This is a genomic window from Pseudomonas nabeulensis (assembly GCF_004682045.1).
In the GTDB taxonomy this organism is placed as follows: domain Bacteria; phylum Pseudomonadota; class Gammaproteobacteria; order Pseudomonadales; family Pseudomonadaceae; genus Aquipseudomonas; species Aquipseudomonas nabeulensis.
The window spans coordinates 1-57,671 of the sequence record NZ_QUZT01000020.1 but is presented as its reverse complement, the minus strand read 5'-3'; the positions used below and the strand labels follow the sequence as shown (position 1 = coordinate 57,671).

At 60.5% G+C, this 57,671-nt stretch carries 50 protein-coding genes and 4 tRNA genes (1 of these 54 running past the window's edge); 23 read left to right on the top strand and 31 right to left on the bottom strand.

What is annotated here, in order from left to right; translation table 11 throughout:
- From DYL61_RS12900 to copC, 8 genes are all read right to left on the bottom strand, one after another.
- Positions 1–712, bottom strand: the 5' portion of a protein-coding gene (locus DYL61_RS12900; RefSeq protein ID WP_105695745.1) for a TRAP transporter large permease. Its footprint begins 569 nt before the window's first position; only the first 712 of its 1,281 coding nucleotides appear in the window; the start codon lies at positions 710–712; its stop codon lies off the left edge, out of view.
- Between the two features lies 1 nt (position 713).
- Entirely contained in the window at positions 714–1,241 is a 528-nt protein-coding gene (locus tag DYL61_RS12895) for a TRAP transporter small permease (RefSeq protein ID WP_105695744.1), read from the bottom strand.
- Positions 1,242–1,318: 77 nt separating this feature from the next.
- The gene (locus tag DYL61_RS12890) at positions 1,319–2,281 is read right to left on the bottom strand and encodes a TRAP transporter substrate-binding protein (protein WP_135308608.1); all 963 of its coding nucleotides are present in this window, start codon (positions 2,279–2,281) and stop codon (positions 1,319–1,321) included.
- A 51-nt stretch (positions 2,282–2,332) separates the two neighbouring features.
- Entirely contained in the window at positions 2,333–3,208 is an 876-nt protein-coding gene (locus tag DYL61_RS12885; RefSeq protein ID WP_135308607.1) for an SMP-30/gluconolactonase/LRE family protein, read from the bottom strand.
- 3 nt (positions 3,209–3,211) lie between these two features.
- Positions 3,212–4,030 (bottom strand): NAD-dependent epimerase/dehydratase family protein, encoded by an 819-nt coding sequence (locus DYL61_RS12880; RefSeq protein WP_135308606.1) that lies wholly within the window; start codon positions 4,028–4,030, stop codon positions 3,212–3,214.
- Positions 4,031–4,250: 220 nt separating this feature from the next.
- Positions 4,251–5,513, bottom strand: a complete 1,263-nt coding sequence (locus DYL61_RS12875; RefSeq protein ID WP_135308605.1) for an OprD family porin — start codon at positions 5,511–5,513, stop codon at positions 4,251–4,253.
- Between the two features lie 264 nt (positions 5,514–5,777).
- On the bottom strand, positions 5,778–6,635 hold the full coding sequence (gene copD, locus DYL61_RS12870; RefSeq protein WP_135308604.1) for a copper homeostasis membrane protein CopD: 858 nt from the start codon (positions 6,633–6,635) through the stop codon (positions 5,778–5,780).
- 3 nt (positions 6,636–6,638) lie between these two features.
- Complete coding sequence (copC, locus tag DYL61_RS12865) at positions 6,639–7,004, bottom strand: copper homeostasis periplasmic binding protein CopC (RefSeq protein WP_135308603.1); 366 nt, start codon at positions 7,002–7,004, stop codon at positions 6,639–6,641.
- Between the two features lie 116 nt (positions 7,005–7,120).
- Here copC and DYL61_RS12860 point away from each other — a divergent pair, with 116 nt between their 5' ends.
- A complete protein-coding gene (locus DYL61_RS12860) occupies positions 7,121–7,741 on the top strand; it encodes a TetR/AcrR family transcriptional regulator (protein ID WP_135308602.1) in 621 nt (206 codons plus the stop codon).
- Between the two features lie 122 nt (positions 7,742–7,863).
- Here DYL61_RS12860 and preA read toward each other — a convergent pair whose 3' ends face one another.
- From preA to hydA, 3 genes are all read right to left on the bottom strand, one after another.
- Complete coding sequence (gene preA / locus DYL61_RS12855; protein WP_135308601.1) at positions 7,864–9,138, bottom strand: NAD-dependent dihydropyrimidine dehydrogenase subunit PreA; 1,275 nt, start codon at positions 9,136–9,138, stop codon at positions 7,864–7,866.
- The gene (locus tag DYL61_RS12850) at positions 9,138–10,505 is read right to left on the bottom strand and encodes an NAD(P)-dependent oxidoreductase (RefSeq protein WP_135308600.1); all 1,368 of its coding nucleotides are present in this window, start codon (positions 10,503–10,505) and stop codon (positions 9,138–9,140) included. Before DYL61_RS12850 ends, preA begins: the two co-directional genes overlap by 1 nt.
- A gap of 164 nt (positions 10,506–10,669) precedes the next feature.
- Positions 10,670–12,109: a dihydropyrimidinase gene (hydA, locus tag DYL61_RS12845; protein ID WP_135308599.1), complete on the bottom strand. Its 1,440-nt coding sequence runs from the start codon at positions 12,107–12,109 to the stop codon at positions 10,670–10,672.
- Positions 12,110–12,699: 590 nt separating this feature from the next.
- On the opposite strand from hydA, the gene DYL61_RS12840 reads away from it, so the two are divergent.
- Complete coding sequence (locus tag DYL61_RS12840) at positions 12,700–14,193, top strand: NCS1 family nucleobase:cation symporter-1 (RefSeq protein WP_135308598.1); 1,494 nt, start codon at positions 12,700–12,702, stop codon at positions 14,191–14,193.
- A gap of 32 nt (positions 14,194–14,225) precedes the next feature.
- A complete protein-coding gene (locus DYL61_RS12835) occupies positions 14,226–15,509 on the top strand; it encodes a Zn-dependent hydrolase (RefSeq protein WP_135308597.1) in 1,284 nt (427 codons plus the stop codon).
- 122 nt (positions 15,510–15,631) lie between these two features.
- Here the strand turns inward: DYL61_RS12835 and DYL61_RS12830 are convergent, their stop codons facing one another.
- Both DYL61_RS12830 and DYL61_RS12825 read right to left on the bottom strand, forming a co-directional pair.
- The gene (locus DYL61_RS12830) at positions 15,632–16,090 is read right to left on the bottom strand and encodes an REP-associated tyrosine transposase (RefSeq protein ID WP_135308596.1); all 459 of its coding nucleotides are present in this window, start codon (positions 16,088–16,090) and stop codon (positions 15,632–15,634) included.
- A gap of 210 nt (positions 16,091–16,300) precedes the next feature.
- Positions 16,301–16,555 carry a DUF6124 family protein gene (locus tag DYL61_RS12825; protein WP_135308595.1) on the bottom strand — a complete coding sequence of 85 codons (255 nt, stop codon included), beginning with the start codon at positions 16,553–16,555 and terminating at the stop codon, positions 16,301–16,303.
- Between the two features lie 429 nt (positions 16,556–16,984).
- On the opposite strand from DYL61_RS12825, the gene DYL61_RS12820 reads away from it, so the two are divergent.
- Together DYL61_RS12820 and DYL61_RS12815 are read left to right on the top strand one after the other, a co-directional pair.
- Positions 16,985–17,368 (top strand): polymorphic toxin type 44 domain-containing protein, encoded by a 384-nt coding sequence (locus DYL61_RS12820; protein ID WP_420825074.1) that lies wholly within the window; start codon positions 16,985–16,987, stop codon positions 17,366–17,368.
- The gene (locus tag DYL61_RS12815; protein ID WP_135308594.1) at positions 17,346–17,798 is read left to right on the top strand and encodes a hypothetical protein; all 453 of its coding nucleotides are present in this window, start codon (positions 17,346–17,348) and stop codon (positions 17,796–17,798) included. The genes DYL61_RS12820 and DYL61_RS12815 overlap by 23 nt, the downstream gene beginning before the upstream one ends.
- A 44-nt stretch (positions 17,799–17,842) precedes the next feature.
- On the opposite strand, the gene DYL61_RS12810 is transcribed toward DYL61_RS12815, so the two are convergent.
- From DYL61_RS12810 to DYL61_RS12770, 9 genes are all read right to left on the bottom strand, one after another.
- A complete protein-coding gene (locus tag DYL61_RS12810; protein WP_135308593.1) occupies positions 17,843–18,766 on the bottom strand; it encodes a LysR family transcriptional regulator in 924 nt (307 codons plus the stop codon).
- 32 nt (positions 18,767–18,798) lie between these two features.
- Positions 18,799–19,746 carry a 2-hydroxyacid dehydrogenase gene (locus DYL61_RS12805; RefSeq protein WP_202978031.1) on the bottom strand — a complete coding sequence of 316 codons (948 nt, stop codon included), beginning with the start codon at positions 19,744–19,746 and terminating at the stop codon, positions 18,799–18,801.
- Positions 19,743–20,498 carry a class II aldolase/adducin family protein gene (locus DYL61_RS12800; protein WP_135308592.1) on the bottom strand — a complete coding sequence of 252 codons (756 nt, stop codon included), beginning with the start codon at positions 20,496–20,498 and terminating at the stop codon, positions 19,743–19,745. Before DYL61_RS12800 ends, DYL61_RS12805 begins: the two co-directional genes overlap by 4 nt.
- 54 nt (positions 20,499–20,552) lie before the next feature.
- Complete coding sequence (locus DYL61_RS12795; RefSeq protein ID WP_135308591.1) at positions 20,553–21,866, bottom strand: MFS transporter; 1,314 nt, start codon at positions 21,864–21,866, stop codon at positions 20,553–20,555.
- A gap of 15 nt (positions 21,867–21,881) precedes the next feature.
- On the bottom strand, positions 21,882–23,222 hold the full coding sequence (locus tag DYL61_RS12790) for an OprD family outer membrane porin (protein WP_135308590.1): 1,341 nt from the start codon (positions 23,220–23,222) through the stop codon (positions 21,882–21,884).
- 89 nt (positions 23,223–23,311) lie between these two features.
- Positions 23,312–24,616: a M20 family metallopeptidase gene (locus DYL61_RS12785; protein WP_202978030.1), complete on the bottom strand. Its 1,305-nt coding sequence runs from the start codon at positions 24,614–24,616 to the stop codon at positions 23,312–23,314.
- Between the two features lie 308 nt (positions 24,617–24,924).
- A complete protein-coding gene (locus DYL61_RS12780; protein WP_135308589.1) occupies positions 24,925–26,343 on the bottom strand; it encodes an efflux transporter outer membrane subunit in 1,419 nt (472 codons plus the stop codon).
- Entirely contained in the window at positions 26,327–27,496 is a 1,170-nt protein-coding gene (locus DYL61_RS12775; protein ID WP_135308588.1) for an efflux RND transporter periplasmic adaptor subunit, read from the bottom strand. The genes DYL61_RS12780 and DYL61_RS12775 overlap by 17 nt, the downstream gene beginning before the upstream one ends.
- The gene (locus tag DYL61_RS12770; protein WP_135308587.1) at positions 27,486–30,707 is read right to left on the bottom strand and encodes an efflux RND transporter permease subunit; all 3,222 of its coding nucleotides are present in this window, start codon (positions 30,705–30,707) and stop codon (positions 27,486–27,488) included. Before DYL61_RS12770 ends, DYL61_RS12775 begins: the two co-directional genes overlap by 11 nt.
- A 196-nt stretch (positions 30,708–30,903) precedes the next feature.
- On the opposite strand from DYL61_RS12770, the gene DYL61_RS12765 reads away from it, so the two are divergent.
- Complete coding sequence (locus DYL61_RS12765) at positions 30,904–31,323, top strand: PA0061/PA0062 family lipoprotein (RefSeq protein ID WP_135308586.1); 420 nt, start codon at positions 30,904–30,906, stop codon at positions 31,321–31,323.
- On the opposite strand, the gene DYL61_RS31275 is transcribed toward DYL61_RS12765, so the two are convergent.
- On the bottom strand, positions 31,320–31,475 hold the full coding sequence (locus tag DYL61_RS31275) for a hypothetical protein (protein WP_167497961.1): 156 nt from the start codon (positions 31,473–31,475) through the stop codon (positions 31,320–31,322). The two genes, DYL61_RS12765 and DYL61_RS31275, sit on opposite strands and share 4 nt — an antisense overlap.
- 211 nt (positions 31,476–31,686) lie before the next feature.
- On the opposite strand from DYL61_RS31275, the gene DYL61_RS12760 reads away from it, so the two are divergent.
- Positions 31,687–32,349: a peptidase C39 family protein gene (locus tag DYL61_RS12760; protein ID WP_135308585.1), complete on the top strand. Its 663-nt coding sequence runs from the start codon at positions 31,687–31,689 to the stop codon at positions 32,347–32,349.
- A gap of 141 nt (positions 32,350–32,490) precedes the next feature.
- Here DYL61_RS12760 and pbpG read toward each other — a convergent pair whose 3' ends face one another.
- Positions 32,491–33,414, bottom strand: coding sequence for a D-alanyl-D-alanine endopeptidase (gene pbpG / locus DYL61_RS12755; RefSeq protein ID WP_135308584.1), 924 nt, complete (start codon positions 33,412–33,414; stop codon positions 32,491–32,493).
- Between the two features lie 207 nt (positions 33,415–33,621).
- A complete protein-coding gene (folD, locus tag DYL61_RS12750) occupies positions 33,622–34,476 on the bottom strand; it encodes a bifunctional methylenetetrahydrofolate dehydrogenase/methenyltetrahydrofolate cyclohydrolase FolD (protein WP_135308583.1) in 855 nt (284 codons plus the stop codon).
- A gap of 279 nt (positions 34,477–34,755) precedes the next feature.
- On the opposite strand from folD, the gene DYL61_RS12745 reads away from it, so the two are divergent.
- From DYL61_RS12745 to DYL61_RS12700, 10 genes are all read left to right on the top strand, one after another.
- Positions 34,756–34,832: transfer RNA gene (locus tag DYL61_RS12745), tRNA-Arg, on the top strand.
- 33 nt (positions 34,833–34,865) lie between these two features.
- Positions 34,866–34,941: transfer RNA gene (locus tag DYL61_RS12740), tRNA-His, on the top strand.
- Positions 34,942–34,998: 57 nt separating this feature from the next.
- Positions 34,999–35,083, top strand: a tRNA-Leu gene (locus DYL61_RS12735).
- Between the two features lie 79 nt (positions 35,084–35,162).
- Positions 35,163–35,238: transfer RNA gene (locus DYL61_RS12730), tRNA-His, on the top strand.
- 359 nt (positions 35,239–35,597) lie between these two features.
- A complete protein-coding gene (gene tig / locus DYL61_RS12725; protein ID WP_135308582.1) occupies positions 35,598–36,908 on the top strand; it encodes a trigger factor in 1,311 nt (436 codons plus the stop codon).
- Between the two features lie 91 nt (positions 36,909–36,999).
- Positions 37,000–37,635: an ATP-dependent Clp endopeptidase proteolytic subunit ClpP gene (gene clpP / locus DYL61_RS12720; protein ID WP_105522686.1), complete on the top strand. Its 636-nt coding sequence runs from the start codon at positions 37,000–37,002 to the stop codon at positions 37,633–37,635.
- Positions 37,636–37,747: 112 nt separating this feature from the next.
- Positions 37,748–39,031: an ATP-dependent Clp protease ATP-binding subunit ClpX gene (gene clpX, locus DYL61_RS12715; protein ID WP_105695718.1), complete on the top strand. Its 1,284-nt coding sequence runs from the start codon at positions 37,748–37,750 to the stop codon at positions 39,029–39,031.
- Positions 39,032–39,205: 174 nt separating this feature from the next.
- A complete protein-coding gene (lon, locus tag DYL61_RS12710) occupies positions 39,206–41,602 on the top strand; it encodes an endopeptidase La (protein ID WP_135308581.1) in 2,397 nt (798 codons plus the stop codon).
- Positions 41,603–41,751: 149 nt separating this feature from the next.
- Positions 41,752–42,024, top strand: a complete 273-nt coding sequence (locus DYL61_RS12705; protein WP_105695716.1) for an HU family DNA-binding protein — start codon at positions 41,752–41,754, stop codon at positions 42,022–42,024.
- A 230-nt stretch (positions 42,025–42,254) separates the two neighbouring features.
- Positions 42,255–44,129: a SurA N-terminal domain-containing protein gene (locus tag DYL61_RS12700; protein WP_135308580.1), complete on the top strand. Its 1,875-nt coding sequence runs from the start codon at positions 42,255–42,257 to the stop codon at positions 44,127–44,129.
- 48 nt (positions 44,130–44,177) lie between these two features.
- On the opposite strand, the gene DYL61_RS12695 is transcribed toward DYL61_RS12700, so the two are convergent.
- Entirely contained in the window at positions 44,178–45,323 is a 1,146-nt protein-coding gene (locus DYL61_RS12695; protein ID WP_135308579.1) for an MFS transporter, read from the bottom strand.
- 121 nt (positions 45,324–45,444) lie between these two features.
- Here DYL61_RS12695 and DYL61_RS12690 point away from each other — a divergent pair, with 121 nt between their 5' ends.
- A complete protein-coding gene (locus DYL61_RS12690; RefSeq protein WP_135308578.1) occupies positions 45,445–46,344 on the top strand; it encodes a LysR family transcriptional regulator in 900 nt (299 codons plus the stop codon).
- 89 nt (positions 46,345–46,433) lie between these two features.
- Positions 46,434–47,213 (top strand): DUF2242 domain-containing protein, encoded by a 780-nt coding sequence (locus tag DYL61_RS12685; protein ID WP_135308577.1) that lies wholly within the window; start codon positions 46,434–46,436, stop codon positions 47,211–47,213.
- Between the two features lie 555 nt (positions 47,214–47,768).
- On the opposite strand, the gene DYL61_RS12675 is transcribed toward DYL61_RS12685, so the two are convergent.
- Both DYL61_RS12675 and DYL61_RS12670 read right to left on the bottom strand, forming a co-directional pair.
- A complete protein-coding gene (locus tag DYL61_RS12675; RefSeq protein ID WP_135308576.1) occupies positions 47,769–48,803 on the bottom strand; it encodes an AraC family transcriptional regulator in 1,035 nt (344 codons plus the stop codon).
- Positions 48,800–49,930: a carbon-nitrogen hydrolase family protein gene (locus DYL61_RS12670; protein WP_135308575.1), complete on the bottom strand. Its 1,131-nt coding sequence runs from the start codon at positions 49,928–49,930 to the stop codon at positions 48,800–48,802. The genes DYL61_RS12675 and DYL61_RS12670 overlap by 4 nt, the downstream gene beginning before the upstream one ends.
- Before the next feature lie 211 nt (positions 49,931–50,141).
- Here DYL61_RS12670 and DYL61_RS12665 point away from each other — a divergent pair, with 211 nt between their 5' ends.
- The gene (locus DYL61_RS12665) at positions 50,142–52,181 is read left to right on the top strand and encodes an NADPH-dependent 2,4-dienoyl-CoA reductase (RefSeq protein WP_135308574.1); all 2,040 of its coding nucleotides are present in this window, start codon (positions 50,142–50,144) and stop codon (positions 52,179–52,181) included.
- Between the two features lie 45 nt (positions 52,182–52,226).
- On the top strand, positions 52,227–53,111 hold the full coding sequence (locus tag DYL61_RS12660) for a 1-aminocyclopropane-1-carboxylate deaminase/D-cysteine desulfhydrase (RefSeq protein WP_135308573.1): 885 nt from the start codon (positions 52,227–52,229) through the stop codon (positions 53,109–53,111).
- Here the strand turns inward: DYL61_RS12660 and DYL61_RS12655 are convergent.
- From DYL61_RS12655 to DYL61_RS12645, 3 genes are all read right to left on the bottom strand, one after another.
- Positions 53,101–53,658 (bottom strand): cytochrome b, encoded by a 558-nt coding sequence (locus DYL61_RS12655; RefSeq protein WP_135308572.1) that lies wholly within the window; start codon positions 53,656–53,658, stop codon positions 53,101–53,103. The two genes, DYL61_RS12660 and DYL61_RS12655, sit on opposite strands and share 11 nt — an antisense overlap.
- Before the next feature lie 230 nt (positions 53,659–53,888).
- Positions 53,889–54,716 carry a phosphonoacetaldehyde hydrolase gene (gene phnX / locus DYL61_RS12650; protein ID WP_135308571.1) on the bottom strand — a complete coding sequence of 276 codons (828 nt, stop codon included), beginning with the start codon at positions 54,714–54,716 and terminating at the stop codon, positions 53,889–53,891.
- The gene (locus tag DYL61_RS12645; protein ID WP_135308570.1) at positions 54,713–55,840 is read right to left on the bottom strand and encodes a 2-aminoethylphosphonate--pyruvate transaminase; all 1,128 of its coding nucleotides are present in this window, start codon (positions 55,838–55,840) and stop codon (positions 54,713–54,715) included. Before DYL61_RS12645 ends, phnX begins: the two co-directional genes overlap by 4 nt.
- Before the next feature lie 110 nt (positions 55,841–55,950).
- Between DYL61_RS12645 and DYL61_RS12640 the strand changes: the two genes are divergently transcribed.
- Entirely contained in the window at positions 55,951–56,808 is an 858-nt protein-coding gene (locus DYL61_RS12640) for a LysR substrate-binding domain-containing protein (RefSeq protein WP_135308569.1), read from the top strand.
- 99 nt (positions 56,809–56,907) lie between these two features.
- A complete protein-coding gene (locus DYL61_RS12635) occupies positions 56,908–57,615 on the top strand; it encodes a YebC/PmpR family DNA-binding transcriptional regulator (RefSeq protein WP_135308568.1) in 708 nt (235 codons plus the stop codon).
- The last annotated feature ends 56 nt before the right edge of the window (positions 57,616–57,671 follow it).

Here is a 57,671-nt window from a genome sequence, read left to right as displayed (position 1 = left end):
CGGTGAAGATGCCCGACAGAATACCGCCGAGGATGATCACCATGGCCATCAGGCCCCAGAGCGCATCGGCGCAGATTTTCAGCGCTTGCTTGAGGGGAATCACTTCACCCTTGGGGTAGTCGCGTTTCTTCGCGAAGATCAGGCACAGCACCATCAGGCACGCGCTCATCAGCAGGCCCGGTACCACGCCGGCCATAAATAGCGAGGCGATGGACACCGTACCGCCGGCCGCCAGGGAGTAGAGCACCGAGTTATGGCTGGGCGGGGTCAGCAGCGCTTGCACCGAGCCGCTGATGGTCACCGCCGTGGCAAATTCCCGTGGATAGCCGCGGCGTTCCATCTCCGGGATCAGCACCGAGCCCACCGAAGCGGTGTCGGCCACCGACGAACCGGAGATCGCGCCGAAAAACGTCGAGGCCATGATATTCACCAACGACAGCCCGCCGCGCACAAAGCCCACCAGCACCCCGGCAAACGCCACCAGCCGCCGGGACATGCCGCCCTCGGCCATGATCGCCCCGGCCAGCACAAAGAACGGGATCGCCATCAGCGAAAACTTGTTCACCCCGCCCGCCACCTGAATCATCAAGGCCTGGAACGGGATATCAATCCACCACGCGCCGATCAACGCCGACAGCCCGAGGGCATAGGCCACCGGCATGCCGATCAGGATCAAGGCGATAAAACTGCCCAACAGAATCAATGCGTCCATATCAGGCGGCCCCTTCGCTTTCTTCAACCAGGTCGAACCGCACCACGCGGCGGTGGCTCTGGTCACCCAGCAGGAGTTTTTCCAGCACAAACACCAGGGTCAGCAACCCGCCAATCGGGATCGGCATATAGGTGATGCCCACGCGCAAGGTGGGGATGGCGCTCATGAACTGGTTCCAGGTGGACAGGCACAACTTGGCGCCCCACACGGTCATGAACAGGCAGATGGTCGCCATCAGCAGTTGGGAAAGGATGCCGACGAGGCGGCGTTGTTGCGGTGGCAGGCGGTCGGTGACCATGGCCACCGACATATGCGCGCCGGCCCGGTAGCTGGCGGCGGCACCGATAAAGGTGAACACCAGCATCAGCAGGATGGCAGTGGGCTCCGGCCAGCTGGAGCCGGTGCCGAGGATGTAGCGGGCAAAGATGCCCCAGGGAATGATCAGCGCGACCCCCAGTACCGAGAGGCCGGCGACCCAGATGCAGGTCATGTACAGGCGGTCATTGATGCGCAGCAGTAGATTCTTCATGGCGTTCACCGTAACCGGGCGCGGCCCGCTACAAGAGCAGCCGACCGCGCCAGGCCTTGCTATGGAGGAGGGGGGTGTTACTCGACCGCGTCGATGCGCTGGATGATGTCGGCGTAGGCCGCACCGTATTTTTCGCGAACCGGCGCAGTGGCCTCATAGAAGGGTTTTTTGTCGACGGTGATGAACTCCACACCCGCCGCCTTGAGCTTGGCCTCACTGCTGGCGGACTTGGCGTCCCACAGCACACGCTCATCGGCCTGGGCGACCTTGGCCGCGTCTTTGACCATGACCTGCTGCGCGGGGGTGAGTTTGTTCCAGGTGATTTTCGACATCACGATGGGTTCAGGCAGGATCAAGTGTTCGGTGAGGGTGTAGAACTTGGCGTTCTGGTAGTGGTTGTGCTCCAGCAGGGTCGGCGGGTTGTTTTCCGCGCCATCGATGACCCCGGTTTGCAACGCGCTGAAAATCTCGCCGGTGTCCATGGCAATCCCGTTGGCGCCCATAGCGTTGAAGGCGTCGATAAACAGCGGGTTGCCTTGGACACGTACCTTCATGCCCTTGAGGTCGGCGATGCTGCGCACCGGTTTCTTGGTGTAGAGGTTGCGCGTGCCGCCGTCCATCCAGGCCAGGGCCACCAGGCCGAACTCGGAGTCGGTGATCTTGGCGAGGATTTCATCGCCGATTTCGCCGTCGATGACTTTGCGCATATGCGCCTGGTCACGGAACACGAACGGCAGGTTGAACACGTTTACGTCCGGCACCACCGGCCCGACGATGCCGAGGCTGACCCGCGCCATCTGCACCGCGCCGACCTGAGCCTGTTCGACCACTTCCTTTTCGGAGCCCAGCACGCCGCCGGGGAAGAACTTGAAGGTGAGTTCGCCGTTACTGGCTTTGGTCAGGGCCGCGCCCATGTTTTTCTCGGCGACGACGGTGGGGTAGCCATCGGGGTGGACGTCGGCGAATTTGATTTCCAGCGCCTGGGCGGCACTGGCGAGGGTGAAGAGTGCAGCGGCGAGCAAGGTGCGTTTGAAGTCCATGGGGTGTGTCTCCTGTCTTGTTATTTTTTTATTCAAGGCACAGCGATGCGGCTAGACGGTGAAGCGGGGTTCGGGGAGTCCTTGGACGCCGGGATTGAGGGCGAACACGCCGCCGGACAGGGACTGTTCACTCTGGTCATCGCGGATCGAGGTGACGAACAGGGTGTCCAGCCGACTGCCGCCGAAGGCGCACATGGTGGGTTTTTTCACGGGAACACTGAGGGAGCGGTCGAGGCGCCCGTCGGGGGTGAAACGGTGGATCAAACCGGCGTCATTGGCGCAGATCCAGTAACAGCCCTCGGCGTCCACCGCTGCGCCGTCCGGGCGGCCCAGATGATTGTGCATGTCCACGAACACGCGACGATTGGACGGCGTGCCGCTGTCGATGTCGTAGTCGAAGGCCCAGACCTGCTGCACCAGGGGGTGTGAGTCCGAGGCATACATCGTGCGGCCATCCGGGCTGAACGCCAGGCCGTTGAGGGTGATGAAACCGTTCAACTCGGCATGGGGGGCGGCGCCGGATGCGTAGCGATAGAGCGTGCCTTCGGCGGCGTTCAAGCCCATGTTCAGCACCATGCTGCCGGCCCAGAAACGGCCTTGGCGATCACAGCGGCCGTCGTTCAGGCGCATGTCGGGGCGCGGGTGCTCGACACTGGCCAAAGGCGTGGTATCGAGGCTGCCGTCATTGTGCGCAGTGAGTTGGAAAAAACCGGTCTCCATGCCCGCGACCCAATTGCCGGTATCGCGACGCGCTATGCAGGCGAGCATTTGCGGGGCCTTCCACGCGGCAACATGACCCGTGGCAGCGCTCCAGCGTTGCAGGCCGCCGTTGGGAATATCCACCCAATACAGGGCGTTTTCCTCGGGCACCCACACCGGGCATTCGCCCACGGCATTGCGCGCGTCGACAATCAATTCAGCGCTCATCGCTCAATCCCCAAACGGCCCGGCGACGCAGAACGCGCCGCCCTGATACACCTTGGCCGGGTCATCGGCGGCCACGGGCGGCTGGGTTTCAACCTGGGCGCGGAAGACTTCGGAGGTGTCCTTGGGCGCGAAACCCAAGTGCGCGGCGTAGCGGTTGTCCCACCAGGTGTCGAGGTTATCCGACATGCCATAGACCACGGTGTGGCCGACGTTGGGTGTGTACAGCGCACGTTCCAGCAGTTGAGTGAGGTCGTCGAAGCTCAACCAGGTGTGCATCATCCGGCGGTTCTGCGGTTGCGGGAACGAGGAGCCGATGCGGATGCTCACGGTCTCGATGCCGTAGCGGTCGAAATAGAAACTGGCCATGTCTTCGCCGTAGGACTTGGACAGGCCGTAGTAGCTGTCCGGACGGCGCGGGGAGTGGGCATCGAGGGGTTCGCCCTGTTTATAGAAGCCGATCACGTGGTTGGAGCTGGCGAAGATCACGCGTTTTACACCATGGCGACGGGCGGCTTCGTAGATATGGAAAATGCCGCTGATATTCGCGCCGAGGACTTCTTCGAAGGAGCGCTCCACGGAAACGCCGCCGAAATGCAGGATCGCGTCGACGCCTTCCACCAGGTGGTGCACGGCTTGTTTGTCGGCGAGGTCGCAGGGTTGGACTTCTTCGCTATCGTCGGCTGCCGGGGCCATATTGGCGATGTCGGAGAGGCGCAGCACCTGGGCGTAGGGGCGCATGCGTTCGCGCAAGACTTTGCCCAGGCCGCCGGCGGCACCGGTGAGCAGGAGGCGGTTGAATGGAGCGGGGGTGGTCGTGGTCATTGTGATTCCAATTATTGTTGTAGGTTGTCGTATGACTATGCCGAAGTATCGTTATGGATTTCCATGCTTGTCAACGCCCTTCCAGACAAATGAAGTTCAAATGTGGGAGGGGGCTTGCCCCCGATAGCGGTGTGTCAGTTGCAGATGTATGAGCAGACACTCCCCCATCGGGGGCAAGCCCCCTCCCACAGGGGAACTGTGGTGGTACCGAGACCGAGTTTTACAACAGAGAAATCGGGTAACTGATAAAGATCCGATTCTCATCAAATTCATTGTTACTAAAATCCCGGCGCATCGTCGCATTGCGCCACCGCACGTTCAGGTCCTTCAACGCACCACTCTGCACCGTATACGCCAACTCCGACTCGCGGCCCCATTCCTTGCCATCGGTAATCGCCCCGGTGTGCACATTACTGCCGCTGATATAGCGGTTCATCATGGTCAACCCCGGAATGCCCAGCACCACGAAGTTGAAGTCATGCCGCACCTGCCAGGACTTCTCCTTGGCGTTGTCATAACTGGCGTTGTAGCTGTCGTTGGCCAGAGTGCCGCCGCTGGTGCCGTTGACCCGCATCCACACGCTGTCACCGGTGAGTTTCTGCAAGCCTACGTAGAACGTGTTGCCGTTGTACTTGGCCGAGAGCAGGGCGAACAGGGTTTTGTTGTCGAGGTCGCCGGCCAGGGCGCTGCCGTCTTCCTTGCCGTTGAAGAACCCGAGGTTGGCGCCCAGGGTCCAGTCGCCTACGGGCTGGCTGTGGGTGAGGTTGAGGTATTGCTGCTGGTAGATGTCGGTCAACTCGGCGTACCACAGGCCAACCTGGGTGCGCTTGTCGTTGAAGGTGTATTCGCCGCCACCGAAGTTGAAGCGGTCCGAAGTGAACGCCGCCTTGCCGTTCATGAACATGTCTTCCATGCTCGCGTCGTTGCGGGGGCTGTTGCCACGGAACTGGCCGCCGTAGAGGGTCAGGCCGGCGATCTCGTTGGAAGTGACCTGGCCGCCACGGAAGGTCTGGGGCAGGGAGCGGCCGTCGTCGGAGCGCAGGATCGGCAGCACGGGCATCCATTCGCCGACCTTCAATTCGGTCTTCGACAGCTTGGTTTTCAATGCGACGCCCAGGCGGCCGAAATTGTCGGCGGGGTGGCCGTCGTCGTGGATCGGCAATAACTGCGTGCCACCGGTGCCTTTGCCGCCGTCGAGCTTTTGCGAGTACAAGCCCAGCACATCAAGGCCGAAACCAACGGTGCCTTGGGTGAAGCCGGACTTGGCGTCGAGAATGAAGTTCTGCGTCCACTCTTCGGCCTTGCCCTGGGGGTTGGTCGGGTTGGTGAAGTTGCGGTTGAAGTAGGCGTTGCGCAGGTTCAGCGTGGCTTTGGCATCTTCGATGAAGCCTTCGGCCTGGGCGCTGAGGGGGAGGGTGAAGGCGAGGCTGCCGAAACTGATAAAACCCAGACGTGCGCAGGAATTGCGGGCGAATTGACTCACAGTGAAGCTCCCTTTCTTTTGTTGTTTTTATTATTTGTTATACGTTGTCGTACAACATTGGCGGAGATATTTGCGGGGTTTTCGAGGGTTGTCAACAAGAAGTTATACGACGACCTGCCTGCCGGGCGCGGTCAATGTGGGAGGGGCGGTGCGACGATTCGACTTGCCCCCGATAGCGGTGTGTCAGTCAACTTATCCATCACTGACCCACTGCCATCGGGAGCAAGCTCCCTCCCACCTTTGATTGCATTTCAACGGGAGAAGTCAGTTGGTCATGACCATGGGGGGCAGCGTGCCCAACAGAGAAACCGCCGCCACTGCGGCAATCCCCAGCGCCCACTCCACCATCACACTGGCCTTCAAACTGCCCACGCGCTCATCACAGCGCTCAATCCGCAACCGGTTCAACAACGCCAGCGCCAACATTCCCAGCACCAGCATCACCTTGATCAACAGAATCAACGCAAAACCACTGAACAACGGCGTTGGCCAAAACTGCCCGGTCAGCACCCGCACGTTGATCAACCCCGTCACCAGCAACCCCGCCACCACGCCATAGCCCACCCCGCTGAATCGCCGCAGGATCGGCTCCAGCCCATGGCTTTGGGACTGGCGCAGGATCAACACCAGCAGCAACAAACCGCCGAGCCATGCGCCGACGCACAGCAGATGCACCACCTGGTTGAGGATCAGCAGTTGTCCGCTCAGCCCATCAAGCATGGCGCCATGGCCGACGGGCGCCAGCGTGGCCAGCAGCAACGTCATCACGGGCAGACGCAACGCAGGCCAGGGGTTGATCAGTACGATCACCAGCAACAGGTTCAGCGCTAGATGCCACACCCACACCTGGCCGAAAAACGTCTTGCCCAGCACCAGCTCCACCGTGGCCGGTTGCAGTGCTGCGTCCCAACTGCCGGCCATGCTGGCGGTGATCAACAGCAGCCAGCTCACGCCAGTCAGCAGGCCAACCCAGGCCAGGGCACGGGTGATGCGCAGCAGTTGCCGGTCCAGCGCCGGCTGCGTTGCCGCTCCGAGTAGCAAGGGCCTGAACACCCAGGCCCCGAACATCAACAACACCACGATGAAATGCACGAAGCGGCACAGCACCAACAGGGTTGCCATGGGTTATTGGCCGACCTTGAAGCTGTATTCACCGTTGCTCTTATGGGTGTCGACGGAGACCGCGTTCCACACCACTTTGTATGTGCCGGCGGCCAGCGGAGCAGCGGGGGTGACCACCAGGGTCTTCTTGTCGGCGTCCGGGGTTTCCAGGCCCTTGATGGCGACTTCGGTGCCGTCCTTGCTCAGGGACACTTTGGTGAAGGTGGCCTCGACGCCTTCGCTGAAACTCAGGCGCAGGTCGGCAGGGGCGGTTACGGTACTGTCGGCAGCCGGTGTAGCGCTTTTGAGGTGAGCGTGGGCGAAAGCCGCCGAAGCGCCCAGCATGGACGCGAGCAGGGCCAGGGTGGTCAGGGTCTTTTTGATCAACATTGTTCAATACCAATCAATGGGCAGGAGCGGGCAGTGTACGAAGTTTCGGTTGCGGCTGTCGCCCCGATCTAGAGCGGATGGTAGTCTTTGGGATATCTCCTTGTCAGGGAGCCCTTATGGGCAATCACAAGATCGGCATTCGTCGGGTCAACGTCGAAAAAATCCTGCTGGCGGCGGAGAAAGTCTTCGCCGAAAAAGGCTACGGCAGCACCGCCATGGCCGACATCGCTAAAGAAGCGCAACTGCCGCGCTCCAACCTGCATTACTACTTCACCACCAAGAGCGAGTTGTACAGCGCGGTGCTGTTCGACCTGCTGGAGTTGTGGAAGCAGGATGCCCTGAGTTTCGAGACCTTCGATGACCCGCGCGTGGTGCTCAGCAGCTACATCCGCGCCAAGATGCAACGCTCGCGCACGCGGCCCTATGGCTCGAAAGTCTGGGCCAATGAAATCATCCATGGCGCGCCTACCCTCGGTGAGGCGCTGGATGAAAGCCTGTACGACTGGGCCAAGATGAAAGAAGCGAAAATTCGCCAGTGGGTGGAGGACAAGCGCATTGTTGCGGTAGAGCCGTCGAGCCTGCTGTACATGATCTGGGCGTCGACCCAGCACTATGCGGACTTTGATCACCAGGTGATGATTCTGAATGATCATCAGCCGTTGTCGGACATGCAGTTTGAGCGGGCGATTCAGACGGTGACCGGGGTGATTTTGCGGGGGATTGGGTTGGAGCCCTGAGCCTTGTGGTGGGGCTTAGGGCCTCATCGGGGGCAAGCCCCCTCCCACATTGGACCGCATTTTTTCTGAAGGAATACGGTCAACTGTGGGAGGGGGCTTGCCCCCGATGGGGACCTAAAGGCCTACACAGCCTCCCGATACGGATTCCTCGGATCCTGCGTCCAATTCAAAAACGGCTTGCCCGTCTCCATCGGCACCATCTCAATACAGTCCGCTACCGGACACGTGATCTGGCAGAGATTGCACCCCACGCACTCCTCATCAATCACCTCGTATTTATGCGTGCCATCCGCCAGTTTCACGCTCTCAATCGCCTGGTGCGATGTGTCTTCACAGGCAATATGGCAACGTCCACAGCCAATACAGGCTTCCTGATCGATCTTGGCGATGACCTGGTAGTTGATGTCCAGGTACTTCCAGTCCGTGGTATTGCCCACCGCGCGCCCGGAAAACTCCTGCAAGCTCTTGTAGCCCTGACTGTCCATCCACCGCGACAGGCCATCCTTCATCTCTTCCACAATCCGAAAACCGTGCAGCATCGCCGCCGTGCATACCTGCACGGCGCCGCAACCGAGGGCGACGAACTCGGCGGCATCCCGCCAGTTGCCAATGCCGCCGATACCGCAGATGGGTAGGCCTTGGGTCTGCGGGTCGCGGGCGATTTCGGCGACCATGTTCAACGCAATCGGCTTGACCGCCGAACCGCAATAACCGCCATGGGTGCTTTGGGTGCCGACCACGGGCAGGGCGACCATGCGTTCCAGATCCACGCTGGTGATGGAGTTGATGGTGTTGATCAGCGACACCGCATCCGCACCGCCCCGGTATGCCGCGCGCGCCGCCACGCGGATGTCGGTGATATTCGGCGTGAGCTTGACGATCACCGGCAGCGAGCAATACGTCTTGCACCAGCGCGTCACCTGTTCCACATACTCCGGCACCTGGCCCACTGCCGCGCCCATGCCGCGCTCGGGCATGCCGTGGGGGCAACCGAAGTTCAGCTCGATGCCGTCGCAACCGGTGGCTTCCACCAGCGGCAGGATGTGTTTCCAGGATTCTTCCACGCACGGCACCATCAGCGAGACGATCAGCGCCCGGTCCGGCCAATCCTTTTTCACCTGGGTGATTTCCCGCAAGTTGATCTCCAGGGAACGGTCGGTGATCAGCTCGATATTGTTGATGCCCAGCACTTCCCGGTTGGCGCCGTAGTGGGCCGAGTAGCGTGACGACACGTTGACCGCCGCCGGGTCTTCACCCAGGGTTTTCCACACCACGCCGCCCCAGCCCGCTTCAAAGGCTCGCACCACGTTATAGGCCTTGTCGGTGGGTGGCGCGGAGGCCAGCCAGAACGGGTTGGGGGCTTTGATACCGGCAAAGACAATCGAGAGATCGGCCATTACGCAGCCTCCACATTCAGCATGAGTTGAGCGTGCATGGCCTCGGCGGCCAGTTTGCCGTGTTGCACGGCTTGCACGGTGAGGTCCTGGCCGAGGCTGACGCAATCGCCGCCTGCGTACACGCCAGGAATGCTGGTTTGCAGGTGCTCGTCGACAAAGATCCGCTCGCCGACACGATGCAGCTGCTGGGCCAACGGGTCGTGCAGCGCCGCGCCGTCAAAGCCCTGGCCGATGGCCTTGAAGATCGCATCGGCGGCCAGTTCAAAGGTTTCGCCGGTGGGGTGCAGGCGACCGTTTTCCATGCGCGTGCGTAGGAAGCGCATGCCGCGCACCTGGCCCTTGTCGTCCAACAGCACTTCTTCGGGCTGGGCCCAGGTCAACAGGCGTACCTGGTTGGCTTTGGCGATGTCTTGCTCATGGTGCGTGGCGCCCATGTCCGCCAGGCCGCGACGGTACACGAGGTTGACGTCGCGGGCGCCGAGGCGGGCCATTTGCACGGCCATGTCGATGGCGGTGTTACCGGCGCCCAGCACGATGCAGCGGTCGGCGAGGGGCAGTTGGGTGAGATCGTCGGCCTGGCGCAGTTCGCGGATGTAGTCGGTGGCGGCGAGCAGGCCGGGGGCGTCTTCATGGGCCAGACCCAGTTGCTTGCTGGCGGCCAGGCCGAGGCCGAGGAACACCGAATCGAATTGCTGGTGTAGGTCACTCAAGGTGAGATTGTCCCCCAGGCGTTGGCCATGTCGAATCTCGATGCCGCCAATTTGCAACAGGAAGTCGAGTTCCTTCTGGGCGAAGTCATCCACCAGTTTGTACTTGGCAATCCCGTATTCATTCAGGCCGCCGGCTTTTTCCCGGGCTTCGAAAATCACCACGTCATGCCCGTGCAACGCGCTGCGATGGGCACACGCTAAACCGGCGGGGCCGGCGCCGACCACCGCGACGCGCTTGCCAGTGGGCGCGGCACGCTGGAAGGGGTGTTCAGTGAAGTGCGCGTTGTCCACTGCATAACGTTGCAACAGGCCGATCAGCACCGGCGCGCATTCTTCGGCGTTGTTACGCACGCACGCTTGCTGGCAGAGGATCTCGGTGGGGCACACCCGGGCGCAGCTGCCGCCGAGGATATTGGCCGAGAGGATTTTCTGCGCTGCGCCCTGGACGTTTTCGGTGTGGATATTGCGGATGAACGACGGGATGTCGATCTCGCTGGGGCACGCGTTCACACACGGCGCGTCGTAGCAGTACAGGCAGCGCGAGGCTTCCAGTTGGGCCTGACGGGCGTTGAGGGGCGGTGCCAGGTCGGTGAAATGGCTGGCGAGCGTTGGCCCGTCTTCATGGGGGTGGGGGAGGTGGGTCAGGGTCGGGATCACGGGTTTGGCCTCACGGTTTTTTTGGGATTGCCTCTAAGTGGGCATTTTTTGTTGCCTGTACTGGCCTCATCGGGGGCAAGCCCCCTCCCACACTGACCGTGTTCACAGGTTGAGATATGTGAATGCATTCAAATGTGGGAGGGGGCTCGCCCCCGATAGCGGTCTCAGCGGTTAACAGCCACTGGCTTGGAATACTCAGCCCGCCGACTCAACTGCTCAAACACCGCCGGATACGCAGGCCGCTCCACATACCGTCCAGCCCCACGCTCGGCGCGCAGGTCACCATCGGCCCAAACCAGCTTGCCCTGGCTGATGGTGTGGCTTGGCACGCCGCGTACGGTCTTGCCTTCGAAGATGTTGAAGTCGACTTGTTGATGGTGGGTCTTGGCGGAAATGGTCCGCGTGCCCTGGGGATCCCACAGCACCAAGTCAGCATCAGCGCCGACGCGAATCGCGCCTTTGCGTGGGTAGAGGTTGAAGATTTTCGCGGTGTTGGTGGAGGTCAGCGCGACGAATTCCTGCATCGACAGGCGCCCGCTGTTGACGCCTTCATCCCACAACAACGCCATGCGATCTTCGATACCGGCGGTGCCATTGGGGATCTTGCTGAAGTCGTCACGGCCGGCGGCTTTTTGCTCGGCGCAGAAGCAGCAGTGGTCGGTGGCGGTGGTGTGCAGGTTGCCCGATTGCAGGCCGTGCCACAGCGCCTCCTGATGCCCGCGTGGGCGGAACGGCGGGCTCATCACGTAGCCGGCGGCGGTTTGCCAGTCGGGGTGTTGGTAGACGCTGTCGTCCAGCAGCAAGTGGCCGGCGAGGACTTCGCCGTACACCGGCTGGCCCTTGCCACGGGCGTAGGTGATTTCATCCAGCGCTTCTTTGGTCGACACATGCACCAGGTACAGCGGCGTGCCGATGGTCTCGGCGATGCGGATCGCACGGCTGGCCGCTTCACCTTCCACCTGGGACGGCCGCGACAGCGGATGCGCCTCCGGACCGGTGATGCCCTGGGCCATCAACTTGCGTTGCAGGTGGTACACCAGTTCGCCGTTTTCCGCATGCACGGTGGGCACGGCGCCCAGTTCCAGGCAACGCTCGAAACTGGCGACCAGGGTGTCATCCGCCGCCATGATCGCGTTCTTGTAGGCCATGAAATGCTTGAAGCTGTTGATGCCGTGGTGGCTGACCAGCTCGGCCATTTCTTCGCGGACCTGCTCGCTCCACCAGGTGATTGCGACGTGAAAGCCGTAGTCGGCTGCGGACTTTTCCGCCCAGCCACGCCACTGGTGAAACGCTTCCAGCAAGGACTGCTGCGGGTTGGGAATCACAAAGTCGATGATCGACGTGGTGCCCCCCGCCAGGCCCGCCGCCGTGCCACTGAAAAAGTCTTCACTGGCCACGGTGCCCATAAAGGGCAGTTGCATATGGGTATGGGGGTCGATGCCGCCGGGCATCAAGTATTGACCGCTGCCATCGAGTATTTCAGTGCCGGCGGGAATATCCAGATTCGTACCAATAGCCCGAACTAGACCGCCTGCGCATAACACATCGGCGCGGTAACTTTCATCATGGGTAATAACGGTGGCGCCACGGATCAACAGCGACATGTCGAGTTCCTCACAGGCTTGACCGGCTTGTGCCAGTTCTAAGTGTTGTAATGCTGCTTACCGATGGTCGGTTAATTCCTGTCATCGGTGACAGGAATAGAAACTAGCCCGAGTTTTTCGATTGGGCAAGAAGATTTTTCATAAGCTTATATCTGGTTTAATTTATTGATTTATAACGATAAAAAATGAAAATCACCAAAATGTGGCGGCCATTCACCATTTTGACGCACTTGACAGGTTCGCAAATTGAGCAACATTTCTTATTGCAAATCAGACGCTTGAGACGTGCCTCTTGACGAGCGCGGTAAATAAAAATAATTGTGTTGCACCAGATTGAGTCCTGAGGGTTCGGACAACTTCCGCGTTATTTAGCCTGAGTAAGGCGGCAAGTACCGAAGGCTCAATCGGAAAGCTGAATAACATCAGCCAGTTATATAAGCGGTGCGGGTTCAAGAGCAGTGGTCGGCACGATTATTGAGTGCAGTGGCGGCTGGCCGGGCCCGTGATGTCATGTTGTTTACGAGGTACTCCGGCCATTCGGTGCACGCATCGGATGAGCAACAATAATTCGAAAAAACCGTGGAGCGGCCATGCAACAGAACAGATCGCAAGTCATAGAACGCAACGGCCTGTACGAACTCGACGCCGGCCCCGACGTCCTCGACAGCCCTCGTTACAACCACGACATGGCACCGACCAAGGTGCACGAACGAACCTGGAACAAATGGCACATCACCGCACTGTGGGTCGGCATGTCGATCTGTGTGCCCACCTATACGTTGGGCGGGGTGCTCACCGCGTACTTTGGCTTGTCGGTGGGCGAGGCGCTGATGGCGATCCTGCTGGCCAACATTGTCGTGCTGATCCCGCTGACCCTTAACGCGTTCCCAGGGACCAAATACGGCATCCCGTTTCCGGTGTTGCTGCGTTCGTCCTTTGGCATCCTCGGCTCCAACGTGCCGTGCCTGATTCGGGCGCTGGTGGCGTGTGGCTGGTTCGGTATCCAGACGATGTTCGGTGGGTTGGCGATCCACCTGTTCCTGGGCTCGATTTTCGAGGGCTGGAAGTCCCTCGGCGGCACCGGTGAAGTGATTGGCTTCATGATTTTCTGGTGCCTGAACCTGTGGGTGGTGCTGCGGGGCGCCGAGTCGATCAAGCGCCTGGAAACCTTGTCGGCACCGCTGCTGGTGGCGGTGGGGATTGGCCTGTTGGTGTGGGCGATGCCGAATGTGTCCATCAGCGAATTGATGGCGATCCCGCCCAAGCGTCCGGAAGGCGCGAGCCTCACCGGTTACTTCATGGCCGGCCTGACCGCGATGGTGGGGTTTTGGGCTACGTTATCGCTGAATATTCCGGACTTTAGCCGTTACGCCAAAAGCCAGAAGGACCAGATCCTGGGGCAGATTTTCGGCCTGCCGCTGACCATGTTCCTGTTTGCTGCGCTGGGCGTGATCATGACCGCTGCATCGGTGAAACTGGTGGGCGTGAGCGTGTCGGATCCGGTGACCTTGATCGGGCATATCCAGAGCCCAGTGTGGGTGGCCATCGCGATGCTGCTGATCATCATCGCCACCTTGTCCACCAACACGGCGGCGAACATCGTCTCGCCCACCAACGATTTCCAGAACATCGCGCCCAAGCTGATCAACCGCACCACCGCCGTGATCCTCACGGGCCTGGTGGGGTTGGCGCTGATGGCCCATGAGTTGCTGAAAAAACTTGGGTTAATCGTTTCCGATGTGAGCCTGGAGACGGTCTATTCTAACTGGCTGCTCGGGTACTCGAGCCTGCTGGGCCCCATCGCCGGGATCATGGTGGTGGACTATTTCATCACCCGCAAACAGCAACTCGACCTCGCTGGTTTGTACCGCGACGACGCATACCCGGCGTGGAACTGGAGCGGGTTTATCGCGTTTGGCGTGCCGGTGGTGCTCACGGTGCTGTCGTTGGGCAGTGACGCATTCAGCTGGTTCTACAGCTATGGCTGGTTTACCGGGTCGGCGTTGGGTGGGTTGTTGTACTACGGCCTGAATGCCAAGCGCGGCGTCAGCCCGGTGCCCGCCAAGTCCACATTGACCGAGTAAAACCATAAGAAAAGTAGCCTGAGGAGATCCCCATGAACGCTGCGCTCGACGTTCTGCAATCCACCCATCAGCACATCAACCGCGACCGCTTGTGGCAGTCCCTGATGGACCTGGCCCAGCTCGGCGCCACCCCCAAGGGCGGCGTATGTCGCCTGGCCCTCACCGACCTCGACCGCAAGGCCCGCGACCTGTTTGTACAGTGGTGCGAAGAGGCCGGCTGCACCGTGACCATCGACGGCATCGGCAATATCTTCGCCCGCCGCCCCGGCCGTAACCCTAACCTGCCGCCGGTGATGACTGGCAGCCATATCGACACCCAACCCACCGGTGGCAAGTTCGATGGCTGCTTTGGCGTGCTGGCCGGGGTGGAAGTGTTGCGTACGTTGAACGACCTGAACGTGGAAACCGAGGCCCCGCTGGAAGTGGTGGTGTGGACCAACGAAGAGGGCTCGCGTTTTCCGCCGTGCATGATGGGCTCAGGGGTATTTGCCGAGAAATTCACCTTGGCCGATACCCTGGCCAAGGTTGACGCGGATGGCATCACGGTGGGGGAGGCGTTGAACGCCATCGGGTATGCGGGAACACGTCCGGAAAGTGGGCATAAAGTCGGCGCCTATTTCGAAGCGCATATCGAACAAGGCCCGATCCTTGAGGACGAGAAAAAAACCATCGGCGTGGTCCTGGGCGCACTGGGGCAGAAGTGGTTCGACCTGAAATTGCGGGGTGTCGAAGCCCATGCGGGGCCGACGCCGATGCATCTGCGCAAGGATGCCCTGGTCGGTGCCGCCGCTGTCGTTGCTGCGGTAAACGCGGCAGCGCTCGGGCATCAGCCCCATGCGTGTGGCACGGTGGGTTGCCTGCAAGCGTATCCCGGTTCGCGCAATGTGATTCCCGGCGAAGTGCGCATGACCCTGGACTTCCGTCATCTGGAACCGGCACGGCTGGATTCGATGATTGCCCAGGTGCGCAAGGTGATCGACGAGACCTGTGGCAAACACGGTTTGAGTTTTGAGATGGAGCCCACGGCGGACTTCCCGCCGCTGTACTTCGACACAGGCTGCGTGGACGCTGTGCGTGACGCTGCAAATGGGTTGGGCCTGTCGAACATGGACATCGTCAGCGGGGCAGGTCACGACGCGATCTTCGTGGCTGAGCTGGGCCCGGCGGGGATGATTTTTGTGCCGTGTGAGGGGGGCATCAGCCATAACGAAATCGAGAATGCCGCGCCGGATGATTTGGCGGCGGGGTGTGCGGTGTTGCTCAGGGCAATGGTCGCCGCCTCCGCTGCAATCGCCAGCGGCAAACTCGCCGCCTGAAATGCGGTTAAAAAGGTGGGAGGGGGCTTGCCCCCGATTAGCGGTGTATCAGTCACATATGTATCAACTGAACCACTGCAATCGGGGGCAAGCCCCCTCCCACATTTGAACTGTGTTGTATGTTAGATCCAGATGGCATCCCATAGTGGGTAGTCGCCAATTCGCTCCACCAGGCCCGCACGCAACGGATTGGCTACTACATAGCGGGCCATTTTTACTAAGTCATCTTCCTTGCGCAGTGCCCGGTCGTGAAAGCCTTCCTGCCAAAGCCTACCCTTGCGGCCATTCGCACCATTGACGGTCCGCGTACTCTTGGATTTTACCTGGCACATCAGATCCGCCAGGGAGCCCTTTTTCAGCTCAATGATCCAGTGGATGTGGTCAGGCATGATCACCCACGCCAGCGAGTTCGCCATCCCCTGATACTGAGCTAGCCGAAATTGCCACACCACCAGCCTACCCAACTGAAAGTCGCTAAAGATTGGTATGCGTTCGTGGGTGTTGGTGGTGATGAGGTAGATGCGGTTGGTTTCGCTGAAACGTCCGATGCGCAGGCGGTGTGAAGCGGGTAAGTCTGCCATTCCGTGGCCTCTCTCAAGGTGTGATTTGAGAGGCTAGATGGCTGTGCAATAGGCTGATGGGCAGGCTTTTGGCAGGATGTGTCTGGGCGGGCGCTATCGGGAGCAAGCCCCCTCCCACAGGGGGCCTGCGGTGTTCATACAATGTGTGTCTGGCGCAGGACGAGTGTGGGAGGGGGCTTGCTCCCGATGAGGCCTGAACGGGCGCCGCAGCTATTGAACCCTAACCTCAGGGCATTCATCCATCACTCGATCCACCATCAGTTGCACCCCCTCCAGCATTCGACAAATCCCCAGCACCACACCGCGCTGCGACCCCTCGACCTCAAAGGCCAGGTGCGCCGCAATGGCATTGATGGATTCCAGATCTTGGGAGGCATTGACCAGCAGGGTTTCGGTATCGAGGTTGGAGCGAAGGGTGAAGAGCAGGTTTGAGTCTGAAGGAGGGTTAGGACTGTCTTTGATCATGATGTAGCTCCTGGAGAGTTGTAGCCACCACCAAGTTTTTCTCACGAACTGTGGGTGGCAGCTGTACGCGGAGTGAGAAAACCAAGTCCCCAGAAACTCGGCCACGCCGAAGCGTGCCCGCGCACAGCCGCCATAACAGCGAGTACACAAAAGCGCCCGTACTGTATACGGTGAGCGCTTTTGCGCCAATGGAGAGGTTCGGATTTCTCACATCCGGTCGCTGAATTGGCAGCGACCGGCAAAGACTAGTGACCGCAATTCCGACCAGCAACCCCAAAGAGTTGTAGGAAAAGACGTGCTCTGATGGCAGTCGTACAGATTGCGTCCTACGCCGTTGTGCGAACTTTCTTTTAATTATTACTTCACCCAAAAATCTGCATTTCCAATGCTAGGTTCCGCCGGGAAAACCTAATGCAAAGGAGGCATCCAATGGCAAACCCAACGCCACCACCCGGTGTGTCGCTTAACACGAATATGGCCATTGCCTTTCACAAAAAGAATGTACTGAAACCCGGCTCAGCGTTTATGTACTCTTGGTTTTATACTCAGGTCCGCAATCGTGGTCCTTGGGACTACAAGCAGATATCCAAAGAATATGAAGCCTTCGGCAACTTCCACTACGGCGCAGTAGGGATCGCTGCTGGCTTCAGTGAAGAAGTGTTGTTGCGCGCTGCCGGATTTGCACAAAGCAGGGCTGGTTCGGATGAACCCGAGTTTGGACATTGGTGGGGGAAGGCTCCCTTTGGGGATGATCCGGTCGACCAGTATTGGATCAAGGAAGGAATGAAATATGCCAGGTTCAGACACTACTAAAAAATCACTTTATTCAATAGTCACAACAATCCTGTTGACCTTGTGCCTAGCCTACATCGGCGGCACTTGGCTGCTTTCGCCGGGGCATGCGCAGTTGAGTGAGGTGGTACTTCGGGTTCCGATCAGCAGTGGCGCTTCAATTTATGGCATCAAGGATGACCGGGGTGGCGCTACGGTTCCATTCAGTTATCGGTATTACGTTTATCGGAACATAGACGCTGACAATGAAATTTTAGCTGCGCTGGAAAATACCAACCCGTTTCTGGTTACCCGCGATCCATCTGCAAAGGTGGATGTGAGTGAGCAAGGTATTACCGTCGCGGTCACGGGTGATGTTTCTGCGTATCACAGCAAAACGCTGTACCGACACGCTAATGGCAGTGATTACACCGCCGTGAGTGTTTTTCTTAATAGTCGGCCGGTGGAGTAAAACTAACGCTAACGGCTTGTTGCCCAGCGACTGACGCACCACTGTTACCGGGTGTCCGCCTCCATCAACCGCTGCTCCAACAACGCATGACTCGCCAACATGAAATCCCGCAACCGCGCCGCCAGGCTGCCCAGCGTCTGGGTGCTGTAGTGCTGGTGGTTCCAGGCCGCGTGCAGGGTGATCCCGAGAAACTCACTGGCATTTGCGTCGACGCGGACCTTCGCGTGCCAACCGGGGTAGCCCGGTGGGTCGGTGACCACGCCGACCCCTCGGCCATTGGCGGCCAGGGCCTGGATGGTCATGGCCTGGTCGCATTCTTCGATCCTGCCGTAGGCCAGCCCGGCGTGGGACATGGCCATGTCCAGTTCCTGGCGGGCGATGCTTTGGTTGCTGTGCAGCAGCAGGGGTTGGCGCACCAGTTCGTCGAGGGTCACCACGGTTTTGCGCGCCAGGGCCCAAGGGTGGTCATGGCTGACGTAGGCGCGCAGCGGCACGGCGCCCAGGCGCATATGGGCAAAGTCTTCGCTCATGTGGGTGGGCGAGATCACCATGTCGGTGCCGGAATGGAGCATTTCGTGCAACTGGACCGGGCGTGCTTCCTGGGTGAGGATCAACGGGTCGTCGGCGTCGAGGGTGGTGATAAACGGCGCGATCAGTCCGGCGATGGTGGCGGGGGTGGCCGCCAATTTGAGTTTGCGCACGCACCCCGCCGACCAGCTATGGGCGGCGGATTTAACCGAGCGCGCCGTGTCGAGCAGGTGCCGCGCCAGGCCCACCAGTTCATGGCCGGCGGGGGTGAGTTGCAGGCGGTTGCGTTGGTGGGTGAACAACTGCAGGCCCAGTTCGGATTCGAGTGTCTGCACCTGCCGGCTCAGGGCCGGTTGGGCCACATGCAACGCGGCCGCCGCCGCCGTCACGGTGCCGGCGTCCACGATGGCGAGGAAGCATTCGATTCGGCGTAGGTTCATGGGCGCACAATACCTCAGGCGTTTATTCGGCGTCAGTAGCCACGGGCCCAGTTCACTTGGCGGGCTGAGGGGGTGTCGTGGCTCAATCCCTGCAAGTTCTCCAATAGTTGCGCGGCGATCACGTCGAGCGGCGTGCGCGTGGCGACATGCGGGGTGATCCGCACCTGCGGATGCCCCCAAAACGCATGCCCGGCAGGCAAGGGTTCGACGCTGAACGTATCCAGGGTCGCCAACCCCAGTTGGCCGCTGGACAGCGCTGCCAGCAGGTCCGCCTCCACCAAATGGTCGCCACGCCCAACGTTGATCAAGTGCGCACCAACGGGCAACTGGGCAAACAGCGCGGCATCGAGCATACCGTGAGTCTGCGCAGTGAGCGGTAGCAAACACACCAGGCTGTCGCAACGCCCGAGGAATGCCGGCAGTTGTGCCGCGCCGACAAAGCCCTCGACCGCCGCCGGCAGGTCCGGCTTGGCGCTGCGACTCCAACCGACCACGCGGTAGCCCAAGGCGCTGAGCGTACGGGCGCAGTTGAGCCCCAATGCTCCCAAGCCGAGAATGCCTACCCGATGCTGCCGAGGCGGCTCAACCTCGGCCGTCGCCCATAGGCCTGCGCGTTGCGCCTCGGTATAGCGCGACATGCCGCGTTGGGCGCTGATTACCGCCCAACTGACATAGGCCGCCATGCCCTCGGCCATTTGCGGGTCGATGATGCGAAAGGCCGGCAGGTGGCGCGGCAACAGCGGGTCGTGCAGTAGATGTTCGATGCCCGCGCCGACCGATTGAATCAAGCGCAGGCGCGGCAGGCTGGCCAGCACGCCGGGTGGCGGAAACCAGCACACCGCCACGTCGATCTCGGCGGGATCACCCAGCGCCTGTGCCAAGCGCACGTCGTGGCCGGGATGGCGGGCGCGCCAGGCTTCGGCCATGGCGCTCATGTCGTCGCTGGCGCTCAGCAAGGCCACGGTCAATGGCCGGCTCACTGGCGATAATCCGGGGCGATGCGTTCGAGTTGACGCAACAAGGCGCGCCAGGCCAGTTCAATACCATCCGTGTTATCAAGCTCTCGCGTGCTGCGTTGCCGATTCGGCTCGTTGAGCTGGGCGCGGGTGCGCTCGCACACGGCACGCTCGGGCAGGATCAATGCGCCACCGGCCTGGGCCGCAATTTGCACTTCACAGGCTTTTTCCAGATAGAACAGGCGTATGAACGCTTCGGCAACGCTGCGGCCAACGGTCAGCAGGCCGTGGTTGCGCAGGATCATCACGTCATTGTCGGCCAGGTCGGCCACCAGTCGCGCTTGTTCATCCAGGTCGAGGGCCACGCCTTCATAGGTGTGATAGCCGATGCGCTTGTGGAAGGTCAGGGCGAACTGGTTGAGCGGCAGCAGCCCCTCCGGCTGGCAGGCCACCGCGCAGCCGGCGCGGGTGTGGGTGTGCAGTACGCACTGGGCGTCTTCGCGGGCGGCGTGAATGGCGCTGTGAATCACGAAACCGGCCGGGTTGACCCGCTGCGAGTGGGCGTCGACCGGTTGGCCCTGCATATCGATTTTGACCAGATTGGAGGCAGTGATTTCCTCAAACAACAGGCCGTAGGGATTGATCAGGAAGTGATGCTCGGGGCCGGGGATGCGCACGGACAGATGGGTAAAAATCAGGTCGCTCATGCGGTAGTGGGCGACCAGTCGATAACACGCGGCGAGGTCTTCGCGCAGCCGTTGTTCCAGGTGATTCATCGAGGGGGTTCCTATAGAGGGGAGGGCGCGATCCCGGAGGACCGCGCCGCGTGGTCAGCGTTGTGGGCGGGTCACGTAACCGGCCAGCAGGGCGCCGATCAGCGAGATGCTCACGATCAATGCCAACAGGCTCGCCGGCCCCCAGGACTGGTTATCGGAGAACACCAGGGTTTGCGTGGCCAGTGCCGGCATAAACCCTGCGATCACCGCCGAGAGATTGGCCGAAAGCCCCAGCCCGCTGTATTGCAGATGCGCCGGAAATAGCCGCGACAGCAGGTTGCCGATGGGCGCATAAGGAATGGTCGCCAGCCCCAGGGCGCAGACCATGCCGAGGGTGATCCACTGCGGATTGCGTGTGTCCACCAACCAGAAGATCGGGAACACCAGCACCAGCGTGACCACATAGCCCAACACCACGGTGTTGATCGCGCCGATGCGGTCGGCCAAGCGGCCAGACAACAGCAGTACCACCATCTGCGCCACGGCGCCGATGCTCAGTGCCTTGAGGATGACCGTGCTGGGCAGGCCCAGGGTCTTGGTCACGTAGCTGATCATAAAGGCGGTCATGATGAAGAAACCGGCGTTGCATTGCAGGTACGCCGCGATGCCGATCAACAGGCGTCCGGGGGCTTTTTTGAACAGCTCCAGCACGGGCAGTTTCTTGGTCTTGTCCTGTTGCGCCAACTGCTTGAACGCCGGCGTTTCCTCGACGTGCCAGCGCAGCCACAGCGCCACCGCGACCAACACGATTGAGACCAGGAACGGCAAGCGCCAGGCCCACTCAAGAAACGCATTGCCCGGCAGCGAAGCCACCAGCGCCACGCTGCCAGAGGACAGCAAGGTGCCGGTCGGCGAGCCCAATTGCACCACCGACGCATAGAACCCGCGCTCACGCGGCGGCGCGTATTCGATCGCCATCAAGGTCGCGCCGCCCCATTCGCCGCCGGCGGCGATGCCTTGCATGGCACGTAGCAAGGTCAACATGATCGGCGCGGCGATACCGGCCGTGGCATAGGTCGGCAGCAGGCCGATGGCGGTGGTCGCCAGGCCCATCATCATCACCGTGGCAACCAGCGAGACACGCCGCCCGTAGCGGTCGCCAATATGGCCGAACACCACGGCGCCCAGCGGTCTGGCCAAAAAGCCTGCGCCGAAGCTCAGGAACGCGCCGATCAAGGAGATCGCCGGCACATCCCCGGGGAAGAACAACGGCGCGAACACGATGGCGGCGACGGTGCCGAACAGGAAAAAGTCGTACCACTCCAGCGCATTGCCCAGGTAGGCGGCGAAGACAATCTTGCGGATCTCACCCACGCGCAAGTGCGGCGTGGCGGCCGGTGTTTGCAGCGCAATCGTTTCAGAAGTCATGGTCGGTTCCGAAGGTCAGAAAATACGGAAAGGGACGTTGAGGACCACGCGGGCTTCCTCGACATTGCCTTCAATCTGGGTCTTGCTGTTGGTGCGCAGCCAGTTGCTGCCCACCGCCAGGCTAGCGCCCTTGAAGCGGCTGGATTGGAAGGCGTACATGAGGTAGGCGCCGACTTCGTAGTGGCTTTCATTGTCTTGGGTGGTCGCCAGGGTGTAGGCACCGTTGGCGCCGCCCTTGTAGTCGGTGCCGTCGATGCCCCAACCGCGGATGTACCACACCAGTGAACTCAGCCCTGGCATAAAGGCCGCCCAGTCGCGGGTGTACGCCACCTGGAACGAGGTCTCGTTGGGGCCGTTGAAGTACGAGCCCATGGTGTTGGGCAGCGACATGGCGTTGGAGTCGCGCACGTAGTCGAACCATTCGTTGCCGACGATTTTCTGCAAGCCGAACTTGAGGGTGTTGGGCCCCCAGATCGGCGTGACGGTCAGGCCATAGGCTTGCTGGCTGATGTTGCCGGCCAGCTCCCGCCCCTGTGAGTCGGTGTTGTAGGCGTCGAGCCGAATGCGCGTGGTCAGGGCACCCCATTGCGCTTGCGTGGCCAGGCCCAGGTACTGGCGATCCCAGACGTCTTCCAGGCGCGAGACGTAGGCGCTGGCGCGCCAATCGTCGCCGAACTTATAGTCGCCACCGACGTAGCCGTTCCAGTCCGGCGTTACGGTGCGGGTGGCCCATTGCAAGCCCAGGTCCTCGGTGCCGGCGGCGGCCCTGGGGCTGGTGTGGTCGAAGTAGCCAGCCTTGAGGGTCAGGCCCTTGACCGAGGTGTTTTCCAGGGAGGCACCGTCAAACGAAGCGGGCAGGGCACGCAGGTCGAAGAAGCTCATCATCGGCGTCTCGACTTGCTGGCGCCCGATCTTCACTTGGGTGTCGGCCAGGCGCAGTTTGAGCGCGGCAATGCCGAGCTTGCTCCAGTCATCGACCACGCTGCCGTCCTTGTTCACCAGCAGGCGGTTACTGCCGCCGGCCGCCTTGGCGGTGCTGCGTTCCAGGGCGATGGCCGAGTACACCGAAAGGTCCATGCCTACGCCAATCGGGGTTTGGGTGAAGCCTGAGCGAAAGTCCAGCTTCAAGCCTTCGACCCACGCGGTGCGTGAGTGCGACGTTTGCGGCCCATCCGGGGTGTTATAGCGGTAGAGGCTGTTCTTGCTGGCCATTTCCTTGGAAAACCAGGTGCGGGTGTTGAGCGTCAGTGAACTGTCCTCGATGAAGCCGTGATCATCGCCCCAAGCCACCGGAATCAGGGTGGCGAACGTCAGCGCTCCGGCGATGGCGCCGGTGAGTGTGCGAATGCAATGCATGGGTTGTGCCTGTCAGAAGAGATCGGCAGATCGATAAGAATCGAGCGCTTATTGTTGTTGTTATGGTGTTTGCCAGGTGCGTCTTCACTTCACGCAGGGTTGAGCGGCTCCAACTCGCACCAGCGCGCCATGAACACCGCCAGGACCTTGGCGGCATCCACCACCGAATCAATCGACACCCACTCGTCGATCCCGTGGATATTGCCGCCGGTGGCGCCATAGCAGGTGGCCGGAATGCCGCCGTACAGGTTGAAGAAACGGGCGTCGGTGGTGCCGGTGAAAGTGAACTGCCCCGGGTTGGTGCCGATCACGTCCAGGTGCGCCGCCTGCAACGACTTGACCATGGGGGTGTTCATGTCGACTTCACAACCTTCGGCCTGGAAGCCCTGGTAGCGCACGCGGTACTGGGCGTCGCCGTGGGCCGGGTGAGCTTCGAACGCGTCCTGGATACAGGCTTCGAGTTCGCTGCGCACTTCCTCGGTGGTGCGGCCGGGGTAGAAGCCGACGCGGATATCCAGGCGGCAACGGGTGGGCACCGAGGAGGCCCATTCGCCACCTTCGATCTTGCCGAGGTTGAAGTTGATCGGCTTGTGGCTGTGGGTGTAGCAGTGATGGCGGTTGTCAGGCTCGTTCCAATGGGCCTCGCGTTGCTTGAGGGCCTCGAACAGTTTCATCGCCATGTCCACGGCGGAGAAACCTTCGCTGGCCACGGCGGCATGGGCCGGGTGGCCTTCGATTTCGACGGTCAGCCACATCACGCCCATCTGGCAACTCATTACGCCGTTGTTGGTGGGTTCGGTAATGATCGCGGCATCGGCGCTGTACCCCGCCACCAGGCAAGCCAGTGCGCCGTTGCCGGTGCATTCTTCCTCGACCACCGATTGCAGGATGACCTCGGCTGCCGGTGCGTAGCCCAGGTTTTGCAGGGCCTTGAATGCGATGAGGTAAGCGATGATGCCGGACTTCATATCGGCGCCGCCGCGACCGTACAGGCGATCACCGTCGACCCAGGCTTCGAACGGCGGGCGCGTCCACAGGCTGGCGTCACCCACCGGCACCACGTCGATGTGTCCATTGAAAATCAGCGAGCGCCCACGCGCCTGTTTGGGGCGGTGATGGCCGATCACATTGACGCGCCCGTCGTAGCTGATCAGCGACGGCGAGTAGCCAGGGTGTTCACGGATCGCGGCTTCATCGATCACCAGGTCGGTGACGTCCAGCCCCAGCGCGGCGAACTGCTCGGCCACCCAGGTTTGCGCCGAGGCTTCGTCACCCAGCAGCGAGGGTTTTTCGATCAGTTGCGACAGCCAGTCGACGGTTTGCCCACGCAGGGTTTCCACCGCCGTGATGATGTCCCGCTCCAGTGCCAATGGGGACGTGTGGGGTTGCAGCATGTGACCTCCGGGTCAATCGGGTAAAGAGTGAACCGAAGGCTAAGAGGGCGGGATGTATGTCGTCTAATACCTAATTTTTTCAGTGTCGATGCTGAAACGGCATGCTAGATGGCAGTGCGCCAGTGCCCTGTTTTTTGGCATGCTCGGAGGGGGCAGGGCTGACATCATCTTGCAGGCAACACTGTAGGAAATGTGGGAGGGGGCTTGCCCCCGATGGCGGTGTATCAGCAAAAAATTATCAGCTGACACTCCCTCATCGGGGGCAAGCCCCCTCCCACATTTGCCCGGAGTTGAATCTGAGGGCGGTGTCAAGTGCTGGGTTGCCAGCCGCCGCCCAAGGCGGTGATCAAGCCGACGCTGGCTTGCAGTTGGCGGGTCTGCACCGCCTTCAACGTCCGCTGCGCCTGTAGCGCCGCGGTCTGCGCCGTGACCACATCCAGATAACTCACCGCACCCGCCTGATAACTGTTCATCGCCAGCGCTTGGGTGTGTTGCGCCGCATCCGCTGCGGCCTGTTCATCCTGGGCTTCCTGTTGCAAATCCCGTAGTTGTCCCAGGTTGTCTTCCACCTCGCGCACGGCGTTGAGCACATGGCTGCGGTACTGCGCCGAGGCTTCTTCGAATTCGGCCTTGGCCTGGCGCTCATTGGCGCTCAGGCGCCCACCATCAAAGATCGGCAGGTTGACCAACGGCCCCAAGGCCCAGTACCGGTTGCCCGCCGAGAGCAAATTGCCGACCCCTTGAGTCTGCCCGCCAATCAACCCGGTCAAACTGAAATCCGGATACCACGCCGCCTTGGCTACACCGATATTCGCGTTGGCGGCAAACACCCGTCGTTCCGCCGCCGCGATATCCGGGCGACGTTGCAACAGGTGGCTGGGCAGTTGCGAAGGAATGCCCGGCAAGGCGATCAGTTGCGGGCTCGGTGGCAATGAAAAATCACTTGCCGCGACGCCCACCAACTCACCTATCGCATGCTCGGTAAGGTTGCGTTGGCCGCGCACTTCATCCCACTGCGCCTTGGCTTCGGCCAGTTGGTTTTGCGCACGGGTCAGGTCCAGTTCCGACGCGATCTGGCCTTCGTAGCGGCTGCGGGTCAGTTGCAGCGCCTGGCTGAAATCCTCCAGCGAACTGTTCAGAATCCGCGCCTGGGCATCCAGCCCATTGAGCTGCACGTACAAGGTCGCCAACTGGTGTTGCAGGCTTAAGCGCGCCACCGCCAAGTCATCGGCGGAGGCTTGCGCCTGTGCATCGCCAGCCGCCACTTGGTTGCGGATTTTGCCCCACAGGTCCAGGTCGTAGCTCAACGAAAACCCGGCGGTGTTGCTGTTGTAGACCGAGGGCTGCGCGGCGCCACGCAGTGGCTTTGAGTCTGACTGGCGCTGGCGCAACGGCTGCGCGCTGGCGGTGATCTGCGGGAACAACCCCGCGTGCAGTTGGCTGGCATACGCCTGGGACGCGTCGAAGTGCGCCAGCGCCGCCGCCAAATCCGGGTTGGCCTTGAGCAGTTGCTGTTGCAGCTCGCTCAGGCGCGAATCGTTGTAGAGCTTCCACCATTCGGACGCCAGTTGGTCGGACGGTTGCGCGCTGTGCCACGGGCCGTCGCTGGTCTGTTCGCGATAACCGACGGGCAGGTCAACGTGCGGCACCTGATAGGTCGGCGCCATGGAGCAACCCTGCAACGCCAGCACCATCAACGCGGCGATGGGCTTAAGCCTTGGGCGCATGCGCACCTCCCGAGGCCTCGGCCAGTTGCACCGGGTCGCCTTCGCGCAGGGCGTCCGGCGGGTTGTCGACCACGCGGTCGGCGGGTTTCAGGCCCTGGTCGATCACCAGGCGTTCACCAAGGTCCAGGCCGATATGGATGGCTTGCAGGTGCACATGATTCTGCGCGTCCAGCACCGCCACTTGGGTGCCTTGGGCGCGGAAGATCAACGCGCTGGCCGGAATGCTCACACCGTGGGTGTCCGCCGGAATCGCGAAGGTCGCTTCGGCGTAATCACCGGGCAGCAATTCGCCCTTGGGGTTGTCGGCGACGAACTGCGCCAGCAAGGTGCCGGAGCGGCGGTCGATGGCGGTGGAGTCACCGATCAGCCGCGCCTTGAAGTGTTCACCGGGATGCTCGGGCACCGTCAGTTCGGCTTCAAGGCCTGGGTGAATCACCGACGCGTAGTTCTGCGGCACCGGCACGTACAGGCGCAATTGATGGGTGTCGGCGATGTTGAACAGCTCCGGGTCGCTGTCGGTGTCGGCCTTGATCAACTGACCGATATCGGTGTTGCGTGCCGTGATGGTCCCAGCGAACGGCGCGCGAATGGTCTTGTAGCTTTCCAGTGCCGACAGCCGTGCGTAGTCCGCTGCGGCGGCCTGCGCATTGGCCTTGGCGGCCGCAGCGTTGGAGGTTTTTTCGTCGGCCTCCTGGCGCGATACGGAATGGCTGGCCAGCAGGTTTTGCCAGCGCGTGGCGGTGGTTTCGGCCAGGCGCGCATTGGCCTGTTCCTGGGCTAATCGCGCATGGGTTTGTGCCAGCTGCTGGTCCAGATCGGGGCTGTCGATCTCGGCCAATACCTGCCCGGCTTTGACCTGGGTGCCGATATCGGCTTTCCAGTCCTTCAGGTAGCCGCTGACCCGGGCGTGGATCGGCGCCTTGCTCCAGGCTTCCAGGTGCGCCGGCAAGCGCAGGGTGTCACCGGCGGCGTTCTGTTGCGGTTGGAACACCATCACTTGCGGGATGGCCGCGGTCTCCGTCCAGGCTGTGACCGATTGTTCGTGCAAGGTGCGAGCGTGCAGGCCGTTGGCGACCAACAGGGCGGCCAGGGTCAGGCCGCCGACACCCATGAGCATCAGACGCTTGCGCGAGGGTTTGTGATCAGACGACATGTGGGGTTTCTCCAGCAGCAGCGCGAGTAGGGTGACGCCCGTGGACCAGGCTGAACACCACGGGTACGAACAGCAGGGTGGCGATGGTGGCGAAGATCAAGCCACCGATCACCGCCCGGCCAAGGGGGGCGTTTTGTTCTTCGGAAAGGGCCAGCGGCAACATGCCGATGATCATCGCCAGGGCGGTCATGCACACCGGACGGAAGCGCGTGTAGCCGGCCTCCATCGCGGCCTTGAGCGCATCGCCGTGTTCGGCCAGGCGTTCACGGCAGAAGCTCACCACCAGGATCGAGTTGGCAGTGGCCACACCCATGCACAGGATGGCGCCGGTCAGCGCCGGCACCGACAGGGATGTGCCGCTGAGAAACAGCATCCACACAATCCCCGCCAGGGCCGCCGGCAGTGCGGTGATGATCACGAACGGGTCGGCCCACGACTGGAAGTTGACCACGATCAGCAGGTAGATCAGCACCACCGCGCCGAGCAAGCCGAAGCTCAAGCCGCTGAAGGCTTCATGCAGTGCGTCGATCTGCCCGTGCAGGCTGATCACCGCGCCTTTGGGGCGCATGGACGCGGTGTCATCCAGCACTTTTTGCACATCCCGCGCCACGCCGCCGAGGTCGCGGCCTTGCACGTTGGCGTACAGGTCCAGGGTCGGTTGGATGTTGTAGTGGGTCACCACTGCCGGGCTTTCCACGCGGGAGATATTCGCCACGCCTCCGAGGATTTGCGACTGCCCGTCGGCGCCGGTCACCGGCAAGGCTTCCAGCGACGGCAAGCTGTCCAGGCGGTATTGCGGCGTGGCCGCGACGATGGAGTACGACACGCCGTTGGCCGGGTTAAGCCAGAACGTGGGGGCGGTCTGCGAGCTGCCGGCCAGGGACGCGACCATGCTGTTGGTGACGTCACGCTCGGTAATGCCCAGGCCATTGGCGCGCAGGCGATCCACGTTGACTTGCAGCGACGGGTAACCGGTGGACTGTTGGATACGCAGGTCGGCAATGCCCGGCACGTGTTGCAGGCGACGTTCAAGCTCCACTGCGTAGGCGCGGTTTTCTTCATCGCTGCGCCCGGAGATTTTCACGTCCAGCGGGGCCGGGGCGCCGAAGTTGAGGATCTGGCTGCTGATGTCTGCCGGCAGGAATGCGAAGTGGCTACCGGGGAAACTTTGCGGCAGGGCTTCACGCAGTTTTTTCACGTAGTCGGCGGTGGGGGCATGGTCCTTTTTCAAGGTGATCTGGATGTCGCCATCCTGCGGGCCGATGGTGCCGCTGCTGCTGTAGGCCATGTCGATGCCGCTGAGGGGGATGCCGATGTTGTCGACGATGGTGTCGAGTTCTTCGGCGGGAATCACTTCACGAATTCGCGCTTCGATGCGGTCGAACGCCGCGGCGCTTTCCTCGATGCGCGTGCCCAGCGGCAGGCGCACATGCAGGGCCAGGGCACCGGCGTCGGTGGCCGGGAAGAAGTCCTGGCCCAGGCTTGGCAGCAACAGGAACGAGGCGAGTACACAGGCGAGGAAACCGAGGATAAAGCGCTTGCGATTGCCCAGCGCCAACGTCAGCAGGCCGTGGTAGGTGTCGCGGATATTCGAGAAGTGGCGCTCGAAACCCTGCTGGAAATTCAGCACCCCTTGCAGCAGGGCATTGCGCGGTTTGCTGTGCTGTTCGCCCTCGTGGTGGTTGATGAATGCATCTTCCGGGTGATGCCCCGCGCCTTGCTCTGGCGTGTGCGGCTTGAGCAGGAACATCGCCAGGGTCGGCACCAGGGTCCGCGAGAGGATGAACGAGCTGGCCATGGCAAAGATCACCGCCAGGGCCATCGGCCGGAACAGGTAACCGGCGATGCCTTGCAGCAAAAACATCGGCACGAACACGATGCAGATACACAGCAGCGACACGAATGCCGGGCCGACGATCTGCGCGGCGCCGTCGAGGATCGCGGTCTTCACCGACTTGCCTTGTTCCAAATGCCAGTTGATGTTTTCGATGGTCACCGTGGCGTCGTCCACCAGGATGCCGACCGCCAAGGCCAGCCCGCCGAGTGTCATCACGTTGAGGGTTTGCCCACTGACGGCCAGCAGCGCAATCGCCGAGAGAACCGCGAGGGGAATCGAGGCGGCGATGATGATCGTGGAGCGCCAGCTGCCGAGGAACAGCAGGATCATGGCACTGGTCAGCAGGGCGGCGATGATGCCTTCCTGGGCCACGCTGCCCACCGACTGTTTAACGAAGACCGAAGCGTCACCGAGCAACGACGTTTTCAGCGACGGCGGCAACGTTTCGTTGATGCGCGGCAGCATCTGGCGGATACCGTCGATGATCGACAGGGTGGAGATGCTGCCGTTTTTCAACGCGGGCATCAGTACGGCGCGATGGCCGTCGACGCGCACGATGTTGGTTTGCGGTGGCGAGCCGTCACGTACGTGGGCCACTTGGCCGATGGTGATCAGCGCGCCGTCGACGGTCTTGATCGGCAGGTCGTTGAGTTCATCAATCGCCTTGGGGCTGTTGTTGAGCAGGATCGTGTATTCGTTGGGGCCGAGCTTGGCGGTGCCCACGGGAATGATCTGGTTTTGCAGGGCGAGCGCGTTGCCCACGTCCTGTGCCGACAGGCCTTTGGCGGCCAGCGCCTGTGGGTCGAGATCGAGGGTGATCTGGCGTTGTTTGCCGCCCATGGGCGTCGGCATCGCCAGGCCGGGCAGGGCGCTTAGCGGCAAGCGGATATTGTTCTGTACCAGGTCGCGGATCTTGGCTTCCGAAAGGCTCGGGCTGGAGAACGCCATCTGCAAAATCGGCACCGTGGAGGCGCTGTAGTTGAGGATCAGCGGCGGCGTGATGCCCGGGGGCATTTGCTTGAGTACGGTTTGTGAAACGGCCGTCACTTGGGCGTTGGCGGTGCGGATATCCACGCCGGGCTGGAAGAAGATCTTGACGATGCCCATGCCGGGCAGCGATTGCGATTCGATGTGTTCGATGTCGTTGACGGTGGTGCTCAAGGAGCGTTCATAGGTGTAGATCACCCGACCGGCCATGGCGTCCGGCGACAGGCCGTTGTACTGCCAGACCACGGCGACCACGGGGATGCCGATATCGGGGAACACATCCGTGGGGGTTCGCAGGGCCGCCATCGGCCCGATGATGCAGATGAATATGGCCAACACGATAAACGTGTACGGCTTTTGCAGTGCGGTCTTTACCAGCCCGAGCATGCGTGAACCTCCAGGGGAGCAGGATTGCAAACCCCGGCAGTCTTGCCCGACCCACCTAACACGCACCTTTCAGCCAGGTGAAGGAAGATTTAGGTTAGGGCTGAAGATCGTTTCATATGCATTCATTTGTTCTCGGCAGGTTGGCCGCGCAAGCTTGTAAGCCATCGGACACATCGTCTTTTTGGAGCCCTGCGCCATGTCACTTAAACCGCTTAAACCTTTGTTGTTGATTCCCGCCCTCGGTGCTGTTTTGTTGTTGTCGGCGTGCGCCGGCCCTATCCCCAAGGCGGACCCGAGCGAAGCGTGGATTGGTCTCAAAGAAGAGGCGCCCAACGATTTGATGGCCGAGCGTATCGACGGTAAACGGGTGGATGATGGACGTTTCTTTGAAGTGACACCCGGCGATCACCGCCTGGACGTGACGTTGTTTGAAGAAGAGCCAGGCGACGACAACCAGCAGGACTGCCAGGGCCGGGTCGAGTACAAGCACTTCAAGGCGGGTGAGCATTACACCCTGGTGGAATCCAGCCTGGGCACCACCGTGCGCGCATCCCTCAAGGATGGTCACGGCAAGGAAGTCGCGGCGACCCAGGACTTTAATTGTATGCCTGGCTAGGCGTGGTGCACCGCCGCCTTGTGAGGCTTGGCGGGTTTGACGACGTGGGGGTGATGATGCCGGCGCGTGATGCGCAACACCCCCCACAACATGGCGCCGGCTACCGCCAGCCAACCGCAGATCAACAGGAAAATCGTTGTAGCAAGGCTCATTTGGGCCTCCTTTCGCCCCGCAGGGGGCACACACAGTCTTCTCAATGGACAGTCTAGCTACCTGGCGGTTGCTTGCTATTGACCAATGGTCGTGTCCGTCCAACTTCTTTGCTCTATGTCGCGTGTTTAACCCAGGCTTTGGGCTATACCCGCGTGGCAGAGCGTCCTATTATCAGGGCCCTTACCGGCAGTTGATCAAGAGAGTAGAAAATTGCGGTTACGGTCGAACCTTAAAACATCCGTGTTGCTGGCCTGTGCCCTGGGGCTCGTGGCCTGTTCTGCCACCCCATCGAAACTGGCGGGCCTGCCGGAGCGCGTTGAACTCAATGGCGTACCGACGTTTCGCAGCGAGGCTTATCAGAGCGGTCCTACAGCTTTAGCCAGCATGCTGTCGCAACAAGGCATTGTCATGACACCGGGCTTGCTGGATAAACCTTTGCATTTGCCGGGTGGCGAAGCGGACCTTGAGCGCAATATGCAAATGCTGGCGCGTGAGTACGGGCTGATGGTGTACCCAGTGGAGGCCAAATTGACGGCGGTACTGGCGCAGGTAGCGGCGGGGTATCCGGTGATGGCGCGGATTGGCGGCGGGCTATGGTCCGATGCCAGCTACGTGGTTGTGGTGGGGTTCAATCAACAAAAAAGCACGGTGTTGCTGCGTTCGGGCATGAACCGACGTTTGTTGATGAGCTTCAGCGATTTTGAATCGAAATGGAAAAGCGCCGGGAGCTGGGCAATCCTCACTCAACGCCCGGGCCAGTTGCCGGCGAATGTGGACGCACAGCGTTGGCGAGATGCCGCGAACGCGACGGCCCAGGCCGGGCAGGAGCGGGCGGCGGCGCAGGCGCTCAAGGTGTTGGCCGAACGCAAATAAACCATCATGTCGAGGTCAGTGTGGGAGGGGGCTTGCCCCCGATGGCGGTGTTTCAGTCATATATGTATCAACTGACCCACTGTCATCGGGGGCAAGCCCCCTCCCACATTTCAGCATTCCAGATTGAAGTTGGGGTGTGGCTTAGCGGCGCACTTCTGCCGCATTCGGGCGATTTTTCAGGTTTTTATCGGCCTTGTAGCGCAACGCCACATCCGGCACCGAGCCGCTCTTGCCGGTCTCAACCCAATTACGAATCCGCCCCGCATCCGCAAAATGCGTGAACTTGCCAAACGCATCCAAAATCACCAACGACACCGGGCGATTCCCCATGCTGGTCACCAGAACCAGGCAATGCCCGGCCTGATTGGTAAAGCCCGTCTTGGTCAGCTTGATATCCCAGTTGGCGCGGTTGATCAGGTGGTCGGTGTTGGAGAAGCCCAGCGTGTAATTGGGCTTGCGGAACGAAACGGTCTTTTCCTTGGTGGTGCTTAACTGGCTGAGCATCGGGTAATGACGCGCGGCGGCCAGCAGCTTGCTCAGGTCGCGGGCGGTGGACACGTTGTGGATCGACAGGCCGGTAGGCTCGACGTAGTGGGTGCTGGTCATGCCCAGCGCCTTGGCCTTGGCGTTCATCGCCGCGATAAACGCCGGGTAACCGCCTGGGTAGTGGTGGGCCAGGCTGGCGGCGGCACGGTTTTCCGAGGACATCAGGGCGATCAGCAGCATCTCTTTGCGCGGCATTTCGCTGCCGATTTTCACGCGGGAGAACACGCCTTTCATCTCCGGCGTGTCCTTGATATTGATATCGATGTATTCATCCATGTTCTGCTTGGCTTCGAGTACCACCAGGCCCGTCATCAATTTGCTCACCGAGGCAATGGGCACCACCACGTCGGGGTTGCTGGAATAGATGACCTTGTTGGTCTGCAGGTCCACCAACATGGCGCTGCCGGAAGCGATTTGCAGCTTGGAGGTGTCACGCGGGGCCTGGGTGGTCTCGGCGGCGTGCGCGAAGGTGCCTGTAAATGCAAAAAATAGGCTGACGAGGGAGAGACGAATTTTCACGCGGATGAACTCGCTAAAAAGTAAGGAAATACCGTTCGGGAACGGGTTTTTGATAAATGCCGTTACATTTTAGGAGTATGGATCAGAAACTGTCGAATGTTCTTCTAGAACCAGACGAAAGTGCTTAAAAACCAAGGAAAAAATCGATTTATGACGCGCAATAAAAAGCCCTGCGATAAGGCAGGGCTTTTTCAGCACGGCTGGTTATTAGTCGTGCAGGGTTTCTGCGGCGTACAACGTGTTCTCCAGCAGGCAGGCACGGGTCATAGGGCCAACGCCACCCGGTACGGGGGTGATCCACCCAGCGCGGGGCAGGGCGGTTTCGTATACCACGTCGCCCACCAGCTTGCCGTCTTCCTGACGGTTGATGCCCACGTCGATGACGATCGCGCCTTCCTTGATCCACTCACCTTTGACCAGTCCCGGCTTACCGGCGGCAACGACTACCAGGTCGGCACGGCCCACATGGCCGGCGAGGTCCTTGGTAAAACGGTGGGTGACGGTCACGGTGCAGCCGGCCAGCAGTAGTTCCATGGCCATCGGGCGACCAACGATGTTGGAAGCGCCGACAACCACGGCATCGAGGCCGTACAGGTCGACACCGGTGCTTTCCAGCAAGGTCATGATGCCTTTTGGCGTGCACGGACGCAGCAGCGGGATACGCTGGGCCAGGCGACCGACGTTATAAGGGTGGAAACCGTCGACGTCTTTGTCCGGACGGATGCGCTCCAGCAACTTGGACGCGTCCAGGTGCTCGGGCAGCGGCAGTTGCAGCAGGATGCCGTCGATGGCCGGATCGTCGTTGAGGTCGTCGATCAGGTCGGCAAGCGCCTGTTGAGTGGTCTGCGCAGGCAGGTCGTAAGCCTTGGAGATAAAGCCGACCTCTTCACAGTCTTTACGCTTGTGCGAGACATAAACCTGAGAGGCAGGATCGCTGCCGACCAGGATCACCGCGAGGCCAGGCGTGCGCAGGCCCTGCTGGCTGCGCTCGGTGACTCGTTTGGCGATCTGCTGGCGCAGGCTGGCGGCGATTGCTTTGCCGTCGATAAGTTGTGCAGTCATTACGCGTGATTAACCATCGAGAGGGGGAAGAAAAGTGCGCGCATTCTCGCATGCCATGGCGTGAGGGCAAAGGCGCTTGGTCTGCAAATTGCCCTAACCCCTTAAATAAAATGAATTTTTTTCAAAAAAGATTTGACGGGTTTCGAGGCCCTCTATACTATTCGTCGCACTTGTCGGGCACAGCCTAGCACTGGTTAAGAAGGTCGAGCAGAATAGATGGTTGTTCTGCAAGGCTGGAAGCACTTAGTTTGTAATCCTAATAGAGTACAGATTAATAAGGCGCCCGTAGCTCAGCTGGATAGAGCATCCGCCTTCTAAGCGGATGGTCGCAGGTTCGAGTCCTGCCGGGTGCGCCATTTAGGCAGCTTTGGCACAAGTAGCGCTATATGGTGGGCGTAGCTCAGTTGGTAGAGCACGGGATTGTGACTCCCGTTGTCGAGGGTTCGATCCCCTTCGTCCACCCCATATTTTGAAAGGGCGCCAGATTAAACGTCTGGCGCCCTTGCTTTAAGAGCTTCAAGCGCGGATGTGGTGGAATTGGTAGACACACTGGATTTAGGTTCCAGCGCCGCGAGGCGTAAGAGTTCGAGTCTCTTCATCCGCACCAATTTCAAGGCGTCGCCCTGCCGTCAGGTAAGGTGAGGTTCAACAAAGAAGATGTTTGAGTTCTTTGTTAATGCAATATGGTGGGCGTAGCTCAGTTGGTAGAGCACGGGATTGTGACTCCCGTTGTCGAGGGTTCGATCCCCTTCGTCCACCCCATATTTCGAAAGGCGCCAGATTTAACAGTCTGGCGCCTTTTTTGGTTTTGGCGGTTCGTTTCATCGTATTTGTGTGTCTCGATGATGCTGTGCTGCCTGCTTGCCCTGTTTGCGGGGGTGGGCCGTCAGGGAGATGGATGACGACCTCTTCTATATATAGAAGGGCGGCGCAGAGCCCTGGCGTGATCGGATGAATTTGTCACCGGGGCGAGGCTAAGCAATGCCTTCGTACCGATAAATTGCCGGCTGTTTTCGGGCGTATTTGCAGTAGGGTGACTTCTTGAGTTTGACCCACTAGAATGCATGCCCTTGATTGGGGTCGGAAATGGCCGGCTAACGTCTGTGCAACGAGGAATATCCATGCAAGTTTCTGTTGAAAATACTACTGCTATCGAACGCCGCCTGAGCATCACCGTGCCGGCTGAGCGTATCGAGACTGCGGTCAACAAGCGTCTGCAGCAGACTGCCCAGAAAGCCAAGATCGCTGGTTTCCGTCCAGGCAAAGTGCCAATGAGCGAAATCAAGCGCCGTTTTGGTGCTGATGCGCGCCAGGAAGCTGTAGGTGACGTGATCCAGGCTTCTTTCTACGAAGCGGTTGTTGAGCACAAGCTGAATCCAGCAGGTTCGCCGTCGATCGAGCCTAAGTCCCTGGAAGCGGGCAAGGACCTGGAATACGTTGCTACCTTCGAAGTATTCCCAGAGTTTACCGTTGCCGGTTTCGATTCCATCGCCGTAGAGCGCCTGAGCGCTGAAGTGGCTGATTCGGATCTGGACAACATGCTGGAAATCCTGCGCAAGCAGAACACCCGTTTTGAAGCGGTTGATCGTGCTGCCCAGAACGAAGACCAGCTGAACATCGATTTCGTTGGCAAGGTTGACGGCGAAGTCTTCGCTGGCGGCTCCGCCAAGGGCACTCAGCTGGTACTGGGTTCCAACCGCATGATCCCGGGTTTCGAAGACGGTCTGGTTGGCGCCAAAGCCGGCGAAGAGCGCGTTCTGAACCTGACTTTCCCTGCTGACTACCAGAACCTGGACCTGGCTGGCAAAGCCGCCGAGTTCACCGTGACCGTCAACAGCGTTTCCGAGCCTAAACTGCCAGAGCTGAACGAAGAGTTCTTCGCTCAATTCGGTATCAAGGAAACCGGCATCGAAGGCTTCCGCACCGAAGTTCGCAAGAACATGGAGCGCGAGCTGCGCCAGGCCATCAAGTCCAAGGTCAAGAACCAGGTGATGGACGGCCTGCTGGCTGCCAACCCGATCGAAGTGCCTAAGGCCCTGCTGTCCAACGAAGTGGATCGCCTGCGCGTTCAAGCGGTTCAGCAGTTTGGTGGCAACATCAAACCTGACCAACTGCCGGCCGAGCTGTTCGAAGAGCAAGCCAAGCGCCGCGTCGTGCTGGGCCTGATCGTGGCCGAAGTGGTCAAGCAGTTCGACCTCAAGCCTGACGAAGACCGTGTACGCGAAATGATCCAGGAAATGGCTTCGGCCTACCAGGAGCCTGAGCAAGTCGTGGCTTGGTACTACAAGAACGACCAGCAACTGAACGAAGTGCGTTCGGTTGTGCTGGAAGAACAAGTTGTGGATACTGTTCTGCAGAAGGCTAAGGTGACCGATAAAGCGGTCTCTTACGAAGAAGCAGTCAAGCCGGCGGAAGCAGCACAAGCCGACTGATTGTCCAACTCGTTGGAAATACAACCATAAGCCAGCCTCGCGCTGGCTTATGCGTTTTCAAGACAAGACTATTTGGGAGTAACTGCAGAGCATGTTCCGTAATTCCTATATTCAGCAGAACTCTGATATCCAGGCCGCTGGCGGCTTGGTCCCGATGGTTGTCGAGCAGTCCGCTCGTGGCGAACGCGCCTACGACATCTACTCGCGCCTGCTCAAGGAGCGAGTGATCTTTCTGGTGGGCCCTGTAGAGGACTACATGGCCAACCTGATCTGTGCGCAACTGCTGTTCCTTGAAGCGGAAAACCCGGACAAGGACATCCATCTCTACATCAACTCCCCAGGCGGTTCGGTGACGGCGGGCATGTCGATCTACGACACCATGCAGTTCATCAAGCCGAACGTATCGACTACTTGCATTGGCCAAGCCTGCAGCATGGGTGCATTCCTGCTGACCGCCGGTGCCGAGGGCAAGCGTTTCTGCCTGCCGAACTCCCGCGTAATGATTCACCAGCCACTGGGCGGCTTCCAGGGCCAGGCGTCGGACATCGAAATCCACGCCAAGGAAATCCTGTTTATCCGTGAGCGCCTCAACTCGCTGATGGCCAAGCACAGCGGGCGTACCCTGGAAGAAATCGAGCGCGATACCAACCGCGACAACTTCATGAGCGCCGAAGCCGCACAGGCATATGGTCTGATCGATAAAGTGATCGACCGTCGCCCCGCTTAATATAAGCCGCTCAAAATAGGGCGGGTCGGCGTGTCCGACCACTTGCGGGCTTGAAAAAGCCCGCATAAGCCTTCATCTTGTGTTGCAAGCCTATCGGATTTGGATCGAACGAATGACTGACACCCGCAACGGCGAGGACAACGGCAAGCTGCTCTATTGCTCCTTCTGTGGCAAAAGCCAGCATGAAGTGCGCAAATTGATTGCCGGCCCCTCGGTCTTTATCTGCGACGAGTGCGTCGACCTGTGCAATGACATCATCCGTGAGGAGGTGCAGGAAGCCCAGGCCGAGAGCAGCGCGCATAAATTGCCTTCGCCTAAAGAAATCAGCGGCATCCTTGACCAGTACGTCATCGGTCAAGAGCGTGCAAAGAAGGTTCTGGCCGTAGCGGTGTACAACCACTACAAGCGTCTGAACCAGCGTGACAAGAAAGGTGACGAAGTTGAACTCGGCAAGAGCAACATCTTGCTGATCGGTCCTACAGGCTCGGGTAAAACCTTGCTTGCAGAAACCCTCGCTCGCCTGCTGAACGTTCCGTTCACCATCGCCGACGCCACCACCCTCACCGAGGCGGGTTATGTGGGCGAAGACGTCGAGAACATCATTCAGAAACTGCTGCAGAAGTGCGACTACGACGTAGAGAAGGCCCAGATGGGTATCGTCTACATCGACGAAATCGACAAGATTTCGCGCAAGTCCGACAACCCGTCGATCACCCGGGACGTTTCCGGTGAAGGCGTGCAGCAAGCCCTGTTGAAACTGATCGAAGGTACGGTTGCTTCCGTGCCGCCACAAGGGGGTCGCAAGCATCCGCAGCAGGAATTCCTGCAGGTTGATACGCGTAACATCCTGTTTATCTGTGGCGGTGCGTTCTCCGGCCTGGAGAAGGTTATCCAGCAGCGTTCCACGCGCGGCGGCATTGGTTTCAGTGCGGAAGTGCGCAGCAAGGAAGAAGGCAAGAAGGTCGGTGAGTCCCTGCGTGAAGTCGAGCCTGACGATTTGGTCAAGTTCGGTCTGATCCCGGAATTCGTGGGTCGTCTGCCAGTCCTCGCGACATTGGACGAGTTGGATGAGGCGGCTCTGATTCAGATCCTCACCGAGCCGAAAAACGCATTGACCAAGCAATACGGCAAGCTGTTCGAGATGGAAGGTGTGGACCTCGAGTTCCGTACCGACGCACTCAAGGCCGTGGCCAAGCGGGCGTTGGAGCGCAAGACCGGTGCACGTGGTCTGCGTTCTATCCTCGAAGGCGTATTGCTCGACACCATGTACGAAATCCCCTCGCAGTCCGAGGTGAGTAAAGTGGTGATCGACGAAAGCGTTATTGAAGGTAAGTCCAAGCCACTGTTTATCTACGAAAACAGTGAGCCGACTGCCAAGGCTGCGCCAGACGCGTAAGCGTTTCGCAGTGTCGGTACAAACAAGGGGCCTTTCGGGGCCCCTTTGTTTTTGCGGCGTTTTTTGCCGCAAGACGTTTCCTGCGTTTAACTGCTGGCAATAAGCTTGTTTTTTTTGCATGCAGCCCCCATCTTGGTTTCAAGCTTATTTTTCATCTGTCATAGAGGCGAAATCATGAAGACCACCATTGAATTGCCTCTCCTGCCGTTGCGTGATGTCGTCGTCTATCCGCACATGGTTATCCCGCTGTTCGTGGGGCGCGAGAAGTCTATCGAAGCCCTCGAGGCTGCGATGGCGGGCGACAAGCAGATCCTGCTGTTGGCCCAGAAGAATCCAGCTGACGATGATCCAGGCGAAGATGCCCTGTATCGCGTCGGCACCATTGCGACCGTCCTGCAATTGCTCAAGCTGCCCGACGGAACCGTCAAGGTGTTGGTAGAAGGTGAGCAGCGCGGCGCGGTTGAGCGCTTTATGGAGGTGGACGGCCACCTGCGCGCCGAAGTGGCGCTGATCGACGAAGTCGAAGCCCCTGAGCGTGAATCCGAAGTCTTTGTACGCAGCCTGCTCTCGCAGTTCGAGCAGTATGTGCAGTTGGGCAAGAAAGTCCCGGCTGAAGTCCTGTCGTCCCTCAACAGCATCGATGAGCCAAGCCGCCTGGTGGATACCATGGCCGCACACATGGCGCTGAAGATCGAGCAGAAGCAGGACATCCTCGAAATCATTGACCTGTCGGCCCGTGTTGAGCACGTGCTGGCGCTGCTGGATGCCGAAATCGACCTGTTGCAGGTCGAGAAGCGCATCCGTGGTCGTGTAAAGAAACAAATGGAGCGCAGCCAGCGCGAGTACTACCTGAATGAGCAGATGAAGGCCATTCAGAAAGAACTCGGCGACAGCGAGGAAGGCCACAACGAAATCGAAGAGCTGAAAAAGCGCATCGATGCCGCGGGCCTGCCAAAAGACGCCATGACCAAGGCCACGGCCGAGCTGAACAAGCTCAAGCAAATGTCGCCGATGTCGGCCGAAGCCACCGTGGTTCGCTCCTACATCGATTGGTTGGTGCAGGTGCCGTGGAAGGCCCAGACCAAAGTCCGCCTGGACCTGGCTCGCGCCGAAGATATCCTCGACGCCGACCACTATGGCCTCGAAGAAGTCAAAGAACGCATCCTCGAATACCTCGCCGTGCAGAAGCGCGTGAAGAAGATTCGCGGTCCGGTGCTGTGCTTGGTTGGCCCGCCGGGTGTGGGTAAAACCTCCCTGGCCGAGTCGATTGCAAGCGCCACCAACCGTAAATTCGTGCGCATGGCCCTCGGTGGTGTGCGTGATGAAGCGGAAATTCGTGGTCATCGCCGGACTTATATCGGTTCGATGCCAGGAAGATTGATTCAAAAGATGACAAAGGTTGGCGTGCGCAACCCACTGTTCCTGCTCGATGAAATCGACAAAATGGGCAGCGACATGCGCGGCGATCCGGCATCGGCTTTGCTGGAAGTGCTCGACCCTGAGCAAAACCATAATTTCAACGACCATTACCTGGAAGTCGACTATGACTTGTCCGACGTAATGTTCCTGTGCACCTCCAACTCCATGAACATCCCGCCAGCCTTGCTGGACCGGATGGAGGTGATTCGTCTGCCGGGTTACACCGAAGACGAGAAGATCAACATCGCGGTCAAGTACCTCGCGCCCAAGCAGACTGCGGCCAACGGCTTGAAGAAAGGCGAGATCGAGTTCGAGGTCGAGGCGATCCGCGACATCGTGCGTTACTACACCCGCGAGGCCGGTGTACGGGGCCTGGAACGCCAGATCGCGAAGATTTGCCGTAAGGCAGTCAAGGAGCACGCACTGGAAAAACGCTTCTCGGTGAAGGTGACTGCCGACTCCCTCGAGCACTTCCTGGGTGTGCGTAAATTCCGCTACGGCCTGGCAGAACAACAGGATCAGGTCGGGCAGGTGACTGGCCTCGCGTGGACCCAGGTAGGTGGTGAATTGCTGACCATCGAAGCGGCAGTGATCCCGGGTAAAGGCCAGTTGATCAAGACCGGCTCCCTTGGTGACGTGATGGTCGAATCCATCACTGCCGCGCAGACCGTGGTGCGCAGCCGCGCCAAGAGCCTGGGGATTCCCCTGGACTTCCACGAGAAGCACGACACTCACATCCACATGCCGGAAGGGGCGACCCCGAAAGACGGCCCTAGCGCTGGCGTAGGCATGTGCACGGCCCTGGTGTCGGCATTGACCGGGATTCCGGTACGAGCCGATGTAGCCATGACCGGCGAAATCACCCTGCGTGGCCAGGTATTGGCCATTGGTGGTCTGAAAGAGAAATTGCTTGCCGCTCACCGCGGTGGTATCAAGACCGTGATCATTCCTGAAGAGAATGTTCGCGACTTGAAGGAAATTCCTGACAACATTAAGCAGGATCTGCAGATTAAACCGGTTAAATGGATTGACGAGGTCCTGCAAATTGCGCTGCAATACGCGCCGGAGCCCTTGCCGGATGTGGCTCCGGAGATAGTTGCAAAGGACGAAAAACGCGAGTCTGATTCCAAGGAAAGAATTAGCACGCATTAATGCGATTAAGCCTGGGGGCTTCCTTGACAGCTTTTTAGAGCCCTTGTTATAAAGCGGCTCTTAAGTGTCTGTAGGCCATTCAGCACTGGTTTTTGCTGTTTACCAAAAAACTTAGAATCATACTCAATAGATATATAAGGGGACTTAGAGTGAACAAGTCGGAACTGATTGATGCTATCGCTGCATCCGCTGATATCCCGAAAGCTGCTGCTGGCCGTGCGCTGGATGCAGTAATCGAATCCGTCACTGGCGCTCTGAAGGCCGGCGACTCCGTGGTACTGGTAGGCTTCGGTACTTTCTCTGTGACTGACCGCCCAGCTCGCACTGGCCGTAACCCACAGACTGGCGCAGCCCTGAAAATCGCTGCTGCCAAGAAACCAGGTTTCAAAGCCGGTAAAGCCCTGAAAGAAGCCGTTAACTAAGCTTCGATCAAGCCTTGACCTACCCGGGTCGAACGCAGGTTCGACCTGGCAGCGGAGCGGCAGAAGACCCACGTACGCATCGGGTCGCAAAGCCGGGGGGAGAACCAAAGCCCCCGTCCGCTCCGCCAGTTGCGAGAAGGCGCATCCTTGGATGCGCCTTTCTTATATCCGTACTCTACCCACGCTCCACGGTTGTCTATTTTTGAAGTTCAACCGTTTCTGGGGGACGCATGCTGCAAAATATCAGGGACAATTCACAAGGCTGGATTGCCAAGACCATCATCGGGATCATCGTCGCATTGATGGCGTTCACCGGTATCGAAGCTATTTTCCAGGCTTCGGGTAACAACAAGCAGGACGTGGCCAAGGTCAACGGTGAAGAGATCACCCAGACCGAGCTGAGCCAGGCCGTCGACATGCAACGTCGCCAGCTGATGCAACAGCTGGGCAAGGATTTCGATGCTTCCCTGCTGGACGAAAAACTGCTGCGCGAAGCGGCCCTCAAGGGCCTGATCGATCGCAAGCTGCTGCTGCAAGGTGCCGCTGATTCCAAGTTTGGCTTCTCGGAAGCTTCGTTGGACCAAGTGATCCTGCAGACGCCGGAATTCCAGGTGGACGGCAAGTTCAACGCCGACCGCTTTGACCAGGTGATCCGTCAACTGGGCTACAGCCGTATGCAGTTCCGTCAGATGATGACCCAGGAAATGCTGATCGGCCAGGTTCGCGCAGGTATCGCCGGCAGTGGTTTTGTCACCGACGCCCAGGTACTGGCATTCGCCCGTCTGGAAAAGCAGACCCGCGACTTCGCTACCGTCAACATCAAGGCTGACGCTGCTGCGGTGAAAATCACCGACGACGAGGTCAAGGCCTACTACGACCAGCACGCCAAAGAGTTCATGACCCCGGACCAAGTCGTTATCGACTATCTGGAGTTGAAGAAGTCTTCGTTCTTTGACCAGGTCAGCGTCAAGGACGATGAGCTGCAGGCTGCCTATCAGAAAGAAATCGCCAACCTCGCCGAACAGCGTCGTGCGGCCCACATTCTGATTGAAGTCAACGACAAGGTCACCGACGCCCAGGCCAAGGCCAAGATCGAAGAGATCCAGGCACGTCTGGCCAAGGGTGAGAAATTCGAAGCCTTGGCCAAGGAGTTCTCCCAGGATCCCGGTTCGGCCAACAGCGGTGGCGATTTGGGCTTTGCAGGCCCAGGCGTCTACGATCCGGACTTCGAGACCGCCTTGTACGCCTTGAACAAGGACCAGGTTTCCGCGCCGGTGCGCAGCGCCTTCGGTTGGCACCTGATCAAGCTGTTGGGCGTTGAAGCACCGCAGGTGCCGACGTTTGCCAGCCTGAAGGACAAGCTGACCCGCGAGCTCAAGACTCAACAAGTCGAGCAGCGTTATGTCGAAGCGACCAAGCAATTGGAAGATGCGGCATTCGAAGCCTCCGACCTGGCTCAGCCAGCGTCCGACCTGAAATTGACCGTTCACACCTCCGCGCCGTTTGGCCGTGAAGGTGGTGAAGGTGTTGCGGCCAACCGTGCTGTGGTCACCGCAGCGTTCAGCCCGGAAGTCCTGGATGAGGGTGCCAACAGCTCCGCTATCGAGCTGGACCCGGAAACCATCATCGTGCTGCGCGCCAAAGAGCACTTGAAGCCTACCCAGCTGCCGCTGGAAAGCGTGGCTGCGGCGATCCGCACCCAGATGACCAAGGAGCGCGCCAGCGCGGCTGCCAAGGCTCATGCTGACGAGTTGATCGCCAGCCTGCGCGATGGCAAGACTCCGCTGAACCAGCCGGTAGACGGCCAGGCGTGGAAGGTTACCGAGGCGGCTACCCGTAGCCAGGAAGGGATCGACCCGGCCGTGCTGCAAGCCCTGTTCCGCATGCCCAAGCCTGCGGCCAAGGACAAGCCGACCTTCACCACCGTGACCCTGCGTGACGGTAGCCTGGTGATCGTGCGCTTGAACGGCGTCAATGAAGCGGTTGCTCCAACGGACGAAGAGAAAGCGCAAATCCGTCGCTTCCTCGCCTCCCGTGTGGGCCAGCAGGACTTCGCGGCGTACCGCAAGCAGTTGGAAGAAAAGGCTGACATCAAGAAGTTCTGATGTCGCTTTGAATAAAAAGCCCCCGGCCTGAACAGCCCGGGGGCTTTTTTATGGGCGCTTGCTCAGGGCCAACACCATCAGCAGAACCACTGCCCAAGGGAACGCGATCACGCCCCATCTCTGCAGTAGCAAGCCACCCGCCAAGCCACCGCCGGCGATACCCAGGTTCCACACCGTGACGAGCATCGACTGTGCTGCGTCCGCTGAATCTCCCGCCGCCTTGGCGAGCGCGGTTTGCAGTAAGGCAGGCAGGCCGCCGAAGGCCAATCCCCACACCGCTACGGCAATGTAGATCGCCCAGGGTGAATGGAGCCAGAACGCCAGCGCCAGGGCCACCAGGCCAAACAACACGCAACTGATCAGCACCAGTGTGCGCAACCAACGGTCGATCAACAGTCCCACTAGCCAGATACTGATTAGCGCCGCCAGGCCAAATACCAGCAGTACCCGGTCGATCTCGGCGTCGATCCCCGCCGGCACCAGCAGTGGCGCGACATAGGTGTACAGAATGTTGTGCGCCAACACGTAGGTAAAAGTCACCCACAGCACCGGACGAATGCCTGGCAAGGTCAGCACCTGGCGCAGGCCCAGGCGTTTCTCTGAGGACTGGCCGGCAAAGTCCGGTAGTTGCCAGCGTGCCCAGATCAGCAGTATCAGGGTCAGAGCGGTCATGATGCCGAAGCTCAGGCGCCAGCCTACCGCGGTGCCGAGAAAGGTCCCCGCAGGTACGCCCAGTGACAGTGCCAACGGTGCGCCCAGCATCGCCACGGCAATCGCACGGCCTTGCAGGTGCGGTGCCACCATCCGGCTGGCATATCCAGCCAGCAGCGCCCAGAGCAGTCCGGCGAATACCCCAGCGAAGAAGCGCGCCGCCAAGGTCAAACCGTAGTGGCTGGAGAGGGCGGTCACACTGTTGACCAAGGCAAAGCCACCAATGGCGATTAGCAGCAACGGGCGTCGGCGCCAGCCACGGGTCAGCAACGTCAGCGGAATCGCCGCCAGCAATGAGCCCAGGGCATAGAGGGTAACCAGTTGGCCGACCAGTGCGGGCGACACATCCAAGCCTTCGCCCATCTGTGGTAGCAACCCGGCGGGCATGGCTTCGGTGAGGATGGTGATAAAGCCGGCGCAGGCCAGTGCAAGCAAGCCGCCCAGCGGCAATCTATCCGGGGACTCGATAACCAGTGACGTCATAACGCTATATCCAGGGAAAGGGAAAGGGAAAGGCGTCAGGGTAGGGGGCTGTGGTCAACGGAAAAACAGGCTAAGGTTCCGAACTTATCGGACGCCGACGTCCGTAATAGTGGAGCAGATGATGGACAGTCTGGGCAGTCTCTCAGTATTTGTGCAGGTCGCGGAGACCCGCAGCTTCACGGCTGCCGGCCGGGTGCTGGGGGTGTCGTCATCTGCTGTAGGAAAAAGCATTGCGCGCCTGGAAGAGCGCCTGGGGGTACGCCTGTTTCACCGCAGCACGCGCAGCATCACCCTGACCGGGGAGGGCGCGTTGTTCCTTGAGCGTTCGCGGCGCATCCTCGCCGAGGTCGAGGCCGCCGAGCGCGAGTTGACCGAGGCCGGCGCTACGCCTCGGGGCAAGTTGCGCATCAGCGTGCCGCAAGTGCGTGGCTTGCTGATGCCGGTGCTCAGTGACTTTATGCGTGCCTATCCTGAGATCGAACTGGATGTGGACTTTTCCGACCGCATGGTGGATGTGATCGAGGAGGGTTTCGACGCGGTGATTCGCACCGGCAAGCCAGAGGATTCGCGTCTGATGGCTCGTCACCTAGGGCATTACCAACTGGTGCTGGTGGGCACGCCGGCCTACTTTAGGCAGCACGGCACCCCACAACAACCCCTGCACTTGAACGACCATGCTTGCCTGCGTCACAAATTTTGCGCGACCGGCAAGCTGGAACCCTGGCCATTGCGTCTGGCACCTGGCGCCCCGGAACCGGTGTTGCGCACGCCGTTGGTCAGCACCACCATCGAATCCCTCAACCATGTGGTGCATGAAGACTTGGGCATTGCCTGCCTGCCGGATTACATGGTCAACCAGGCCGTGGGAGAGGGGCGCCTTCAACGGGTACTGGACGATTACCTGGAGCACCGGGGGAGTTTCTGGATGTTGTGGCCATCAAGTCGCCATGCTTCGGTCAAATTGCGTGTGTTTATTGATCATATGTGTGCCGGGCTTTTTCCCACGGCCACCAACGATTAAACCTGTGACGTTTTACCGACAGGAATGCGCGCGCCAAGGCCTCGTTCTGTTGCACAATACCGCCCGGACCGTTTTCCTCAGGATTTTCAATGTTGACATCATTCCACTTGCGCAGCCTCGGGCTGGCGCTGGTGCTGGCGGGCGCTGCGGGCTGCTCGTCACCCAAGACCGCTATTTATGAACATGAGAATTTCGACGACTCCGGTACGTTTTCGCGGGATTACCCGGTCAGTGATGTTGCCGCCTGTGAAGCGGCGCGTCGTGCGCTGTTGAGCCAGGGCTACATCATCACCAGCAGCGACCCGAAACTGGTGGTGGGGAACAAGAGTTTCCAGCAGACCGGCGAGACCCACATGCAGATCAGCTTCAACGTGGTGTGTGCCGATGATGGCAAAGGCACCAACCACTCCACGATGTTCGCCAACGCCTTGCAGGATCGCTATGCGTTGAAGAAGGTCAATAACTCCGCGAGCCTCGGGGTGGGCGTGTTGGGCTCGGTGTCGATGCCGATTGGCTCCACCGATGATTCGATGGTGAAGGTGGCGAGTGAAACGGTGTCGGCGCCGAAGTTCTACGAGCGTTACTTTGCGCTGGTGGACGTGTTCCTGCCGCAGGAAGTGAAGCAGGCCGAGCATATTCCGGAGAAGCCGAAGGCTGACCTGGGCGTGCCGGAGCCGAAAGTTGTGCCTGCCGCCGAGAAGGTCGAGGCACCGAAGGAAGAGCCCGCCGTGTCCGAGCCGGTCGCGCCACCTGCCGAACCGGCGCCGATTGCGCCACAGGAAGCACCGGCTGCTGCGCCCGCGACGAGCAACCCGGACCTGCCGGCGCCGACCGAAGCGATTCCGCCACTGCCGACGCCTTCGCAGTAACTCAGACGGCCCTGTGCCTAACTCAAGAAGCGGGTGCGCCACCAATCCCCTGTGGGAGGGGGCTTGCCCCCGATGCCGGTGTGTCAGCCAACACAAGTGCAAACTGACCCACCGCCATCGGGGGCAAGTCGAATCGTCGCACCGCCCCTCCCACATTTGGATGTATGCCAAGCCCGGAAACTGACTGAACCCCAATCCCCTGTGGGAGCGGGCTTGCCCGCGAAGGCGGTGTGTCAGTCGACACAAGTGCTGGCTGACCCACCGCCATCGGGGGCAAGCCCCCTCCCACAGTTGACTGCACTCCGCCCGGTCCAGATGCTAAATTGCCACAACGCTGCTACGTTTAATCCTGAAGTGCAGGAACGTCATGGCGCAGACATTTTTTCGTCACAACGGCACTTTAGGCTGGTGATGCAGGTCACTTACCTGCAAGCGTATTCAACTCAACAAGGAGTCCACGATGGACGATTACCAGGAAGAACTGCTCGAGTACCACGCGATTGAGTCGGACCCGCTGGAGCCAGCAGACGACGCAACAGAGCTGTAAGACCGACTTCAGGCGGAATGCCGCTGACTGCGGCGAAATTCCCCTGGGGTCTGGTTGTTCCACCGCCTGAACGCCCGTTGAAACGCCTGGGCTGAGGCAAAACCGAGCAAGTAGGCGATCTCGCCGAACGCCAGTTCCGTATCGCGAATGTAGGTCATGGCCAGGTCGCGGCGGGTGTCGTTGAGAATCGCGCGGAACTGAGTGCCCTCATCGGCCAGTTTGCGGCGCAGTGTCCAGGTTGGCAGCTTCAAGCGTGCCGCCACTTCTTCCAGGTCGGGTTCCCGGCCGCCATTGAGCATCGGCCCGAGCAAACGGGTGATGCGCTCGCGCAGGCTGCGGGTGCGGGTCAACTGCTCCAACTCTCTCTCACACAGTTGTAACAACAGGTTCCAGGTACTGGGGCAGTGCTGTGGGTTGCGCAGGGCCAGGGCGTGCTGGTTCAAGCGCAACTGGTTGGACTCGGCGCCAAACAGGATCTGGCCATTCCCCAATACGCTGTACTGCTCGCTATAGTCCGGCGCTTCGAACTCGATCTCGATGCGGTGCGCCTGCACGGTTTGCTGCGCCACAGCCGACAACTGGGCCAGCCAGCCGGAGATGATCGAGTCCACCACAAAGCGGTTGTAGGCGTTGTAGGGGCTGATGGAGTAGAAGCGCAGCCAGGCACCGTCCGCATCCTCGTAAAAGCTCGATTGCCCACGATAGTTGGAACCGTACAACGCCTCAAAGCGCGTGAGTACGCGGGCGGCTTCGCGCACATTGGGCGCTTGCGCTGCTGTGACGCCCGCAAGGCCCGCCTGGCTCAAGCGGCTGAGCTGGCCCATGCGCAAGCCAAGGCCGGGGTCGCCGGTGAGTTGAATGGCGGCATGGCCCAGGCGCATGTAGCGCGGGATCGACAGGCGTGCACCGGCTTCGGCCAGCCGAGCGGGGTCGAGGCCGTATTGCAGCAGCAGCGGTTGTGGATCCAGGCCAAGACTGTGAATAGCATCGGCCAAGGTGTGCACGAAGCCCACCGACAGATCCCCCAGCCGCACCGGTTTCACAGCCAGACATTCAACAAGCGTGCGCCACGGGCTTCGCCATCGGCGTTGATCTGCCCATTGTTGCTGAGAAAACTGTGGCCGGCGGTGCCCAGGTCCCAGAATTGCCCGCGTAGGAACACGCTCATGCCTGCCGTGGCCTGGCTGATGGGTTGTTGGCTGATCAGGGTCAGCCGGCGCCAGGCTTCGCCTTCGCTGAGTTCTTCGGGCTTGAGGCTGATTTCCGGCGGTGTGGACACGCTTTTAAAGCCGCGCCAAGGACGGTCCCAGGTATCGCGACCGAGTACGAAGGCCGGCACTGCAATCAGTTGCGCGCCGTGTTCATTGAGTTTGCGGTAATTGTCCGGGTACCAGCTGTCGCTGCCCACCAGAATGCCCAGGCGACCGGCCGGCGTATCGACCACGTTCACGATGTTTTCATCGCCGGGTTCAACAAAACCCCGTTCATCGTAGATCGGATAGAACTGGCGCTGCGGCTGGCCAACGGGGGCGCCGTCTGTACCAAACACCACGCTGGCGTTGAATAAGGGGCCATGGCCGATGTGCAGTTGGCCTTGGTCCACGCTCGGATTGGGCAGGGCGATGGTGCCGGCCACCAGGGTGACGCCAAATTCCTTGGCCAGGCCGCCAAACAGTAGTTGGTAGTCGCGGGCCATGCTGGAGGCCTTCATGCGCAGATAGGCGTCCTCGGTGCGGTTCTCGCCGGTGGCACCGATCCAGGCGCGGGCAAACAGCCATGGGTTGCTGATCGACAACCAGTTCATCGCATCTTTGGCATGCAGGGCCTGATACACCTCGTTTTTTTCGCCGGTGAGCATCAGCCACGTACCAATATGTTCCGGCAGTACCACGATGGTCTTGTCATTGATCAGCCCCTGGTCCCGGGCCTTTTGCAAATAAGCGGCGAGCTTGAGGTGCAGGCGCTCCAGGCTCTGATAGTCGGCCGGGAACAGCTCGGGCTGAATGCCCAAAAGATTCCCGCGATCGGCCGGCAGGCCTTCATTCACGGCGAGGGTGATACGCAGGTCCGACAGGTAATGCGCCACGGGGCGCTCCTGGGTCCAGACCAGATACGCGGTGATGGCGGCAACCAGGGCCAGGGAGACGGTAAAAGCTAGAAGTTTACGCATGGGGCAACAGACAACAGACCGGGTGTTGGGTTCGCTGACAGGGTAGGGCCCATGCACCGGCTTGCCAAGGGGCGCTGTGCATTTGGATCAATAAGTTGTCAGTTATGGTCATTGAGCCGACATCCATCGCCTCTTAGTCTGTGGGACATAAACCGATGGCACGCCGTTCGAGCGCGCCACGTCCCGTGATGATCCGTTGTGGAGCTTGACCATGACCGCTGCTGCCTACCCGCACCTGCTGGCCCCGTTGGACCTGGGTTTTACCACGTTGCGCAATCGCACCCTGATGGGCTCGATGCACACCGGCCTGGAAGAAAAACCCGGCGGCTTTGAGCGTATGGCGGCGTACTTCGCCGAACGTGCCCGTGGCGGCGTGGGCTTGATGGTCACCGGCGGCATCGGCCCGAATGATGAAGGCGGCGTCTATGCGGGTGCAGCCAAGCTGACCACCGATGAAGAGGCGCAAAAGCACAAGATCGTCACGAAGGCCGTGCACGAGGCGGGCGGCAAGATTTGCATGCAGATTCTCCATGCCGGCCGTTATGCCTACAGTCCCAAGCAGGTCGCACCGAGCGCGATCCAGGCGCCGATCAACCCGTTCAAGCCCAAGGAACTGGATGAGGACGGCATCGAGAAGCAGATTCAGGACTTCGTCACCTGCTCGCTGCTGGCCCAGGTCGCCGAATATGATGGCGTGGAAATCATGGGGTCCGAAGGTTATTTCATTAACCAGTTTCTCGCGGCGCACACCAACCATCGCACCGACCGCTGGGGCGGCAGCTATGAAAACCGTATGCGTCTGGCCGTGGAAATTGTGCGCCGTGTACGGGAAGCCGTAGGCCCGAATTTCATCATCATCTTCCGTCTGTCGATGCTCGACCTGGTCGAGGGCGGCAGCACGTGGGAAGAAATCGTGCAGTTGGCCAAGGCCATCGAACAGGCCGGCGCGACGATTATCAACACCGGCATCGGCTGGCACGAAGCACGTATCCCGACCATTGCCACCAAAGTGCCGCGTGGCGCGTTCAGCAAAGTCACCGCGAAGCTGCGTGGCGCGGTGCAGATTCCGCTGATCACCACCAACCGCATCAACACCCCGGAAATCGCCGAGCAGATCCTCGCCGAAGGCGATGCGGATATGGTCTCGATGGCACGGCCGTTCCTTGCCGACCCTGAGTTCGTCAACAAGGCGGCTGCTGGGCGCGCCGATGAGATCAACACCTGCATCGGCTGCAACCAGGCGTGCCTGGACCACACCTTTGGCGGCAAGCTGACCACCTGTCTGGTTAACCCTCGGGCCTGCTACGAAACCGAATTGAATTATCTGCCGGTGAAGCAGATCAAGAAAATCGCCGTCGTCGGCGCCGGTCCTGCGGGCCTCGCCGCCGCCACTGTCGCGGCTGAACGGGGCCATCAAGTGACCCTGTTCGATTCGGCCAGCGAAATTGGCGGCCAGTTCAATATCGCCAAGCGCGTGCCGGGCAAGGAAGAGTTTTTCGAAACCCTGCGCTACTTCAAGCGCAAATTGCAGACCACCCATGTGGAGCTGTGCCTCAACACTCGCGTGGATGTTGAGCAATTGAAGGCGGGCGGTTACGACGAGATCATCCTGGCCACCGGCATTGCGCCGCGCACACCGGCGATCCCAGGGATCGAGAACGCCAAGGTGCTGAGTTACCTCGACGTGATCCTGGCGCGCAAACCGGTGGGCAAGCGCGTGGCAGTGATTGGTGCCGGTGGCATTGGTTTCGACGTGTCGGAGTTCCTGGTGCATGCCGGTACGTCCACCAGCCTCGACCGCGAGGCGTTCTGGAAGGAGTGGGGCATCGACACCCAACTGCAAGCCCGTGGCGGTGTGGCCGGCATCCAGGCCCAGGTCCACGCCCCGGCGCGTGAAGTGTTCCTGCTGCAACGCAAGGCGTCCAAGGTCGGCGACGGCCTGGGCAAGACCACCGGCTGGATCCACCGTACGGGTTTGAAGAACAAGCAGGTGCAGATGCTCAACAGCGTCGAATACCTGAAGATCGATGACGACGGCCTGCATATCCGCATCGGCGCCGAGGGCGAGCCCAAAGTGCTGGCGGTGGATAACATCGTGATCTGCGCCGGGCAGGACCCGTTGCGCGAGTTGCAGGATGGCCTGGTCGCCGCCGGCCAGAACGTGCACCTGATCGGCGGCGCCGATGTGGCGGCCGAGCTGGACGCCAAGCGCGCCATCAACCAGGGCTCGCGACTGGCCGCCGAGCTGTAAGGCGACATAGACTACGGGCCCTTTGCACGCAGAGATGCACCCCCGATGGGCCCTTTCGATTGGCTTCCCCATGCACCGCTTGAACCCTTGCTGCTGGATTGGCTGCAAGGTGTCGAGCTGGCGGTGCTGCGCCTGGACCGCATCGACCCGCTGATCAGCGGCAACAAGTGGTTCAAGCTCACCGGGCACCTGGCCCAGGCGCAAAACGCCAGCGGCATCATCAGCCTGGGCGGTGCCTATTCCAATCATCTGCATGCGTTGGCGGCGGCGGGGAAACGCTTTGGTTTCCCCACCGTCGGCCTGTTACGCGGGCACCCTCAAGAGAACGCCACTGTCCATGACCTGCAAGCCTTCGGCATGCAGCTGCATTGGTTGGGGTATGGCGGCTATCGCGCACGGCATGCGGCGGATTTTTGGTTGCCCTGGCGCGAGCGCTATCCAGGCTTCCACCCTGTACCCGAAGGGGGCGGTGGGCTTGCCGGTGCGCTTGGTTGTGGCGTGCTGGTGGAGCAGGTTCGCGCGCAGTTGCACACCCTGGGCTGGGACGATTACGACGCGTGGTGGTTGGCGGCGGGGACGGGGACCACGTTGGCGGGGTTGGTGCTGGCAGAGGCGGGCGCGCATCCGGTGTACGGCGCCATGGCGGTGCCGGATGATCATGGCGTGGCGCAGAACGTGAGTGCGCTGGTGCAGGCGGGATACGAACTGTTGGACGCCAGCCGAGGCGGATTCGCCAAGGTCGATCCACCGCTTCTCGACTTTATTGAAACCACGCAAAAAGCCTGCGGTTTACCGCTGGAGCCGCTCTACACCGGCAAGGCGTTGTTGGCGTTGAAGCAGCAGATCGAGGCCGGGCGTTTTCCTCCCGGCACTCGCCTGGTTTTCATGCATACCGGCGGTCTGCAAGGCCGCCGAGGTTTCAAGGATTAGCGCGCTTACCCGGCATCATCCGCAGCGCGGTGTTATCCCGCATCACGTAGTGGTGAAAGATCCCCGCCAGCGCATGCAGCCCGATCAACCAATAACCGATCTGGCCGAACAGCACATGCCAGCCTTCAATCTCCTTGGCCAGTGCCTTGTTCTCGGCGATCAGTGGCGGCAACTCCATGCCATAGAACATCACCGAATGCCCCTCGGCGCTAACGATCAGCCAACCGGCAATCGGCATACCGATCATCAAGGCATACAGGGCGAAGTGCATCAGCGTCGCCAACAGGCTTTGCCATTGTGGCGGTGCAGGCACGATCTTCGGCGCCACCCCGAGGCTGCGGGCGAACAGACGCAGCCACACCAGCACAAACACGGTGAGGCCAAACATAAAGTGCATTTCGACGATCAACGTGCGTGCACCACTGCCCTTGGGGAACTGCCCGCGCAATTCGATGCAGGCGTAGACCACCGCCAGCAGCACCACCATCAGCCAGTGCAATGCAATCGACATGGTGCTGTAACGCGTATCGGAGTTTTTCCACGGCATCGCTTTGTTCCTCACTCATCAGGGCGTACCTGTGGCGAGGGAGCTTGCTCCCGTAGGACTGCGAAGCAGTCCCCTGTTCAGGGTCGCTTCGCGCCCCAACGGGAGCAAGCTCCCTCGCCACAGAAACAGTTTTTCACGGAACAGCATTGCGTTCTTCGACGACGCAGTCCTTTAACTGTATGCCGGTTTCGAGTGCTTTGCCTGGCGCAATGCCCTTGTCTTGACCTCTATCAGTAACTCTGCGGCATTTCCCCACGGGCCAGGCGCTGGTTGATATCGGCTATCACGGCCGGCAGCTCGTTGATCGTGTCGATCAGGTAATGCGGGCGCGAGTCCTTGAACATCGCCTCGATGCACGCGCGCTCGCAGGCCAACGTGGCGCTGTCCAGCGCGCAGAATTGCTCATAGGTCAGGCCCAGGGCATTCCCGGAGCAGGTCAGCGCCACCGTCCACATGCCCGCACGACGGCCTTCGAGGATGCCCGGCACGGTGTCGTCGACCTTGACGCAGGCCGCCACATCACTGATGCCCAGCGCAATCACGTTGGCCAGGGCCTGGGCCGGCCACGGGCGGCCGTTGGGTACTTCGTCGGTGGCGACCACGTGGTCGGCGACATAGCCATTGGTGGCGGCCAGGGCAACCACCTTGTCCATCACCTGCTTGGGGTAGCCGGAGCAGGAACCGATCTTGATGCCTTGCTTGCGCAGGCGCGCGATGGTGTCGAGGGCGCCGGGGATCAGCGCCGAATGCTCGGCAATCTTTTCGATCTGCAGCGGCATGAAGCGCTGATAGATGGCGGTCACGTCATCATCGGTGGGCGCGCGGCCAAAAGCCTTGCGATAACGCTCGGCCACTTGCGGCTGATCGCAGAGGGTGCGGATATGGTCCCACTTGCCCATGCCCATCGGGCCACGGGCTTCTTCGATGGAAACGTCCACGCCGAACTCGGCAAAGGCCTCGACAAAAATCTGCGTGGGCGCGAACGAGCCGAAGTCGACCACGGTGCCGGCCCAGTCGAGGATCACGGCTTGCAGGGTGTTGGGGTTTTGGTAGCTCATGCTTGCGATCCAATCGATGAAAGAGTGATGCCCATGGCGTGCAGTACGTCGGCGATGGCGCTGACGGCGGCGTGCATGTCCGGGGTGTCGACATGGCCGATGCAGCCCACGCGGAAGGTGTCCACCTGGGTCAGCTTGCCGGGATAGAGGATGAACCCCTTGGCCTTGACCCGCTCGTAGAAGTCCTTGAACTGATAGCGCGGGTCTTGCGGGGCGTGGAACGTGACGATGATCGGCGCCTGGATCGCTGCGGGCAGAAAGCTGCGCAGTCCCAGTTCGGCCATTCCGTCCAGTAGCACCTGGCAGTTACGCGCATAACGCTGATGGCGGGCTGGCAGGCCACCTGCTTCGGCGTATTGCAGCAGGGCTTCATGCAACGCCGCGACCACGTGGGTGGGCGGGGTGAAGCGCCACTGGCCGGTCTTGGCCATATAGGCGTGCTGGTCGAACAGGTCTAGCGCCAGGGAGTGGCAGTTGCCCTGGGCGGCGGCCAGCGCTTGTTTATTGGCGAAGACAAAACCCATGCCGGGTACGCCCTCCAGGCACTTGCCGGAGGCGGCGATCAGCGCGTCGAACGGCACCGCGCGGGCATCGATTGGCAGGGCACCGAAGGAACTCATGGCGTCGATGATCAAGCGCTTGCCATGCTGCTTCACGACCTGGGCGATCTCAGGCAGCGGATTGAGGATGCCGGTGCTGGTTTCGCAGTGGATCAACGCAACATGGGTAATTGCGGTGTCGGCGTGCAGCAGGCGGTCGACGTCAGCGGCGGTGGTGGGTTGGTCTTCGGCGGTTTCAAAGGTGCTGAAATCACGGCCCAGCACTTCACAGATCTTGGCCAGACGCTTGCCGTAGGCGCCGTTGATCAGCACCAGCACTTTGCCCGTGCGCGGCACCAGGGTGCCGATGGCCGATTCGACGGCGAAAGTGCCGCTGCCTTGCAAGGGCACGCAGTGGTGGCTGTCGGCACCGTCGATGATCGCCAGCAATTGCTCGCAGACACTGGCGGTGAGTTGGTTGAAACCCTCGTCCCATGAGCCCCAGTCCACCTGCATCGCCTGGCGGGTGCGGGCGGCGGTGGTCAAGGGGCCGGGAGTGAGCAGGATGGGCGCAGCGGTGGTCATCTCAAATCCTCGCAAAGCTTGGGCTGAATCTACGGCGCCTAAATTGCAGTTTGGCTTGTTATCAATCAAATTGTTTGTTGTTATGCGAGCTATCAGTGAGGCCGATAGCTATGAACCTGTTTCAATTGCGTGCATTCGATGCCGTGGCCCGTGAGGGCAGTTTTACCGGGGCCGCTAAGCGGCTGTTTATCAGCCAGCCGGCGGTGACCGGGCATATCAAGGCGCTGGAGGAGTACTACCAGATTCCCTTGCTGCGCCGTACGGCGCGACGGGTGGAGGTGACCGAGGAGGGCGCACGGCTGGCGGCGATTACGCGGTCGATCTTTGGGTTGGTGGACGAGGCACAGGCGCTGCTGGAGGCCAACCGTCAGTTGCTCACCGGGCGCCTGGAGGTGGCCGCCGATGGTCCGCACTTGGTAATGCCTTTGATCGCCAGCCTGCGAGCGCGTTACCCAGGCATTACCGTCAACCTGCGTTTGGGCAATGCTCAAGAAACCTTGGCGGCGCTGTTGTCCGAGCATGCAGACGTGGCGGTGCTCACCGAGGTGGAGCCGCGCAATGGCCTGCATTTGCAGCCCTTGGGCGAGTCACGGATATGCGCCTTGGTGCCGGCCCAGCATCCGTGGGCAACGCAGTCGGAGGGTATCCAGTTGGAGCAACTCAATGAGGTGATCATGGTGCTGCGCGAGCCCACGTCCACTACTCGTCGCACCTTTGATGAGGCCTGCCTGGCCGCCGACGTACAGCCCAAGGTGCTTCTGGAGCTGGACAGCCGTGAGGCCGTCACCGAAGCCGTCGCCGCCGAATTGGGCATTGGCGTGGTGTCGTCCATGGAGGTCAGCCCGGACCCTCGGGTGCGGGCGATTCCGTTGCAAGGCGACGGGTTGGTCAATCATCACCTGCTCGGCTGCATGGAGCGACGCCGCTCATTGCGCCTGATCCAGGCGTTTTTCGAGTTGGCGCCCTGACCGTTTTTTGGTGGAACGTTGCGTTTGCGCGCTATAAACTCTGCCCCCAAAGCGCCGGCCAGTAGACGTTTGGGCGCGATGGACAGAAGAGAGTGAGTCATGGGCGCACAGTGGAAAGTCAAACATAAAGAAGCGGCAGCCAATGCCAAGGGCAAGATCTTCGGCAAGCTGGTGAAAGAAATCACCATCGCCGCCCGCAATGGCGCCGACACCTCCACCAACGCCCACCTGCGTCTGGTGGTGGAGCAGGCCAAAAAGGCCTCGATGCCCAAGGAAACCCTGGACCGCGCCATCAAGAAAGGCGCCGGCCTGCTGGGCGAAACCGTGCAGTACCACCGCGTAACCTACGAAGGGTTCGCGCCGCACCAGGTGCCGCTGATCGTCGAGTGCGTAACCGACAATATCAACCGTACCGTGGCGGAAATCCGCGTGGCGTTCCGCAAGGGCCAACTGGGGGCTTCCGGCTCCGTGGCCTGGGACTTCAACCACGTCGGCCTGATCGAAGCCTCGCCGGACACCCCGGACGCTGATCCGGAAATGGCCGCTATCGAAGCCGGTGCGCAGGATTTTGAAGACGGTGAAGAAGAGGGCAGCACCCTGTTCATCACCGAGACCACCGACCTGGATGCCGTGCAGAAAGCCTTGCCGGAGCAGGGTTTCACCGTGTTGTCGGCCAAGCTGGGCTACACCCCGAAAAACCCGGTCAGGGGGTTGACCGATGAGCAGATGGCTGAAGTCGAGGCATTCCTGGAAGGCCTGGACAACCATGATGACGTGCAGGATATGTTTGTCGGCCTGGCTGGCTGATTATCCAACTGGATAAATGCAGTCCAAATGTGGGAGGGGGCTTGCCCCAATACCAG

Bases quoted from the DNA above. Each gene is read 5' to 3' on its own strand.
- DYL61_RS12830 (WP_135308596.1), bottom strand. From the start codon at position 16,090: ATGGCAGACTTACCCGCTTCACACCGCCTGCGCATCGGACGTTTCAGC.
- DYL61_RS12800 (WP_135308592.1), bottom strand. From the start codon at position 20,498: ATGAATCACCTGGAACAACGGCTGCGCGAAGACCTCGCCGCGTGTTAT.
- DYL61_RS12785 (WP_202978030.1), bottom strand. From the start codon at position 24,616: ATGCTGCAACCCCACACGTCCCCATTGGCACTGGAGCGGGACATCATC.
- DYL61_RS12765 (WP_135308586.1), top strand. From the start codon at position 30,904: ATGTCACTTAAACCGCTTAAACCTTTGTTGTTGATTCCCGCCCTCGGT.
- folD (WP_135308583.1), bottom strand. From the start codon at position 34,476: ATGACTGCACAACTTATCGACGGCAAAGCAATCGCCGCCAGCCTGCGC.
- DYL61_RS12775 (WP_135308588.1), bottom strand. From the start codon at position 27,496: ATGTCGTCTGATCACAAACCCTCGCGCAAGCGTCTGATGCTCATGGGT.
- DYL61_RS12895 (WP_105695744.1), bottom strand. From the start codon at position 1,241: ATGAAGAATCTACTGCTGCGCATCAATGACCGCCTGTACATGACCTGC.
- DYL61_RS12670 (WP_135308575.1), bottom strand. From the start codon at position 49,930: ATGCGTAAACTTCTAGCTTTTACCGTCTCCCTGGCCCTGGTTGCCGCC.
- lon (WP_135308581.1), top strand. From the start codon at position 39,206: ATGAAGACCACCATTGAATTGCCTCTCCTGCCGTTGCGTGATGTCGTC.
- DYL61_RS12770 (WP_135308587.1), bottom strand. From the start codon at position 30,707: ATGCTCGGGCTGGTAAAGACCGCACTGCAAAAGCCGTACACGTTTATC.
- DYL61_RS12890 (WP_135308608.1), bottom strand. From the start codon at position 2,281: ATGGACTTCAAACGCACCTTGCTCGCCGCTGCACTCTTCACCCTCGCC.
- clpX (WP_105695718.1), top strand. From the start codon at position 37,748: ATGACTGACACCCGCAACGGCGAGGACAACGGCAAGCTGCTCTATTGC.
- DYL61_RS12820 (WP_420825074.1), top strand. From the start codon at position 16,985: ATGGCAAACCCAACGCCACCACCCGGTGTGTCGCTTAACACGAATATG.
- DYL61_RS12835 (WP_135308597.1), top strand. From the start codon at position 14,226: ATGAACGCTGCGCTCGACGTTCTGCAATCCACCCATCAGCACATCAAC.
- DYL61_RS12795 (WP_135308591.1), bottom strand. From the start codon at position 21,866: ATGACTTCTGAAACGATTGCGCTGCAAACACCGGCCGCCACGCCGCAC.
- phnX (WP_135308571.1), bottom strand. From the start codon at position 54,716: ATGAGCTACCAAAACCCCAACACCCTGCAAGCCGTGATCCTCGACTGG.
- DYL61_RS12840 (WP_135308598.1), top strand. From the start codon at position 12,700: ATGCAACAGAACAGATCGCAAGTCATAGAACGCAACGGCCTGTACGAA.
- DYL61_RS12640 (WP_135308569.1), top strand. From the start codon at position 55,951: ATGAACCTGTTTCAATTGCGTGCATTCGATGCCGTGGCCCGTGAGGGC.
- DYL61_RS12815 (WP_135308594.1), top strand. From the start codon at position 17,346: ATGCCAGGTTCAGACACTACTAAAAAATCACTTTATTCAATAGTCACA.
- DYL61_RS12685 (WP_135308577.1), top strand. From the start codon at position 46,434: ATGTTGACATCATTCCACTTGCGCAGCCTCGGGCTGGCGCTGGTGCTG.
- DYL61_RS12635 (WP_135308568.1), top strand. From the start codon at position 56,908: ATGGGCGCACAGTGGAAAGTCAAACATAAAGAAGCGGCAGCCAATGCC.
- DYL61_RS12700 (WP_135308580.1), top strand. From the start codon at position 42,255: ATGCTGCAAAATATCAGGGACAATTCACAAGGCTGGATTGCCAAGACC.
- DYL61_RS12825 (WP_135308595.1), bottom strand. From the start codon at position 16,555: ATGATCAAAGACAGTCCTAACCCTCCTTCAGACTCAAACCTGCTCTTC.
- DYL61_RS12645 (WP_135308570.1), bottom strand. From the start codon at position 55,840: ATGACCACCGCTGCGCCCATCCTGCTCACTCCCGGCCCCTTGACCACC.
- copC (WP_135308603.1), bottom strand. From the start codon at position 7,004: ATGTTGATCAAAAAGACCCTGACCACCCTGGCCCTGCTCGCGTCCATG.
- DYL61_RS12655 (WP_135308572.1), bottom strand. From the start codon at position 53,658: ATGCCGTGGAAAAACTCCGATACGCGTTACAGCACCATGTCGATTGCA.
- DYL61_RS12665 (WP_135308574.1), top strand. From the start codon at position 50,142: ATGACCGCTGCTGCCTACCCGCACCTGCTGGCCCCGTTGGACCTGGGT.
- DYL61_RS12690 (WP_135308578.1), top strand. From the start codon at position 45,445: ATGGACAGTCTGGGCAGTCTCTCAGTATTTGTGCAGGTCGCGGAGACC.
- DYL61_RS12660 (WP_135308573.1), top strand. From the start codon at position 52,227: ATGGGCCCTTTCGATTGGCTTCCCCATGCACCGCTTGAACCCTTGCTG.
- clpP (WP_105522686.1), top strand. From the start codon at position 37,000: ATGTTCCGTAATTCCTATATTCAGCAGAACTCTGATATCCAGGCCGCT.
- hydA (WP_135308599.1), bottom strand. From the start codon at position 12,109: ATGTCGCTGTTGATCCGTGGCGCCACCGTTATTACCCATGATGAAAGT.
- preA (WP_135308601.1), bottom strand. From the start codon at position 9,138: ATGGCCGATCTCTCGATTGTCTTTGCCGGTATCAAAGCCCCCAACCCG.
- DYL61_RS12860 (WP_135308602.1), top strand. From the start codon at position 7,121: ATGGGCAATCACAAGATCGGCATTCGTCGGGTCAACGTCGAAAAAATC.
- DYL61_RS12810 (WP_135308593.1), bottom strand. From the start codon at position 18,766: ATGAACCTACGCCGAATCGAATGCTTCCTCGCCATCGTGGACGCCGGC.
- tig (WP_135308582.1), top strand. From the start codon at position 35,598: ATGCAAGTTTCTGTTGAAAATACTACTGCTATCGAACGCCGCCTGAGC.
- DYL61_RS12695 (WP_135308579.1), bottom strand. From the start codon at position 45,323: ATGACGTCACTGGTTATCGAGTCCCCGGATAGATTGCCGCTGGGCGGC.
- DYL61_RS12880 (WP_135308606.1), bottom strand. From the start codon at position 4,030: ATGACCACGACCACCCCCGCTCCATTCAACCGCCTCCTGCTCACCGGT.
- DYL61_RS12885 (WP_135308607.1), bottom strand. From the start codon at position 3,208: ATGAGCGCTGAATTGATTGTCGACGCGCGCAATGCCGTGGGCGAATGC.
- DYL61_RS31275 (WP_167497961.1), bottom strand. From the start codon at position 31,475: ATGAGCCTTGCTACAACGATTTTCCTGTTGATCTGCGGTTGGCTGGCG.
- copD (WP_135308604.1), bottom strand. From the start codon at position 6,635: ATGGCAACCCTGTTGGTGCTGTGCCGCTTCGTGCATTTCATCGTGGTG.
- DYL61_RS12780 (WP_135308589.1), bottom strand. From the start codon at position 26,343: ATGCGCCCAAGGCTTAAGCCCATCGCCGCGTTGATGGTGCTGGCGTTG.
- DYL61_RS12790 (WP_135308590.1), bottom strand. From the start codon at position 23,222: ATGCATTGCATTCGCACACTCACCGGCGCCATCGCCGGAGCGCTGACG.